This is a genomic window from Ruegeria sp. AD11(2025) (assembly GCF_056542405.1).
Map to the genome: position 1 here is coordinate 56,887 of NZ_JBQFZU010000008.1, position 53,093 is coordinate 109,979.

Sequence of the window (53,093 nt, forward strand, 5' to 3'; positions counted from 1 at the left end):
TCAAGGCGCAGGTGAACGACAATCCGCTGTTCAAGCCGTTCCTTGCGGTGCCGAACTGGTTCGCCAGCCAGGTGAAGCCACCGATGAAAATGCGCGCTGATCTGCCCGGGATGCTGAACCCGCGCAAGTAAGCATCTGGGCCTTCCGGAAATTGCCTGCTAGGCATTGGGCAAAGGAGGATTTGCCCATGACTCAGACAATGCGCGCCGTAGAAATTTCGCAGCCCGGCGGCCCGGATGTTCTGCAACTGACTGAACGCACGGTACCCGAGCCGCAAAACGCCCAAGTGATCCTCAAGGTGGCTTATGCGGGTGTGAATCGCCCCGACGCGTTGCAACGGGCCGGGGCCTATGATCCGCCTCCGGGCGCCAGTGATCTGCCGGGGCTTGAAGCGTCGGGCGAAGTGGTTGCCGTGGGTTCAGGGGTCGAAGGACTTTCCGTCGGTGATCAGGTCTGCGCGTTGCTGCCCGGTGGCGGATATGCCGAATATGTGGCCACTCCTGCCGCGCATTGCCTGCCGGTCCCCAAGGGCATGGAAATGAAAGAGGCTGCCTGCCTGCCCGAGACCTTCTTCACCGTTTGGTCTAACGTCTTCATGCGCGGCGGGCTGAAGGCCGGTGAGCGGTTTCTGGTGCATGGCGGCTCCAGCGGTATCGGCACTACAGCGATCCAGCTGGCCCATGCGTTTGGGGCCCGGGTCTTTGCCACCGCCGGATCGGATGAGAAATGCGAGGCCTGCATCAACCTGGGCGCAGAGCGGGCGATCAATTACCGGGATGAGGATTTCGTCGGGGTCATGCGGGCAGAAGGCGGCGCGAACTTGATCCTTGATATGGTGGGCGGCGATTATATCCCGCGCAATGTCAAAACGCTGGCCGAGGATGGACGCTTGGTGCAGATCGCCTTTTTGCAGGGTCCGAAGGTTGAACTGAACTTTGCCCTGATGATGGTCAAGCGCCTGACCCTGACTGGCAGCACCCTGCGCCCGCAAAGCGATCTGGCCAAGGCGAAAATAGCTCAGGAACTGCGTGAAGCGGTCTGGCCGTTGTTGGAGGCCGGGAAGGTTGCCCCCGTTATGGACAGCGAGTTCGCTCTGGCAGAGGCGTCAGCGGCGCATGCGCGGATGGAAAGCTCGGGCCATATCGGCAAGATCGTCCTGAAGGTCGCCGGTTAACCGGGCAGCGCGGGCTTGTCCCGCGCGCCGTCCATCAGGTCACCGCGCGGCGATACAGGTGCCACGTGGCGTGACCCAGAACCGGCATCACCACGATAAGCCCCAACATCATCGGGATCGCGCCAAGAACCAACAGGGCAGCGACGATGAAACCCCATGCCAGAATGACTCCGGGATTGTGCCGCAGCACCCGGACGGAGGTCACGACCGCCACCGGCAGCCCTACCTTGCGATCCAGCAACAGCGGAAAGCTGACCACGCTTATGGCCAGCGCGACAAGAGCGAACAGGAAACCGACCGCGTTGCCGAAGATGATCATCGTCCAGCCAGCGCCCGTAGTGAAGACCTGCGTGACAAAGGCGCCGAGGGATGTGGGCAAGTCGGGACCGAGTGTGTGGACATAGATACTCTGCGCGACCATCAGCCAGATCAGCATCCACATGACCAGATAGAATCCTAACATCAGGATTGCCCCGAAGGACGGCGACTGGAACACTGCGAACGCGTCCAGCCAGTGCACCTCGCCCTCCTGTTCGCGTTTGCGGCTGATTTCATACAGGCCAACAGCGGCGATCGGGCCAATCAGTGCAAACCCAAGGATCAGCGGCGCCAGCAGCGGCACCATGTTGCGGTTCAGGCCGAACCCGAACATCAGCAGCCCTGCGATGGGGTAGATCAGCACAATGAATATGGCATCAGCTCGTGTTTCCAGAAAATCGTTGTAACCTGCCCGCAGACAGGCCCGCAGGTCCTGCATTGTCAGGGTTTGTACCTTTGGCAGATGCTTTGTATCGGCGCTGCCAATGCGGTTCACGCTTTCTGCAATATGATCGCCGGTCGCGCCGATGTTCCGAGCCGTCCAGCTGATCGGATTTCCAATTGTCTTGGCCATCGTCTTTCCCCTCCCTTTGCGTATCCGCGCAGCAGGGTGGTTCCGGCATCGGTTGCCCTTGGCCGGACCAGCCGGCAACGCCTGAGCACCAGTATAGCACATTTTTTCGCGTTGTGGTTGCATGGCGCGGAATCGTGCCGATTGCCCTTATTTTCAGGCGTGTTAGCTTGGCTTCAGGTAACAGGAGGTCAGCATGCAGCAAACGGCAAGAACCGTCGTCATTCACGAACACGGCGGCCCCGAAGTTCTGAAGATCGAAGACAGGCCGCTGGGCGATCCCGGACCCGGAGAGGTGCGCATCCGCCACCATGCCTGTGGGTTGAATTTCATCGATGTCTATCAGCGCACGGGTCTGTACCCGATGGACCTGCCGCACGCTTTGGGCATGGAGGCTGCAGGCGTGATCGAGGCCGTCGGCGAGGGCGTGACTCATCTGGAACCTGGCCAGCGTGCCGCGTATGCCGCAGCGCCCGCGGGTGCCTATTCCGATGCGCGGGTGATGCCTGCAGCGCAGGTCTGTCCCTTGCCTGACGGGATATCCTTTGATGCGGCGGCGGCAATGATGCTCAAGGGGATGACGGTGGAATACCTTTTTCACCGCACCACGCCGCTGAAACGTGGTGATACTGTGCTGTTTCACGCCGCGGCTGGGGGCGTCGGCCTGATTGCCTGCCAATGGGCTAAATCCGAAGGGATCACCCTGATCGGCACGGCTGGCACGGATGAAAAATGCAGCCTGGCGCAGTTCAACGGGGCCGCCCATTGCATCAACTACCGAAAAGAGAACTTTGCCGAACGCGTGGCCGAGATCACCAGTGGTAAAGGCGTGGATGTGGTGATGGACTCGATCGGGGCGGATACGTTCAACGGATCGTTGGACAGTCTGAAGCCGTTGGGAATGATGATCTCATTTGGCAATGCGTCGGGGCCGGTACCGCTGATGGATATCGGGATTCTGGCCAAGAAGGGTTCGCTCAAGGTCACCCGGCCGACGCTGTTCACTCATATTTCCGATCATACTGTCTGTCAGGCGATGGCCCGGCGTCTGTTCGGAAAGGTCGAAGGCGGAGAGGTCAAAGTCCATATCGATCAGCGTTTTCCGCTGGATCAGGTCGCTGACGCCCACCGCGCGCTCGAGGCCCGGCAGACCACCGGCAGTACGGTTCTGGAACCCTGACACAAAGAACCCGGCCCTCCGGGGCCGGGTTCTTTGGCTTATCTGTCGCCCGATCAGAACCGATAGGCCGCGCGCACCTGAACGGTGGTTGCGTCCACGTCGATGCCGGTGCGGTCGAAATTGTCGAATTCGTGATAGAGGATCTCGCCACCCACGCTGATATTCGGGGCGACAATCTGTTCGTAGCCAGCTCCGATGAACCAGCCGTCTTCGCTGCCAAGATTGTCGGTTCCGGCTTCGGCAAAGCCGCCGACGCCGTACAGCAATCCGGTGGACGTCACCTTGTAGCCCGCGCGCGCCTTGATACGCCAGACATCCTCGACCTTGACGCCTGGGGCAAGCCCGATACCGGTCCAATCATAGTCAAAACCAAGACCGACAACCCAATCGCTCAGGTCGTAGTCGTAGCCAAGGATGATGCCGCCGATCACACCGTCGCCGTCCACGCCCGAAACATTGGTGTCGATATCGGCGTAACCCAGCTGCAAGCCGCCGTAGAAACCGGTCCAATTGCCCGAGGACTGCGCTGCGGCTGCACCTGCGGAAAAGACCGCGATCACTGAGGCGAGAATAAACTTACCTTTCATGTTGTATCCTTTCATCGGAAATGGCCTGCAGCAAATCCACGCTGCCTGTTCGACTGTATTGATTACTACGGTCCGGTTTGACGACCGGATCACAGTTCGTTCAAGCATTCCGACCCAAAAGATGCGCCACGTTCACAATCTGCGGCGGCATCGGCCCGTTGAAACCGGGCACGTTCTTTCCTTTAAATGTAGGTCCGCAAAAGGCCTGTTTCAAACGACAATCGGCGGCAGAGTGATCCGCCGCCGATATGACTTTTTCCGTCAGCGGGTTATTGCTGCAGTTCTGCCGGAGTTTTTTCAGCTATGGTTTCCCAATTCGTGCTGGCTTTCTCGATAAAGCCGGGAATGTCGCCTTCCCAGCGTTCCTGAATGTCCTGCGACAGGTTCAGGTACAGCTTGTTGTCGACGATCTTCCAATAGGTCGGGTCACCGTCGAACTTGAAGCCCATCGCGGCACCGAATGCGCAGTAACCACCATAGGCCGGCAGGTAGGCTTCGGGGTTTTCTTCGAATGCGGCTTTGTTTTCTTCATTGGCAAAGCGATACAGCGCATCATTGTGCAGCGCGGTGATGCGGTAATCGCCCTTGGTCGGTTCACCGTCAGTAAAATAGGCTACCGGGTCGTAACCCTGCAACGCCAGACCGGTCGAGCTTGCGTTCAGTTCAACGCCTGCGGCCAGAGCCGTGCTTGCGATTGCAACGGACAGCGCGACGCCGCCAATGATGGATTTGATCTTGTTCATTGTTTTCACCTTTCGTGAAACGGGCGATCCGGCGGCGCTGAAATTACGCCAGGACACCCCTTGGGATTTTTGTCCGTGCGACCGGAAATTGGCCGTCACGCAACCGAAGTGGGCAATCGCGCCATCACGTTCAAAACAATCAATTGTGAATGTGCGGCGACGAAGGGGCGATGTTCAATTTCGCGCATGTCCGCGTCAGGCTTCGGGTTCGAACGCAACCACGAAGGCAATGACCTTTTCAGCAGGCATTTCGCAGGGCCGCAGCAATGTGCCGCTGGTGTTGGTCAGATAAAGGTTCAGGCTGATGTAGTCGCCGCCGCCCAATTGATGCGCAACAAGCTTGTGGGATTTTCCACCGGCCAGTTCCAATCGGCTGACGATATACCGCCTGCCTTGGCAGTGCCCGGTGGACGAGCCGAGCGGGATGGCGAAAAATGCGGACAGAAATGCGTCCGGGGCGATCAAGACTGACCGATTTTGGGTTCAGTCCCGGCCCTGATCCGCGCCAGGTTTGCGCTATGGCGCCAAAAGACCAACAGGGTCAGGACGATGCCCAGGAAAAAGGTCGAACCATCCGTCAGCAGCAACACCCAGATGGTCGACATGGCCGCGGCAACCAAAGCGCCCAGTGAGGAAATCCGCCAAATCGCGGCCGCAACCAGCCAGCTCAGACAGCAGGCCACTCCCACGCGCCAGTCCAGCGCCAGCCAGAGGCCCAGGAAGGTAGCCACCCCCTTACCGCCTTTGAACCCCAACCAGACCGGGAAGCAATGACCCAGAAACGCGGTTAGGGCGGCGATCTGGGCGGCGTCCTCTCCGGCCAGCGCGCGCGCCAGCAGTACGGCCACCGCACCTTTTCCAGCGTCAAAGATGACGGTCAGCGCCGCGGCGGTTTTGTTTCCGGTGCGCAGGACATTGGTGGCACCGATATTGCCCGACCCGATGTTGCGCAGATTGCCCAAGCCCATGACCTTGGCGATAACCATGCCATAAGGGACCGAGCCCATCAGATACCCAATCACGGCCCAGAGGATCAGCTGGGTCGTCGTCGCGTCAAATGGGGGCATTAGGGTCTCCGGTAAACTTCTTGGCCTGCTACATAAGTTGCGGTGACCTTACCTTGCATCCGCTGGCCGTCAAACGGTGTGTTCTGCGATTTCGATTTCAGCGAGAAACGGTCAAGTACAAAAGGCACTTCCGGATCGAACAACACCAGATCTGCGGGTGCGTCCTGGGTCAAGCGCCCCGAGTCCAACCCCAGCCGTTTTGCCGGGTTTAGCGCCATGGCGCGGAACAGGGTCGGCAGGTCCAACTGATCCGAGTGATACAGGCGCAGTGCGGCAGGCAGCAGCGTTTCCAGCGCCACCGCGCCCGAGGCGGCCTCTTCAAACGGCAGGCGTTTGCTTTCCTCGTCCTGCGGTGTGTGCATGGAACTGATAATGTCGATCAGCCCGGTTCGCACCGCTTCGATCACCGCTTGTCGATCGTCTTCGGATCGCAGCGGCGGCTTGACCTTGAAGAAGGTCCGGTAATCGGCCACGTCCAGCTCGTTCAGCGTCAGATGGTGGATCGAGGTGCCAGCGGTGATGTCCAGCCCATTGCGCTTGGCGCGTTCCAGCGCGGGCAGGGCGCGGGCGGTGGTGATCTGATCGGCGTGATATGCGGCCCCTGTCATCTCAAGCAGGGCGATATCGCGGTCCAGCCCCATCCGTTCGGCCATCGGTGACACGGCGGGTAGTCCCCGCAGGGCGGCGAATTTGCCACTGGTAGCCGCTGCGCCTGCGCTTAGGCCGGGGTCCTGCGGGTGGGCGATGACCAGCGCGCCGCAGGATTTTGCATAGGTCAGCGCGCGGGAAAACACCTTGGTATTGGTGATGACGTGATCGCAATCGGTAAAGGCGACGGCCCCGGCATCTTGGAGAAACCCGATCTCGGTCATCTCGCGCCCGTCGCGGGTTTTGGTCAGGGCGGCCATGGGCAGCACATTGACCGGAGCGTCCGCCTGCGCGCGGCGGGTGGCAAATTCCAGCGTTTCCGGCGTGTCTACCGCAGGCAGCGTATCGGGTCGAGTGACAATGGTTGTGACACCACCCGCCGCTGCCGCCAGCCCGGCGGATTTATAGCTCTCCTTGTGCCGCTCACCGGGTTCGCAGACCTTGACGCCGATATCGACGATCCCCGGCGCAAGACAGTGCCCGGCGCAATCGACGATCTGAGCCCCCTGTCCCGGGGCATCACCCTCGCCGCGCGCCGCAATCCGGCCGTCCGTGACCCTAAGCCAGCCGATGCTGTCGGTGCCCGTTTCCGGGTCAATCAGGCGGGCGTTGGTAAACATCAAAGAGTTCATGTTTTCAACTTCCCCCCTGAGTCGCTCAACTGGATATCCCTGAGCCTGCGATAAACAGTCTTTCCGTCCTGTATGCGTTCAAAGCCAATTTGAACTGTCCGTGTGGTACGGTGCCGGGTCTGTGTTTCAGAGGCAAAGAAAACGCTTGCCGGCGACCCGTCTACCAATTGAAGGGGCGTGCTTTCATCAATCGGATAAGACGCCAATTTCTTACCCAGCAAAGGTAAATTGGTTCCAATGAATGCGCGCCTGTTGCTTAGTGAATACCATGTGCGGGCGCGCTTAAAAGAGTTCCAAAAAAGCGCATGAAGGATAATGCCGACACCTGCGAAAAAGTGGATTATCCCGAACGTCCAGAAGGTGCCTCCGCTCTTTGCGGCTTGAGTCATCCAAAACAAGGCGAAGCCTGCAAAGAACACACCGAAGACAGTTTCAAACATGTTGAAAGGGCTCAATGCGAGTTTTGCGTCTGGACGACCTTGCCAAACGATCCGCTCACCGGGATCTAATATGTTGTCCCACTCATCTCTTGGCTTCATTCGATTGCCCTTTCGATTTCGGCTTTGGTGGCGTCCGGGTCCGCCTGGTACTTGATCAGGTGCTTGTCGCCGCCCTTGGTGACAATCTGGACAAAGCTGCCCAATACATTAATCGCTTCGATCTGATTCAGCGCCACTTTGCGCGGACCGGGGCCGGTGAGGGTGGTGTCGGACATCTCCCACGTGGTGACCAGCTCTTCGGAGGCCAGATACCACGCGCGAATGCCGATGGCGGCAAGACCCGCCGGCGCGCCGGTCCAGGGATAGGGGTTGCCGATCAGCCAGAGGATGATCATCGCGCCCGCCATCGCGAAGGCGGCCAGCCATGCGTTGGTGCGGATATAGGCGCCTTTGTCGGGGGCGAAGGTCACAGGATCAGCCATAGGGCACCTCCGATAGCCAGCAGGATCACCAGCGTCAGAATGGCCGAGCCGATGCGGCCGGGCCGATCATCCTGTTGCGCAGGTTGCGGCGCCGAGAACGGCCTGGCACTTTCGGTTTCAATCGGGCCGCCGGTCCAGTTGGTGGCCTCTTCGGTGTAAAGACCGGCCAGATGCAGCCTCGGGTCCGGCGTCAGCGTCGCTGCGCGGTCGCCAAAGGCGGCGCTGCGCACGACCATGACCCAGCCTTCGATGGCCTCCAGCGCGGCGCGATCCAGTTGATCGGCCGAGACGCCGCAGCCCTCGTTCAAATAGCCAAAAAGCCCAAGGTCTTCGAGGTCCGAGACCGGAAAGACGTCGATTTGTTTCGGGTCAAGCCCTGCCACCCCCAGAGCCTGATCGGCAGCGCCCGGTTCGCGCAGGAACTTCGCCTCTTCCGGCCGCATGTCCAGCGTGAACAGGCGGATCACGCCGCGTTCATGGGGGGCGACAGTCAGATCGCTCATGCGGCGTCTCGCTGATTGCGGGCCAGAAGTTCCATCGCGGCCATGCGGACGGCCACGCCCATCTCGACTTGTTCCTGAATCACCGAGCGGTTGATGTCGTCTGCCAGGGTCCCGTCGATCTCGACCCCGCGGTTCATCGGGCCGGGGTGCATGACGATGGCGTCGGGCTTGGCCAGTGCCAGCTTGGCGGCGTCCAGACCATAGCGGTGATAGTATTCACGTTCCGAGGGGATAAAACCGCCATCCATCCGCTCTTTCTGAAGGCGCAGCATCATGACAACGTCGACGTCCTTCAGGCCTTGGTTCATGTCGTCGTAAACCTCGGCACCGAACTCGGCGAATTGGCTGGGAACCAGTGTTGGCGGGCCGATCAGACGAATACGGTTTTCCATCTTGCCCAGCAGGATCAGGTTTGACCGTGCGACGCGGGAATGGGCAACGTCTCCGCAGATCGCGATGTTCAGCCGGTGCAGGCGCCCTTTGGCGCGGCGAATGGTCAGCGCATCCAGCAGGGCTTGCGTCGGGTGTTCGTGCCGCCCGTCGCCTGCGTTCAGCACTGCGCAGTTCACTTTCTGCGCCAGCAGGTCGACCGCGCCGGAATGCGGATGCCGGACCACCAGAAGATCGGGGTGCATCGCGTTCAGCGTCATCGCGGTGTCGATCAGGGTCTCGCCCTTTTTGATTGAGCTCGCCTGCATCGCCATGTTCATCACATCCGCACCCAGCCGCTTGCCCGCCAGTTCGAAACTGGCCTGCGTGCGGGTCGAATTTTCGAAGAACATGTTGATCTGTGTCAGCCCCGACAGCACGTCGGAATGCTTGGTCGACTGGCGGTTCATGTCGACATACTTCTCGGCCAGATCGAGGATGGCGGTTATATCGGATTGTGACAGATGCTCGATGCCAAGAAGGTGACGATGGGCGAAACGCATGGGCGGGCTCCTGTCCGACAATCGAGCCGCTTATAAGAAGCCGCGCGCGCGAGGGCAACCTAAGGATCAGACCCTTCGGGCAGTTTCTCGCATCCACCCTCGGGTAGACACTGTTCGCCGGGTTTGCACCACTTGCCATAGCCGCAATCGACCGCCTTGACCGGCACGCAGCCCTGATGTTCGGAGCACTTGAACCCAGGGCGGCATTGAGAGTCGGTTTCTTCGCACAAGAACCAACCGGGACGCGAGCATCCGCCACCCGGCAGGCAGGATGTGCCCCCGGTGCAGGTCAAGCCGTCGTCGCAGATGGTTTTCAGACGCTGCGTGTCGGTCTCCGTCTCATTTCCGGGTCCGATCCGTTCGCATTCGCCTCGTGCATTACATGTGGTTCCACCCGGGCAATCGAGGCGCGAGGTGCATTTGTTCGCCCCCGCCGGGGCGCAGCGGGTACCGCCGGCCACGCAGCGTTCGAATGGTCCGCAGGTGCGGCCGCCGCCGCAATAGGTGCCACCCAACGGGATGCAGTGGCCGTCAAAGCTGCATCTTTGACCACCGGAACAGCATCGGGTACCGCATTGAAACTGCCCGGGGCGACATTGGCCGTTGCGGTCGAACAGTTGCGCAAAGGATGGGCCGCTGAGCGGGATCAGCAGCAGGGAAATCAAAAGGAATCGCAACAGAACCATCATGAATGCCGCAATCGTCGGTGCGATGAACGGTCCGATCAAGGCCTATTCGCTTTCCCTCGTTCAAAAGCTGGTTAGATTGAGGGGTATGGAATCGGCTTTGGACTATCATACCGCGCGGGCGCTGCTGGACTGGCAGATCGAACTGGGCGCAACGGATGCGATCGGTGATGCGCCGGTGGATCGCTATGCGCTGCCTGATACTGCGCCCAAGGCCAGGAAACCTACTGCGGTGCAGGCCACGTCCGAAATGCCGAAAAAGGTGGACCCCTTTGCGGTGGCAAAGGCCACCGCCCAAAGTGCCGGGTCGCTGGATCAGTTGCGGGCGGCGATGGATGGGTTCGATCATTGCGAACTGAAACGCGGTGCGCGTCAGTTGGTGTTCGCCGACGGCACGCCGGGTGCGCGGGTGATGATCATCGGCGAGGCTCCGGGCCGCGAGGAAGACCGCGAGGGCAAGCCATTCGTGGGCCGTGCCGGACAATTGCTGGACCGGATGCTGGCGGCGATTGATCTGGATCGCGGCCAGAATGTTTATATCACCAATGTCCTGCCGTGGCGACCGCCGCAGAATCGAGACCCCAAACCCGAAGAGATCGGGATGATGAAGCCCTTTCTCGAACGCCACGTGGCACTGGCCAAGCCCGAGGTTCTGGTGATCATGGGCAATATCAGTTGTCAGGCGGTGCTGGGCAAACGTGGGATCACAAGGCTGCGCGGGCAATGGGATCAGGCGCTGGACCTGCCGGTCATCCCGATGTTCCACCCGGCCTATCTGCTGCGCCAACCGCAGATGAAACGCCACGCCTGGGCCGATCTGCTGGAGCTCAAGGCACGGCTGGAGGGCAAGTAATGCGCGTTCTGGCCTTCTCAGACCTGCACATGGCGCGCAACCGCGCGGCCGAGGTTGTCGAGGCCAGTGCCGAGGCAGATCTGGTGATCGGGGCCGGAGATTTCTGCAACATGCGGCAAGGGCTGAAGGAGGCGATGGCGATGCTGGCCGGCATCTCTGCGCCGTTTGTCATGGTGCCCGGCAATGCGGAAAGCGCACAGGAATTGGCCGATGCCGCGCCCGAAGGCGGCCATGTGCTGCACGGCACCGGCATGACCTTGGACGGGCTGCGCCTGTTCGGGCTGGGCTACGGCGTGCCGGTCACGCCGTTTGGCGACTGGTCCTGCGACCTGACCGATGCAGAAGCCACCGAGTTACTGGATCGCTGTGATGGAGCGGATATTCTGATCGCGCATTCCCCGCCCAAGGGTTATGGTGATGTCACATCACAGGGCGAAGCGGTCGGGTCCGTGGCCGTGCGCGATGCGGTGGAGCGCCTGCAACCGCAATACGCGTTGTGCGGCCACATCCATGACAGCTGGGGCTATCGCGGCAGCATAGGCCGTACACAGATTGCCAATCTGGGACCCAAGGTAAATTGGTTCGAGGTCGCCTTATGATAGAAACGGTCACTCTGCTGGCGTTCATCCCAGCAGCTTTGGCGCTGAATTTCACCCCCGGTGCAGACATGATGTTTTGCTTCGGTCAGGGTCTGCGGTCCGGTGCCCGACCGGCGTTGGTTGCCAGCGCGGGTATATCGCTGGGGCTGATGGTTCACGTGCTGCTGGCCGGGCTGGGGTTGGGTGCTGCGGTGAACAGCTTGCCGTGGTTGTTTGATGTCATCCGCTGGATGGGTGTGGCCTACCTGCTGTATCTGGCGTGGGGTGTGATCCGGAATGGGGCGGTATCCGGTGATGCGCCCGCGAAACCCGCAAGCTATGCCTTTCGTGACGGGATGTTGGTAAATCTGACCAACCCCAAGGTCATCCTGTTTGTACTGGCCTTCATCCCGCAATTCGTGAACCCCGCGACCGGCCCGATCCTGCCGCAATTCCTGATCTTCGGCGCGATCATCGCGCTGGGCGGGTTTGTGGTTAACGGGCTGGTGGGTATTTTTGCCGGTGGCGCGGGCAAGGTTCTGATCTCGAACCCGCGCGCCTCTCGTATCATGGGCTGGGTGACGGGGGGGATATTCACCGCCCTTGCCGTCCGGCTTGCCATCATGGAAAGGGCCTGACGCCATATGTCGCGCATTGATGAAAGCATGGAATTCATTCCGGTTCGGATCGCCGTTCTGACCGTGTCGGACACACGGTCGCTGGACGAGGACCGCTCGGGTCAGACACTGGTTGACCGGATCGAGCGCGCTGGCCACTCGGTGGCCGACCGCAAGATCATCCGGGATGAACGAGGCGAGATTGCAGCCCAACTGCGGCTATGGGTTGGTGATCCCGAGATTGACGTGGTGATCTCGACCGGGGGCACCGGCCTGACGGGCCGCGACGTGTCGGTTGAGGCGCATCGCGACGTCTACGAAAAGGAAATTGAGGCGTTCGGCACCGTTTTCACCATCATTTCAATGGAAAAGATCGGTACATCCTCCGTGCAATCCCGCGCTACGGGCGGCGTGGCGGGTGGCACCTACCTGTTCGCATTGCCCGGCAGTCCCGGTGCTTGCAAGGACGCCTGGGACGGGATTCTGGAAAAACAGTTCGACTACCGCCACCGTCCCTGCAATTTCGTGGAAATAATGCCGCGATTGGACGAACATCTGCGACGGAAGTAGACTGGTTGCACGTTTAATTGTTCGTAACCGCTTTGTGGCTTGGCATTTTTCTGTGCCCGGCTACCTTTTGCACGTGGTAGCCTGATGCGACCGGGGTGAGTGATTGATGCGATTTCTGAGGCAAAGCCTTGTAGGTGTCTTTCTGGCGTTTCTGACGCTGGCCCTGCTGTTTATTGCGGCGCAACTGATAACCAGCGCTGTGCAGGATGCGCTGAATCGCGATAGTGAACCGCCCGAAGCGCGCGAACGCATCTTTGCCGTCAGCGTGCGGCCAGCGGAACTTGAAACCGTCACCCCCTATCTCGAGGCCTTCGGGGAAGTGCAAAGCCGCCGCCGTCTGGAATTGCGCGCGGCGCTTGGCGGGCGTGTGGTATTTCTGGCCGAAGATTTCGAGGATGGCGGCGTTGTCACCGCAGGTGAGGTTCTGGTGGAGCTTGACCCAGCTGACGCACAGTCGGCGCTGGATCGCGCCAAATCCGACCTGCTGGATGCCCAATTCGAGGAACGCGACGCCGAACGCTCTTTGCTGTTGGCGCAGGACGAATTGAATTCGGCCGAGGCACAGGCGGATCTGCGCGGACGTGCCCTGCAGCGCCAGAAAGATCTGCAGGGCCGTGGGGTCGGAACGCCTGCCGCCGTGGAAGAAGCGGAATTGGCCGAGGCTGCGGCACAGCAATCGGTTCTGGCGCGCCGCATATCTCTGGCGCAGGCGGAATCGCGGGTCGATCAGGCGACCACCTTGCTGGCCCGGGCCCGCATCGCACTGGAAGCCGCCGAACGCGATCTGGACGACATGACCGTTCGCGCGCGGTTTGCCGGCACGTTGACTGATGTGACCCTGGTCGAAGGGCGACTGGTTTCGGCCAATGAAAAGCTGGCGGAACTGGTCGATCCAACCGCGCTTGAGGTGGCGTTTCGCGTCTCGACCGCACAGTTCGTGCGTCTGCTGGACGCAGAGGGCGGCCTGATCAACGCGCCGGTCTCGGTTTCGCTGGAGGTGACGGGCACCGATCTGATTGCCCATGGCCGTATCAACCGCGACAGCGGTTCGGCGGGCGAAGGGCAGACCGGGCGGCTGATCTATGCAAGGCTGGAGGACGCGCCGGGGTTCAAGCCCGGCGATTTCGTCACCGTAACGGTCGAGGAGCAGCCGCTGGACAATGTGGTGCGGCTGCCGTCGTCGGTTCTGGATGCGACGGGAACGGTACTGGTTCTCGGCCCCGATGACCGGCTCGAGGCGCTGCCGGTGCAGTTGATCCGTCGGCAGGGCGACGAGGTTCTGTTGCGCGGGCAGGGTCTGGTCGGGCGCGAAGTTGTTATAGGTCGAACTCCTCTGTTGGGCGGCGGGGTTCGTGTACGTCCGCTGCGGGATGAGGCCAATGCCGGAGTCGATCCGGGCATGGTCGAACTTTCCGACGAACTCCGCGCTCAACTGGTGGCGCAGGTCGAAGCCAGCGATCAGATGTCGAATGAGGCCAAAGCCAGCGCCTTGAGCCAGCTCAGCGCGCCCAAGGTTCCAGCATCTCTGGTGCGCAGCATCGAGAACCGGGCAGGGGGCTAGGCGCCATGATGCGCGAAATCCCCGGTACGGCGGGCGGTATCCTCAGCTATTTCACGCGCCACCGGACGGTAGCCAACCTGCTGTTGCTGGTGATGCTGGTTCTTGGCGCTGCAGCGATCCCGTCGATGCGGGCGCAGTTTTTCCCGGACGTGATCCTCGAACGTGTGGACGTGGATATCGACTGGGAAGGCGCTGGCCCCGAGGATGTGGATAACGGCATCGTTCAGTTACTTGAACCGGCCCTGTTGGCGGTTGAAGGGGTGGCAAGCACGAGCTCGACCTCGCGCGAGGGGCAGGCCAATATCCGGCTGGAGTTCGAGCCCAATTGGGACATGTCGCGCGCCGTGGACGAAGTTCGTACTGCCATTGATGGGGTGACCAACCTGCCTGATGATGCCGAGGAGCCCTCGATCAAGCGCGGGGCATGGCGGGATCGGGTCACCGATGTGGTGGTGACCGGCCCGGTTGATCCGGACCAGCTGGCCAAGTTCACCGACGAAATGATCAACCGCCTGTTTGCGGTCGGCGTGACCCGCACGACCATCCGGGGCATTGCCGCCCCCCGCGTGGTCGTCGAAGTGCCGACAGCGCAGCTGATTGCCAATGACGTCACCCTCTCGGAAATCGCACAAGCCATTGCGGCTGAGGCGATGGCCAACCCGGCGGGCGATGTTACCGGGGCCAATGCCCGAATCCGTACCGGCACCGAAAAGCGCACCCCAGAAGAGATCGAGGGCATCGCGCTGCGCAACTTTGCCGATGGGTCCAAGCTTTTTGTGGGCGATGTGGCGGAGATCCGGGTTGAAGGCGTCAATCGCGTCCGCAGTTACTTTGTTGGCGAAAATCCGGCCATGTCGGTGCGGGTTGACCGGTCTAATCTGGGAGATGCCATCAAGATCCAGCACACGGTCGAGGACGTGGTGGCCGAGTTGCAGGCCAGCCTGCCCGAAGGCGTGACCATCGAGTTGATCCGCACCCGCGCACAGGCCATCACCGAACGTCTGGACATTTTGATCGATAATGGGCTGGTGGGGCTGGGCCTTGTGGTCTGTCTGCTGTTCCTGTTCCTGAACGCGCGAATTGCCTTTTGGGTCGCGGCGGGTATTCCGGTGGCGATGTCTGCGGCGATTGCCTTCATGTATATCGGCGGGCTGTCGATCAACATGATCTCACTGTTCGGGCTGATCATCACGCTGGGTATCGTGGTGGATGACGCTATCGTTGTAGGCGAACACGCTGATTTTCGCGCGCGCCGGTTGGGTGAGGCCCCCATGGTGGCCGCCGAACGCGCCGCGCGGCGCATGGCGATGCCGGTCTTTGCCGCCACCCTGACAACAGTGATCGCGTTTTTCGGTCTGACCGCCATCGGTGGCCGGTTCGGAGAGTTGATCGGCGACATCCCGTTTACCGTGATCGCGGTGCTGATTGCCTCGCTGATCGAATGTTTTCTGATCCTGCCGAACCACATGGCCCATGCGATTGCGCATTCGGCCAAGCAACACTGGTATGACTGGCCCAACCGCGTCGTCAATCGCGGCTTCCGCTGGGTGCGCGATCACCTGTTCCGGCCGCTGATCGCCTGGGTCGTCTGGGCACGCTACGTGGTTGTGGCGGCGATGGTAGTGATCCTGGCCAGCCAGCTTGCCCTGTTCATCAAGGGTGACGTGAACTGGCGGTTCTTCAACGCGCCCGAGCGCGGCTCGGTCACCGGCAATTTTATCATGGTCGAGGGTGCCACCCGAGAAGATACGTTGGAAATGATGCACCAGATGCAGCGCGCCACCGAAGAACTGGGCAAGATCTACGAAGAGCGTCACGGACGAAATCCCATCGACTATATTCTGGCCGAGGTCGGCGGTAATGCCGGATGGTTCAACCTGAGTGCTGCGGATGGCAAGGAACGGGACCTGCTGGGTGGGATTTCGATCGAACTGATCGACTCGGACCTACGCCCCTATTCCAGCTTTGAGTTCGTGGGCGAGCTACAGGACTTTGTGCCGCGCCATCCCAAAGTCGAACTGCTGACCTTCCGCGGCTGGCGATCCGGCCCGGGCGGAGATGCAATTGATGTTCAGTTCTATGGGGCTGATGTGAACACGCTCAAGGCGGCGTCCGAGGACCTGCAGGCCGAGTTGTCGAAATACCCCGAGGTTTCGGCGCTGGAAGACAATCTGGCCTATGACAAGGAAGACTTCATTCTGGACCTGACCGCCAGGGGGCAGGCGCTGGGCTTTCGCATCGAAACGCTGGGCCGCGTATTGCGCGACCGGTTGAACGGGATCGAGGCCGCAACTTTCCCCGACGGCCCGCGCAGCGCCGAGATCCGCGTGGAACTGCCCGAGGGCGAGCTGACCGCCGATTTCCTGGAACGCACGCTGATGCGCACGCCGGACGGCGTTTACGTGCCGCTGGCCGATATCGTCTCGGTAGAGCGCAAGTCGGGCTTTTCATCCGTGCGGCGCGAAAACGGCCTGCGAGTGATTTCGGTGATCGGCGATATTTCCGAGGACGACCCGACCCGCGCGGCAGAAATCGCCCGAGCCCTGAGCGAAGAGATTTTGCCCAATATCGCCGCCGAACAGCAGGTAGAATGGCAGATGGCAGGCCTGAGCGAGCAGGAGGATGAATTCCTGACCGAGGCGCGCACCGGCCTGATCCTCTGTCTGACCGGGATCTATCTGGTGCTGGCCTGGGTCTTTGCCAGCTGGACGCGGCCGGTGGTTGTGATGGCGATCATCCCGTTCGGGTTGGTGGGCGCGATCTGGGGACATTACATCTGGGACGTACCGCTGAGCATGTTTACCGTAATCGGTCTGTTGGGGATGACCGGGATCATCATCAACGACTCGATTGTTCTGGTGACAACCATTGACGCCTATCAGCAGGACCGCGGTCTGGTGCCGTCGATTGTCGAGGGTACGGCGGATCGGTTGCGCCCGGTTATGCTGACGACGCTGACCACGGTTCTGGGGCTGACGCCGCTGCTCTATGAGGGCTCGCAACAGGCGCAATTCCTCAAACCCTCGGTAATCACGCTGGTCTATGGGCTGGGATTCGGGATGTTGCTGGTGCTGCTTCTGGTGCCCGCGTTGTTGGCCATTCTGAACGACCTGTCGCGTCCGATGACTGCAATGCGCCGGGCGCTGCGGGCACCGGACAGGGTGGTGCAGGGCGCGGTGACAGCCACCGGGCTGGCGCTGTTTGTCTGGTTCGGTGTGACAATGGTCTGGCCTGCGGTCGCGGGTTCTCCCGTTGGGTTTCTTTCGGGCCTCTACCCAGGAGACGAAGGTGTTGCCGCCCTGCAAATGGGGCTGGGGGCTTTCGTTGCCGGTGCCGTGCCGATCCTTGTCCTGAGTGTCGTGTTGTCGGGTTTGCTCTACGTGCGCCTCAGGGGACGGGCTGCTTAAGACCGAAGCAGAGCGGTTTCCAGCAGGTTTGTGACGCGGTCGCTCATCGGCAGATCGCCCCGTCGTATCTGATCGATCGGAAACCAGCGGGCGTCCAGTGCGTCATCCCCGGCCAGCGGCCTACCCGAGCGATACTGACAGGCGACCCCGACCAACAGGTAATGCGACTGCACCAAGCCCTGCGCGTCGTGGCGTAACAAGTCCAGGTTGTCGAGGTAGTGCAGCGGCTCGGCTATAATCGAGGTTTCCTCGTGTAGCTCCCGCTGCGCGGCTTGCATTACAGTTTCGCCCCACTCCACGTGCCCGCCGGGAAACCCCCAGAGCCCGGCATCGGGTTGCTTGCTGCGCTGCACCAGCAGCACACGTGCCTCATGCACGACAACGGCCAGCGCGCCAATCTTTGGCTTTTTTTCCATGGTTCAGCCCGCGCTGCAGCCCTGAATGTCCACCGCGTGGTTGGTCCCCAGAACCGTGATCCGTATCTCAGACCGGTCCAGCGCAAAAGGTCCGCCCGAGGCGCTGATCACCTCGGACGTCGCGACCAGAGTATCGCCCTGCCGTGTGGTTTCCGGCTGTGAAGCCCAGAGTGCCGGGTTGCCCGGCTCGATCACGGCTATCTCGCGCCCTCCGGCCGAGGGCATTTTTACGCGCGCTTCGATCTGCATCCCGTCCGAGGTTGGCGTCAGATGGCAGCTGGCGGCGGTCACTCGCGCCTCTTTCGCGGAATAGGGGCGCTGGGCCAGCGCAGCAGCGATGGCTGGGTTGCGACCGGCGCCGGCATTCAGCGTATGGTCGAAATCCAGCCGCTCGGGGATGCAGACATCCTTGCAGACACCCAAGTCCATGTCGCCACGCAGCCGCACCGGTTTGGCGGGGTCCTTGGGCGTGATTTCGACCGGCAACACCAGTTGATTGGTATACCCGATGGATTGCAGGCCATTCTGCACGAACACCTCGGGCGCGGGCCAAGTGATCGACACATCACCCACATTCCGCGAGCCGCGCCAATCAAACTGTGGCGGGATACCGGCATCGCCGGGTGCGCGCCAATAGGTCTTCCAGCCGTCCTTCAGTGTCAGCCGCAACGCGCCAAGATAAGTCCCGTTGGCGGTGCGTCCGCCATCCAGCACGTCCAGTTGCACAACCCCATCCACAACCTGCGCCTGCGCAGGGGCGGTCAGGGCGAAACAGGCGGTCAGGGCGGCCGCGGTTGGCTTCAGAAAACGCTTCATACCCCATAAATGCGTGGTCTGGGCCGGGATTCCAAGTCACGTTCCGGTCACCCGGATGAAATCTGGCGAAATGTGGCCTCTTCCCTTGCCAATCCCCATGCACCGGGGCCATTGTTGAAGGGGGACGAAGCAAGAGATGTAAATCCATGGACCTGACCGGAAAACTGTTGATTGCGATGCCTGGCATGGGTGATCCGCGCTTCGATCATTCGGTGGTTTACATTTGTAGCCATGGCGAAGACGGGGCGATGGGTCTGATCATCAACAAACCCTCGGACTTGCGGATCAAAGCTTTGCTGGAGCAATTGAATATCGCCTGCCGAATTCCGATTGTCGGCGAGCGTCTGGTGCATTTCGGAGGCCCCGTAGAGATGTCGCGCGGTTTTGTTCTGCACAGCTCGGATTACGAGGCCAACCTGCATTCGATGCAGATTTCAGACGATTTCAGCATGACCGCGACGCTGGATGTGCTTGAGGACCTCGCCTCGGGTCGTGGGCCTCTGAATTCGACACTGGCGTTGGGTTATTCCGGCTGGGGTCCCGGCCAGTTGGAGGATGAGATTGCCATGAATGGCTGGCTGACCACCGAAGCAACCTCCAAGCTGGTGTTCGATGTGCCCGATGATGAGAAATGGGGAGCCGCATTGGCGACGCTGGGCGTTGACCCGCTGACCCTGTCGGCCAGCGCCGGGCGCGCCTGATTAGCTGTCGCGCGGCGCAGCAGCGCGGCGCAGGCGGTCGTTGATGGCGGCGCCCAGACCCTGATCTGGGATCGGTGACACCGCAATCGGGCGACCCGTGGCGTTCAGCGTATGCAGGGCCGAGAACAGATTGGCGGCGGCTTCGGTCAAGCTGCCCTTTTCCGACAGGTTCAGATCGCAAGAAACAGAGCCGAACCCCAGAAACACTTCATCTCCTCGCGGGTTTATTGCATTCAACCGCACCGGAGCGTCTGGTGCGTAGTGTGACTGCAACTGGCCTGGCGCGGTCAGCAGGTCTCCGGTCTGATGGATGTGTAGGCGCGCATTCAAAACGGATTCGACCTGTTCCAACGCGACGCCACCCGGGCGCAGCAGCGAAGGCTCTCCGGCCAGTCCGACGATAGTGGATTCCAGCCCGACACCGCAGGGGCCATCATCCAGAATCGCCGCAATGCGCCCGTCCAGCCCGGCGCGCACATGGTCGGCGGTTGTGGGGCTGATCTGGCCGGAAGGGTTAGCCGAAGGGGCCGCGACCGGCCCGTCGAACGCCGCCAGCAGCGACCGTGCGGTGCCATGGGCGGGCACCCGCACCGCCAGCGTATCCAGCCCCGCGGTGACCAGCGGAGAAATCCCGTGCCCGTCGCGCAGCGGCAGAACCATCGTCAGCGGGCCGGGCCAGAAGGCGGCGGCCAAAGCCTCGGCCTGGCCGGACCATTCAACATACCGCTGTGCCGCTTCGACCGAGGCCACATGCGCGATCAGGGGGTTGAAGCTGGGCCGCCCCTTGGCTGCGTAAATGCTGGCCACGGCCTCGCCATTGCGGGCGTCGCCGCCCAGCCCATATACGGTCTCGGTCGCGAATGCGACCAGCAGGCCCTGCCGCAGCAAGTCGGCCGCCTGTGCAATTCCGCCCGGATCGGCGGACAAGTCCAATGTGCCGTTAGGGATCATATCTGGTGACGCCGCGTTTTGATTGCTTGTACCATCTAGCTGGCTAGGTAATCGAATTGATCAAGGATGCATAAAGGTGGGCATTGCAATTTCCAACCCCACCCGCGAAAAACCATACAGTTAGCTCCGAGGGAACTCATGCCATACCGCGCACCTATTTCCGACTATGAACTGCTTTTCCGCCACGTGGTCGGGTTCGATCAGATTGCCGCGACCGAGAAGTTCTCGGAAGCCAGCGAGGATGTCGTCGGTGCGATCCTGACCGAGGCCGGCAAGATGTGCGAAGAGGTGATGGCCCCACTTCAGCGCCCCGGTGATCTGGAGCCCGCGCGGCTGGAAAACGGTGTGCTGCGCACCTCACCCGGATATGCCGACGGCTGGAAGGCAATCGCCGAAGGCGGCTGGATCGGGATGAGCGGTGATCCCGAGCATGGCGGTATGGGCCTGCCGATGACTCTGACCACAGCGGTGAACGAAATGATGTCGGCCGCCTGCCTGTCGCTTCAACTGGCACCGCTGATGACCCAAGGCCAGATCGAGGCGCTGGAACATCATGCAAGTGATGAGCTGAAGGCGCTGTACCTGCCCAAGATGATGTCGGGCGAATGGGCCGGTACCATGAACCTGACCGAGGCACAGGCCGGGTCGGATGTGGGCGCTTTGTCGTCGAAGGCCGAGGCGAATGGCGACGGCACCTATTCGGTGACGGGTCAGAAAATCTTCATCTCGTGGGGTGACAACGACTTTACCGAGAATGTCTGCCATCTGGTGCTGGCGCGTCTGCCCGACGGGGTACCGGGCACAAAAGGGATCTCTCTGTTCTTGGTGCCCAAGTATCTGCCCGACGAAAGCGGCAATCCCGGCGTGGCGAATGCTCTGAAAGTCGTCTCGGTCGAACATAAGATGGGTCTGCACGGCTCGCCGACCTGCGTGATGCAATATGACGGTGCCAAGGGCTGGCTTGTGGGCAAGGAACATGGCGGCATGGCCGCGATGTTCACCATGATGAACAACGCGCGTTTGGGTGTAGGCGGACAGGGCGTGGGGGCCGCCGAAGGGGCCTATCAGCACGCGCTGGCCTATGCGTTGGAGCGCAAACAGGGCAAGACGCCCTCGGGCACGATCATCGATCACGCGGATGTACGCCGGATGCTGATGAGCATGCGCGCCGACACCTTTGCCGCACGGGCGATCATGCTGGCCAATGCGGCCGCGATCGACATGGGTAACGCTACTGGGGATGCCGAGTGGAGCGCGCGGGCCGCGCTGCTGACACCGATCTGCAAGGCTTTCGGCACCGAGACCGGGATGCGTGTGTCCGAGACCGGCGTGCAGGTGCATGGCGGCATGGGCTTTATCGAAGAAACCGGTGCGGCGCAGTACTACCGCGATGTTCGCGTCACCGCGATCTACGAGGGCACCAATGGCATTCAGGCTATGGACCTTGTCGCGCGCAAGATGATGGACGGCGGCGAGGCGGCCTCGCGCTTGCTGGATGAAATTGAGGATCACGCCGAAGAGGCTCGCGCCACTATGTCCAATCTGGCTGGCCCGGTGTGGGAGGCGACCGAAAGCCTGCGCGAAACCACCGAATGGATCGTGGCGCAGTCCGACATGAATACCCGTTTTGCCGGTGCCGTGCCCTATCTGCACGCCTTCGCTCGCGTTCTGGGCGCACATTACCACCTCAAGGCCGCATTAGCCGAACCCAACGGCCCGCGCTTCAAACTGGCACGGTACTACATCAACGCGCTGCTGCCGGAATATGCCGGTCTGCTGGCGCAGGTACAGAACGGGGCCGGGGACCTTTATTCCCTCAGCGCCGAGGAGTTGGCGGTATAATGGACGGGGACACTCCTTTGGCGATCCGATACCCCTGGCCCGAGCCTCCAGCTCCGGGTGAGGCGGTCGAAGTTGCCGAAGGTGTGTTGTGGATGCGCCTGCCACTGCCCATGGCGCTGGATCACGTCAACATCTACGCTCTTGATGACGGCGATGGCTGGACGGTGATCGACACGGGGATTTCCTCGAACAAGACCCGCCGGGTCTGGGAAACACTCATGGCCGGGCCGCTGGGTGGCAAGCCTGTGACCCGTGTGGTGGTCACGCATCACCACCCAGATCACGTCGGCAATGCGGGCTGGTTCCAGTCCGAGCACGGTGCCGAACTGGTCACAACCCGCACCGCCTGGCTGTTCGCGCGGATGCTACAACTGGATGTGCAGGAAACCTGGCCGCAAGAAACGCTGGACTATTACCGCAGCGCCGGTATGGAGGCCGGCTTTCTAGCTAAACGCATGACCGAACGCCCATTCAATTTCTGCGACACGGTCTATCCGATGCCGTTGGGTTATACCCGCATCAAACAGGGCAGCGTCATCCGCATGGGCGGGCGCGACTGGGACGTGCATATGGGCAATGGCCACGCTCCAGAACACGCCACCTTCTGGAGCCGCGATGACAATCTGGTGATCACCGGCGATCAGATCCTCAGCTCAATCAGCCCCAATTTGGGCGTTTACGTCACCGAACCGATGGCCGACCCGGTGGCCGAATGGCTGGAGGCCTGCGAGCGGCTACAAGGGCTGGCGCGTCCCGATCATCTGGCGCTGGGTGGGCACAAGCTACCCTTCACCGGCCTGCCGCTGCGGATGCGGCAGCTGATCGACAATCACCACGGCGCGTTGGATCGCTTGCAGGGCTACCTGGATTCACCGAAAACCGCGGCCGAGTGTTTTGTTCCGCTTTTTAAACGCCAGATTGGCGCGGGCGAATACGGGCTTGCGCTGGTCGAGGCGGTTGCACATCTGAACCATCTTTACCACATTGGAACCGTGACCCGGACGCGGCGCGCGGACGGGGCCTGGGAGTTTCAGCGCGAAGGGTAACGGCATGCAGGACCAGATAGAAACATCGGCCGAGGCGGCAGAAGCGGCGGCTTTGCCCCGATGCTATGAGGTTCATGCCAACCCGAATGCGAAATCCGGCGCCAAGGACCTGCCCGGCCAACTGCAAAAACCCGTCGCCACCAAAAGCCCAGCACAATGGGCCTATGAGCGGCTGATCCTCTATATTCAGAATTTCGAGCAGACGCTGGATGGCGATCAAGAGGTCGCCATGGGCTTTACCGGCGGCGATGCGGGGGTCATGCGGATTGAGGGCATGGGCTATTTCGATCCCGATATCATCACCTTCTACGGCTCGGACGCGACCGGGGCGCGGACCCAGTTGGTGCAGCATGTCAGCCAGTTGAACGTGATGCTGCGCGCCCTGCCCAAATCGGTCGAGGACAAGCCCGCCAACCGCATTGGCTTCCGGTTGGCAAAGGATCTGGAAGAAAGCTGACAGCCTGACTTGCAATTCACGTCTGCGCAGCCTTGAATGAGTGCACCATTCAAGGGGGTGACGCGTGTCCGATTTCTCAGCCGTTACAAGTGCCTACAAAGGCGCATGGGCACGCCGTCGCGTCTTTGTGCCGATCTATATCGCCGTGCGCCTGTTGCTGGTCGCCCTGATTGCGCCGGGCGTGGCCATCACCGTCAATCTGGCCGTGTCGCTGTCGAACCAGACCGCGCTGACGGATCAGGCCATCGCTGCCTTCATCCTGTCTCCCGTCGGCTTTGTCGCGGCGATTGCCGTGCTCAGCCTGTTTCTGCTGGCCGAGGTGTTCGTGTTCTCGGTCATGGCCGGATCGTTGCGGATGGGCGAATTCGACCCGTGGCGCGCGGGCAGTTCCGCGATCGGTCTGATCCTGTCGCGCCTTCCGGCACTGTTCGGTTTTGCGGTGCGCTTTGTACTGCGGGTTTTGGTACTGATCCTGCCTTTTGCGGTCGTCGCGGCCATGATCGCGTGGTGGACGCTGACCGAATATGACATCAACTACTATCTGACCTTCCATCCGCCCTCCTTCTGGATTGCGGTGGCACTGATCGGCGCCGTGGTGCTGGTCATGGCCTGGGTGCTGATCCGTCGCTTGTCGGCTTGGGCGCTGGGTCTGCATCTGGTCTTGTTCGAAGGTGTTCACCCCGCCCACGCCTTTAACATCAGTGCCATCCGGATGGAGGGCAAACGTGGGCGCCTCAAGATCGAGCTGGCGATCTGGCTGATCCTGCGCGTGATCATTGCTGGCCTGATCGCATGGGTGGCGGGGCAGCTGTTTGCCATCGTGCCGCTGCAGGGGGCCAACCATCTGCGTCTGGCATTGATCTACAGCCTGATGGTGGCCGGTATCTGGTCTTTGGCGGGCCTTGTGCTGGCGGCAACGGCATTGGGTGCGCTGGCGGTGCTGCTGGACGGGTTCTTTGAGATCAGGACCGAGGAACCGCCGCATCCCGAACCTGGTAGTTTTCGTATCCCTTTGTTTGCTGCCCTCGGCGCCGCGGCGGTGGCCGTGCTGATCGGATTGTGGTTCGGGCAACACCTGCTGGAACGCATACAGGCCCCGGACCGGGCCGAGGTGATCGGCCACCGCGGCGCTGCCGCCCTGCGACCCGAGAACACCATGGCCTCGGTAATGAAGGCAATCGAGGACGGGGCCGATTGGGTAGAAATCGATGTGCAGGAATCTTCGGATGACATGGTCATCGTTGCCCATGACAGTGACTTCATGAAACTGGCAGGCGTGAACCTCAAGGTCTGGGACGCCACGATGGACGACATCGCCCAGATCGATATCGGGAGCTGGTTCGGCCCCGAATATGCTGACGAACGCACCCCGACCCTGCGTGAGGTTCTTGAGGCCGCAAAGGGCAAGTCCAAGGTCATTATCGAACTGAAATACTATGGCCACGACGTTGATCTGGAAAACCGCGTGGCGGCAATTGTCGAAGAGCTGGAGATGCAGGACGACATTGCCACCATGTCTCTGAAATACCCTGCGGTGCAGAAGATGAAGGAGCTGCGCCCAGACTGGCGGGCCGGGGTTTTGGCGGCAACGGCGGTGGGCGATTTGACCGGGCTGGAAGGTGACTTCATCGCCGTCAACGCCGCGATGGCGACGCCGGGGCTGGTGCGCTCGGTTCATGCGGCGGGCAAGGATATCTATGTCTGGACGGTCAACGACCCGTTGCAAATGTCGGCTATGGCCTCGATGGGAGTGGACGGGCTGATCACCGACCGCCCTGCGATGGCCAACGAGGTACTGCGGGTGCGCGCCGAAATGGGCCCGGTCGAGCGGCTGCTGCTGTGGTTGGCGACCACCTTCGGCATGTCCGTCGACACACAAGCGATGCGCGATGAAAGCCCGTAATCTGGGCGTGGCCCTCGCGCTGATGGCGGCCCCCGCTGCGGCGCAGGACTTCATGCGCAACATCGAGCTGCCGGCTCACCGTGCCCTGATCGCACAGCGCGGGGACGCGGAACCAACACCGTTCGAAACCGACGGCTGTTCCGGCGGCCTGTCGGCCAGTTGGCGCTTTGTGGCCGAAACCTTTCCCAAGTTCCGCGCCCTCTACGAAAAACACCCTCCATGGGAATACTGCTGCGTGACCCATGACCGCGCCTATCACAATGCGGGTGGGGCGACGCAGGCCGAGGGCAGCTATGACGCGCGCCTGTTAGCGGATGATGCGCTGCGTGCTTGCGTCAAACGGCACGGAAAAGACAACGCCGACGCCTACGCCGAACGGTATGACATGACGCCTGACCAGATTCGCACGGCGCATTCCATAACGGCAGAGGCGATGCATGCGGCGGTGCGGTTGGGCGGTGGGCCCTGTTCCGGCCTGCCCTGGCGCTGGGGTTTCGGGTATCCAGGCTGTTCAGTGTTCCTGCCTACGCCCACTGCGCGCGAATGACGTGGTGACAGGCCCCGGATTTTAGATTATCCAACATCTTAAACACGCGAACTGGGAATCTCTGAACAATGGCTGAATACAAGCACGGCGAAATGGACATCAAAGTCCAAGAAAAAACCTTCCACGGCTTCATCAAGGCCACCACTTGGTGCGTGGTTGCCATCGCGTTCCTCTGCCTGTTCCTGGCGGTCTTCGCCTCTTAATCCGGAACGGGGTTCACCGTGATCAGGATTTTGCTTGCCTGCCTTTTGGCAGCAACCGTTGCTGGCTGCACCGGTTCGCAGCGCCCACAGGCAGATCAGTCGGAAGTCGTGGCACGGTCCTACCGTGACCCCGGCCCCTCGACGCTGACCCTTTATACGATGATCAATACCCGGACCGGTTCGGGTGCACATACGTCATTGATGATCAGCGGCAGTGAGAGAGTGATCTTTGACCCCGCAGGTTCGTTTCGCGCGGATGTGGTGCCGATAAAGAATGACGTGCTTTACGGTATCACTCCAAACGTCGAGCGCGCCTATCGCAGCAGCCATGCGCGCGAGACGCATTTTGCGCGGATTCAAACCATCGAGGTAACCCCGCAGCAGGCCGAGATCGCCCTGCAACTGGCCAAGCAGATGGGGCCGGTGTCCAGCGCGTACTGCGCCAACTCGACATCTCAGCTGTTGCAGCAGGTGCCGGGTTTCGAACAGATCAGCACCACCTTCTACCCGGTCAAACTGTCCGAACAATTCGGAGAGATTCCGGGGGTTGCCACCAGCGAATACCGCGAGAATGACGACGCCGATCTGCAAAAGGGGCTGGCGGCGAACAATGCCGTTCTGAACCAGCAGGACGCAGCCCTAACCCAGTAGATACAGTAGCCCGTAGAGGGTTCCGGCACCAGTGAATATGGCCGCCAGCACGTTCTTGGTAATCAGCCCGACAACCAAAGCGACCGCCGCCGCGGCCATGCGCGGCGCGTCCGGCTGTCCTTCGGTTGCGGTTGGCCATACCACCAGCGGCGCGATCAGCGCTGGCAGGATGGCTACGGCGGTATAGCGCAGGTGACGCAGCAGCCAGGGTGGCATCGGGCGGTCTCCGACCAGACCGATGAAGACAAAACGCAGGGCGTAGCTGCCCACTGCCAGACCTATGATAATGGTCCAGATTGTCACGGCATCGACTTGATTCATGTCTCGGTCTTTCGGCGTTCTGTGACCAGTTCAGCCTGTGCGCCTGCGATCATCCCGGCACAACCTGCGATCAAAAGGCCCAGATTGTACGGAAGGGCCACCGTCAGCAATGAAACGGCAATGGCAACCAACGCGGCGATCACGTGGGGCAGGGTCCGCATCATCGGGCCGATCATGGCCAGAAAGGTAATTGGCAGGGCGAAGTCCAGCGCCCAGCTTTCGGGAATGCGCGTCCCCAGCACCGCGCCCAGATAAGTTGCCAGAATCCAAAGCGGTGTAATCGGAGTGACAGAACCCACGAAATAGGCCATGCGTTGGGGGACGGTCATCCTCGGTTCTTTCTCGAACTGCACGATTGAGCAGGCATAGGACTGATCGACCGTCAGATAGGCCGCGCAGGCCCTCTGCCATAGCGGGGCGGCGCCCAGAAACGGCGTCAGTGAGGCGGAGTACATTGCCATCCGCAGGTTCACCGCCAGCGCCGAGATCAGAATGATGGCCGTGGGGGTCTGGTCCTGCAACAATTGCAGGGCGGCGAATTGCGCAGCCCCGGCAAAGACGGTTGAGGTGAGCATCATGGTCTGCACGATATCCAGACCGGCTTCTGTGGCAAAAACACCGAACAGGGTACCGAAGGGGATTGCGACAAAGATGAACGGTGACCCGTCGCGAAAACCCTTCCAAAAGTATGACTTGGATGTGGTGTCTGCCATGGCTAAATCCTATGGTGTTGCCCGCAGCACTAACGGTCTTGGGAAAGGGTTGCAATTGGCCACAGAACTGGATGTCTCGGACTACATCATTGCCCCCGACCCCGGCGCGGCTCGTCTGACCCGTGCGGTCGAAGGCGTCGACCAGAATGGCGAGATCAGCCAGATCTCGGTGGTCGAAGAACGCCCGCTGACGATTTTCCTCAACGCGCAGGAAATAGTGACGGCAATGACTATCGGCGATTACCCGGAGTATCTGGCGCTGGGGTTCCTGCGCAATCAGGGCATGTTGCTGGCTGATGATGAAATCACACGCGTTGATTACGATGACGATCTGGAAACCGTCATCGTTCGCACCGCCCGACAGACGTCCTATGAGGACAAGCTGAAGAAAAAGACCCGCACCAGCGGCTGCGCCGTTGGCACGGTTTTCGGCGACATGATGGAAGGTTTGGAGGACGTCCGTCTGCCGCAGATTCAGGTACGCACCTCGTGGCTTTACGATCTGGCCGCCAAGATCAACCGCACCCCATCGCTCTATCTTGAGGCCGGGGCGATCCACGGCACGGTCTTGTGCCGCGAGAATCGCCCGCTGGTTTATATGGAGGACGTGGGCCGCCACAACGCGGTCGACAAGATCGCCGGCTGGATGCTGTCCGAGGGCGAGGCGGCGGGTGACAAGATCCTCTACACCACCGGGCGTCTGACCTCGGAAATGGTGATCAAGACAGCAATGATGGGCATCCCGGTGCTGGCGTCCCGCTCGGGCTTTACAGCCTGGGGCGTCGAGATCGCCCGCGAGGTCGGCCTGACCCTGATCGGCCGCATGCGCGGGCAACGGTTCGTGTGCCTGTCCGGTGAGGACCGCCTGCTGCGCGATGTGGACCCGGCGACGGTAGCGGTAGAAGACAAGAAACACAGACGGAAGGGTGCGGAGTAGACTTTGACTTACAATTTCCATTTGTCGGAACAAATTGACGAACGGACTCTGATTAGGGCCTTGAGTAAGCGCAGACAAAAAGGCCTAGGTGAGGAGAATTCCATAGGCATACTTGTACTCGGCGTCTTGAGAGGGATTCTTGTCGCAGCCGGTGGTGTTGTTTTCGCGTTTATTGCGTTTCGTGCTTTCGGCGCTCTTCCTGGTATACAAGGTCTGTATGCACCCCTGTTGGGGGCGTTGCTTGGTGGTGTTGTCTTATTCTTGCCCGAACGTTTCTCAATAAAACGGCGAGCCAGACGGTTACTATCCTCGCCGATGTACAACGATGGAACTGAGTTCGTTTTTTCACCCCACGGTTTGGGTTTGCAATCGCCCAATGTGACATGGAATGTGTCTTGGCGTGCCGTTGAGGATATCATCGAAGACAGGGCCCGGTTTATTTTTTTTGCAGGCGAGATCGTGTTCGTGCTTCCCAAACAACTTTTGAGTCCAGAGGAATCCAGCCATTTCATTCAGACGATTTCGGGGTGGCGGTCTGAAGAGAATATCAAATGACCAATCCTCTCGGCGTTATACTGGCAGGTGGTCTAGCAACCCGTATGGGTGGCGGCGACAAGGGTCTGCTGCAGATTGGCGGACAGAGCCTGCTGTCTCATGTCATTGACCGACTGGCCCCGCAGGTGGACGGTCTGGCACTAAACGCCAATGGCGACCCCGCGCGGTTCACTGACTTGAATCTGCCAATTCTGCCCGACACGATCGAAGGGTTCGCAGGCCCGTTGGCGGGCGTTCTGGCGGGGCTGGATTGGGCGGCAGAGCAGGGGGCGGACAGTATCGTCACCGCCGCCGCTGACACGCCGTTCTTTCCGCGTGATCTGGTGGCCCGCCTGACGCAGGCCGCCGAGGGTCAGGCGCATCCGCTGGTTCTGGCGACCACACCACGCACCGGCGATGAGGCGCTGAAATCAGGCGGGGGCAAACGCATCAACCGGCACCCGACATTTGGGCTCTGGCCGGTGGCGCTACGCGATGATCTGCGCGATGCGTTGAACGACGGGCTGCGCAAAGTCGTGCTGTGGACCGACAAACATGGCGGGCGCGAGGCGCTGTTTCCGGCCGACCCGTTCGATCCCTTCTTCAACGTCAACACGCCCGACGATTTGGCACGGGCGGAAAAGCTGCTGGAGCAGGCATGAGAGTCTACGGCGTCACCGGTTGGAAAAACGCGGGAAAAACCGGGCTGATGGAGCGGCTGGTGACTGAGATCACCGGGCGCGGCTTCTCGGTTTCGACGGTCAAACACGCCCATCACAGGGTTGATGTCGATCAGCCAGGCACCGACAGTTATCGCCACCGTGCCGCCGGCGCGTCCGAGGTGCTGCTGGCCTCGGGCCAGCGCATCGCCATCATGCAGGAGTTGCGTGGCGCGCCCGAGCTGTCTCTGGCCGAGCTGCTGGCGCGCTTGTCACCTGTTGATCTGGTGCTGATCGAGGGATTCAAACGCGAAGGCCATCCCAAGGTCGAGGCATTTCGGGCCGAGGCTGGAAATCCGTTGATGGCACCGGAAAACGCAACCATCCGCGCTGTGGCCAGTGATACGCCGCTGACCGCGGATTGCCCTGTCTTCGATCTGGATGACACCGCCGCAATCGCGGATTTCATCCTGCAGGAGGTCGGATTATGACCAAACCAAACATCGCACCGCCGCCCCTGCGCAACGATTGTTTTGCGTTGCCCGCCGGTGTGAACTGGACCCCGGTAGACGACGCGCTCGGTCTGCTGCGCAAGCGGTTGACGGTGGTGAAGTGTGCCGAAACCCTGCCGCTGGAGCAGGCAACGGGACACATTCTGGCCGAAGGCGTCATTGCCAAACGCTCAAACCCGCCGCTGCCGAATACGGCGGTGGACGGCTATGGTTTCACCGGTGCCGCGCCCGAGGGGCCGCAGGTGATGCCCTTGCATCCGGGGCGTGCAGCGGCGGGTATTCCGTTTGACGGCACGGTACCCGACGGCCATGCGCTGCGCGTGCTGACCGGCGCGGCCCTGCCTGCGGGTGTGGATACGGTCATTCTGGAGGAAGACGTAACCGTTAAAGAGGGCCACATCGCCTTTCACGGCCCATTGAAATACGGCGCCAACACGCGCCGCGCAGGCGAGGATGTGGCCGAGGGCGATCCGGTCCTGCCCGCCGGACGCAGGTTGACACCCGCCGATCTGGCCTTGCTTTCCGCGACGGGTCTTGCCGAGGTGCGCGTCCGTGAAACACTGCGGGTGGCCGTTTTGTCCACAGGGGACGAATTGGTCGAACCCGGAGAACCCGCCGGTCCGGGCCAAATATTCGACGCCAACCGCCCGATGCTGTTGTCGCTGATCGCCCGCATGGGGTTTCAGCCCGTGGATATGGGGCGTGTTGAAGACGACCGCGATGCCTTGCGCGACCGCCTGAACCGGGCGGCAAAGCAGGCGGACGTGATCCTGACCAGCGGCGGGGCGTCGGCGGGGGACGAAGATCACGTCTCGGCCCTGTTGCGGCAGGCGGGTGCAATGCAGGAATGGCGGATCGCGCTGAAACCCGGGCGGCCTCTGGCGTTGGGGATGTGGGACGGAACACCAGTGTTCGGCCTGCCTGGCAATCCGGTGGCGGCCATGGTCTGCACGCTGATCTTTGCCCGCCCCGCACTGGGCCTGATGGCGGGTGAAGGCTGGCAGGATCCGCAAGGCTTCGATCTGCCCGCCGCGTTCGAGAAACGCAAGAAACCGGGTCGCCGCGAATATCTGCGCGCCCGCGTCCGGGATGGCCAGGCCGAAGTGTTCGCCTCGGAAGGGTCGGGCCGGATCAGCGGGCTAAGCTGGGCCGAGGGGCTGGTCGAGATCGAGGACGGCGCGCGCCATATCAAGCCCGGCGATATGGTCCGGTTCATTCCCTACGGGAGCTTTGGGTTGTGACATTCAGAGTAGAGCAGGGCTTCTCTGAGACGGAACGGGTAACGGCCGCCGCACTGTTCTGGCAGGCTTTTTCAGCCAAGCTGCACAAGGTCATGGGGCCGGAGAAAAAGGGTCTGGCCTTCATAGAACTTGTCATAAACCCGCAATTTGCCCTTGTCGCGCGGGACAGTTCAAACCAGATGCTGGGGTTGGCCGGTTTCAAGACCAAGGACGGTGGGCTGGTCGAAGGCAGCCTGTCCGATATGGCAAAGATTTATGGCTGGTTTGGCGGCACATGGCGCGGTCTGGTGCTGAGCGTTCTGGAGCGCGATTTACAACCCGGCGTGTTTCAAATGGACGGTATCTTTGTCGCTGCAAAGGCGCGCGGACAGGGGGTCGGAACCGCGCTGCTCTCTGCGATCAAGGATGAGGCTCGCAAATCGGGTATGTCAGAGGTGCAGCTGGACGTAATTGATACCAACCCGCGCGCAAAGGCCTTGTACGAACGCGAGGGCTTCAGTGCCGTCAGCAATGAAGAGACCGGACCGTTCCAGTTTTTGTTCGGCTTCAACAGCGCCACGCGCATGAGCTGGGCGGTTACCGCGCCTTAGTCAAACGTCCCGGCCACACGCCCCAACAGCATGAAGGCCCGTGCCGTGCGGGTTTCGCCAAGGGCGGTCAGGTCGGCATCGCTGGCCTCGGGCTCGAAGGTCACGATCATGTGATCGAAGCGGCGCAGGAAATGATGCGCGGCGTCGCGGAAGATCGGGTCCTGTTTCATCCGTGCCGCTGTCAGCGCCAGCGAGGACCGGTCGCGGATGCCGCCCAATGCGGCCACCGAACGCCCGCGCGCGCCTTGAGCGAACTGCCGCCAGACCTCGGGCCGGGCCATGTCGGGACGCAGATCATCCATATAGATGCCTTCCTGGCTAAGCAGGGTCAGCACGTCTTGCGAGGCCTGCACCAGCTGCGCGGTTTTGCGGTCCTTCAACGCCAGACGTAGGGCGTTGAACCCCTCGGTATCGTCCTGCGTTTCGGGGAAGTTCAGCGCGCGGATGAAGACATCGGTACTGAGTGGCGGCGCGATATCTCCGGCCTGCGTGCCCAGTTCCAGCGTTGTCTGGTCGCCAGTGCTGTTGGAAGCCGCCGTTCGCGCAGGTTCCGTGCGTTTGGTCGAGAACGTCGCCAGAGCGCTTTCAGTTTTTTTTGCCGCTTGGGCGATTTCGTCCAGTTTCTTTCTGACTGCCGGTTCATAGGAACTGGCCGCACGCTGTTGCTGTATGACATATGTCTGCCGGATCGCGTCGATCGCCGTCTGCAGACGTTCGCTTTCCTCGCGCATCACACGGCTGGCCCGCATCGCGGTGGCGGCAACCCAGATCATCGCCACCGGCATGAACACCGCCAGCAGGGTCACGACGAACCCACCGCCCTGCGTCTTGCCGGGCAGCACCAGAAATACCACCGAAACCACCAGCCAGATCACGCTGAGCACGATGGCCGCGATCTCGATCTCGGTCACCACCGGGCGCGAAGGCTTGTCGTAGATGCCCAGCGAGGTCGGTCGCTCGGGTTCCTGCTCAGGTGAGGGCTCGGACATTGGGACGCTCCGGTCAGGCGTACTCGATACTCAGAATTTCGTAAGACCGCACGCCGCCGGGGGTGCGAACCTCGACACTGTCACCTTCGTCCTTGCCGATCAGGGCGCGGGCGATGGGCGACTTGATGTTGAGCAAACCGTTTTCGATATTGGCCTCGTACTCACCCACGATCTTCCAGGTCTTTTCCTCGTCGGTGTCCTCATCGACCAGCGTGACCCTGGCGCCAAATTTGATCGCACCAGACAGTTTGGCGGGGTCGATCACATCGGCCAGCGACAGGATGCCTTCCAGCTCTTTGATGCGACCTTCGATAAAGCCCTGCTTCTCGCGCGCCGAGTGATACTCAGCGTTTTCCTTCAGGTCGCCCAGTTCGCGCGCTGTGGCGATGGCTTCGATGATCGCGGGGCGCTCAACGGATTTCAGTTTTTTCAGCTCTGCCTCGAGCGCGGCATTGCCCGCAGGCGTCATGGGAATCTTTTCCATACTATTGTCGTCCACGCAAAAAGTGATGCGCCCCGCCGCATGAGACAAGCGTCGGGGCGATTTGATGGGTCGTCAAATACCTGACCTAAATGAGGCGTGAATTGCAAGGGGGCTTGGTCGCGCGACGCGCGGATTACGGCCTATGGTGTGCGGGAAAAGTCTGAATCGCCAACACCCTGCTGCGTTTCGCGCTCGCGGGACATTGGCGATGAAGAATCTGTCAGGGGTTTCCCGGAATACCTTAATCGTAGCTAATCACTTCGAATTCGATGTCATTGTCGTCATTGAAGTAGAACCGTCGGCCCGGTTCGTAATCGGCGTGGGATTTGGGGGTGAACCCTGCGTCGATCACTTTCTGTTCGGTGGCGTCAATGTCTTCGACCAGCACGCCCACATGGTTCAGACCGCCAACGATGTCATAGCTGCTTTCGCCCGAGGGTTTCGGATCGCTGGGCGCATAGAGCGCCAGATAGGTATGCTTGCTGCCCACGTGCACGGTGTATCCGCCCGCGATGGCCGGACCTTCCCAGCGGGTTTTCCAGCCGAACACCTTATGCATCCACGCGGCTGAAGCCTGCGGGTCGCGGACGGTGAAATTGGTATGTTCAAGCGTCGCCATCATGGGATCTCCTTTGCGAATTGAGGCTTGTCCCGACTCACAGTAATTTCTAAACCTAACTTTAGGTCAAGATATTTTGCGAGGGCGAAATGGCGTTATCCGAAGGCTTGGCGATCGGCGCATTGGCAAAGCGCACCGGATTGGCGGTTTCCGCCATTCGTTATTACGAGGCGCAGGGGCTGATCTCGCCCTGGCGCAACGCAGGCGGTCAGCGGCGGTATCAGCGTGCCGATATCCGACGGCTGAGCTTTGTCATGATCGCCCAGCAATTCGGACTGACCCTGCCCGAGATTCGCGAGGTACTGTCTGGCCTGCCCGGAAACCGTACGCCGACACCGAAAGACTGGCAAAAGATCAGTATCGGTCTGCGGTCTCATCTGGACCAGCGAATCGATACCCTGATGCGGTTGCGCGACAATCTGGACGGCTGTATCGGGTGTGGTTGCCTGAGCTTGCCGAAATGCGCCCTTTATAATCCCGATGACCGCGCCAAATCCCATGGTAGCGGTCCCAGATACCTCATGGGGGACGCTCCCGAGGCATAACTGCCGCATTGCAGCAATGTTACGCCGTGTTTTGATTGACCAAGGTCTTTCAGACCATGTAATCAGCCGTGAAACAATATTGCGCAGACCACGCAGTGAAAGCGCCAATTCGGAAAGTTAGCTAAGGAGCCCGCGATGGCCGAGATTGAACGCGAAGCGATGGAATACGATGTGGTGATCGTGGGTGCAGGCCCCGCGGGCCTGTCGGCGGCCATCCGTCTGAAACAGCTGGACGCGGACCTGAACGTCGTTGTTCTGGAAAAGGGTTCGGAAGTGGGCGCGCATATCCTGTCGGGTGCGGTGTTGGACCCCTGCGGCCTGGACGCGCTGATCCCGGACTGGAAGGAAAAAGGCGCGCCGCTGAACGTGCCGGTGCACGAAGACAATTTCTATATGCTGGGTGAGGCGGGTAAAATCCGCATCCCCAACTTCCCTATGCCGCCGCTGATGAACAACCATGGCAACTACATCGTCTCGATGGGTAATGTCTGCCGCTGGATGGCCGAACAGGCCGAAGAGCTGGGTGTGGAAATCTTCCCCGGAATGGCCTGTTCCGAACTGGTCTATGGCGACAATGGCGAGGTCAAAGGCGTGGTGGCCGGTGTGTTCGGTCTGGAACCCGACGGATCCTACGGTCCGGGCACCGAGCCGGGCATGGAACTGCACGGCAAGTACGTCTTCCTGTCAGAAGGTGTCCGTGGTTCGCTGTCAAAAGAAGTCATCGCCAAGTACGACCTGTCTGCGGGCAAAGAACCGCAGAAATACGGCGTCGGTATGAAAGAGATTTGGGAGGTCGACCCGGCCAAGCACAAGGAAGGCACGGTCACGCATACCATGGGCTGGCCTCTGGGCAGCAACGCGGGTGGAGGATCGTTTATCTATCACCTTGAAAACAATCAGGTCTATGTCGGTTTCGTGGTTCACCTGAACTACAAGAACCCGCACCTGTATCCCTACATGGAATTCCAGCGCTTCAAGCATCACCCGATGGTGGCTGAGCTGCTGAAAGGCGGCAAGCGCGTGGCTTACGGTGCCCGTGCAATCACCGAAGGTGGCTATCAGTCGATGCCTAAACTGGTCGCCCCCGGCGTGGCGCTGCTAGGCTGCTCGGCGGGCATGGTCAACGTGCCACGCATCAAGGGCAACCACAACGCCATGCTGTCGGGCAAGGCAGCTGCTGAAGCCGCATATGACGCTATCAAAGCCGATCGTTCGGGTGATGAACTGACTGCCTATGAGGCCGACGTGCACGATGGCCCCATTGGTAGCGACCTCAAAAAGGTGCGCAACGTCAAGCCGCTTTGGTCGAAATACGGCCTGACTGCCTCGCTGGTGCTGGGCGGCATGGACATGTGGACCAACACACTGGGCTTCTCGCTGCTGGGCACGCTGGGCCACGGCAAGAACGACGCGCAATCGACCGAAGAGGCCAGCAAGCACCAGCCCATCGACTATCCCAAACCCGATGGTACGCTGTCCTTCGACCGTCTGACCAACGTCTCGTTTGCGATGACCAACCATGAGGAAAGCCAGCCCTGCCATCTGAAACTGACCGATCCGGACATCCCGGTGAAGGTCAACCTGCCCAAGTTCGACGAACCGGCGCAGCGCTATTGCCCGGCGGGTGTGTACGAGATGGTCGAAGATGAGAACGGCTCGCGATTCGTCATCAACTTCCAGAACTGCGTGCATTGCAAAACCTGCGATATCAAGGACCCCAGCCAGAATATTACCTGGACCACGCCGCAGGGAGGGGATGGCCCGAACTATCCCAACATGTAAGCGAAAATCCGGGCACTGGCAGGGTCGTGAAGGCTCTGCCATTGCCTCTTGCCTACCAAAGCCCTAGCTTATTGCGCAGACAAGAATAGCAAGGCAGGATTGTGGTGGTTTCTCTGGTTCGTCGCGCAGCGCTGGCTGTGCTGTTCACCTCGTCTTTTGTTTTTCCGGTTCAAGCGGATACGGGGTCTGGCGCTTATCTGGCCGGCCGTCAGGCGATTTACGAGAACGACTATACCGCGGCCGAGAAATACTATGCCCGGGCCCTGCAGGCCGATCCCGAAAATGCGACGTTGTTGGAAAGCGTTGTCGTCGCGCGCTTGTCCTTGGGCGAAGTGCAGCGCGCGCTTCCGGTTGCACAGGCCATCGAGGATATGGGCCTGCCCAGCCAGGCGGCGCGGATGGTGATTACTGCCAACCTGGTGGCCGAGGGCAAACTGGACGACCTATTGGCTCTGGATCATGAAACACAGGGCGTGGGGCCTCTGGTTGATGGTCTGATGAAGGGCTGGGCCTATATGGGGCAGGGCGCCATGACCCGCGCTTTGGAGCAATTCGATGAGGTTGCCACGCAGGACGGGCTGCGGGACTTTGCGCTGTACCACAAAGCGTTGGCACTGGCGTCGGCGGGTGATTTCGAAGGCGCAGAAGAGGTATTCACGGCGCATAACGGTGCTGTGTCTCGCTTTTCACGCCGCGCGGCCCTGGCCCGGGCCGAGGTTCTTTCGCAACTGGATCGCCACGATGAGGCGCTGCAATTTTTAGCAGAGGTTTTTGCCGCTGGCAGCGATCCGTCCATCGAAGGCTATGCCTCACGACTGAGCGCCGGTGAAACGCTGCCGTTCACCCATGCGCAATCAGCACAGGATGGCATGGCCGAAGTGTTCTTTTCCGTGGGCGCCGCGCTGAGCAATGAGGCTGCCGAGAACTACGTTTTGCTTTACGTGCGCATCGCCGCGTTTCTACGGCCCGGCCACGTGGACGCAATCCTGCTCAGCGCCGAGTTGCTGGACGGGCTGGAGCAATATGATCTGGCGGTGGACGCTTATCGCAAGGTTCCGCCCAGCAGCAGCGATTACCACGCCGCCGAACTGGGACGGGCCGAAGTGCTCAGCCGGTGGGGCAAGAAAGATGCTGCGGCCGAAGTGCTGCAGACGCTCGCCAGCCAGAGCCCGGATCTGCCCAGCGTGCATGTGGCGCTGGCCGATCTGCAGCGCCAGCAAGAGGAATACGCGGCAGCCGTCGCATCCTATGACAGGGCAATCGAGCTGACCGAGGGCGCCTCGGGCGGCAACTGGTTCCTGCATTATGCCCGTGGTATCTCGCACGAACGGCTGAAGAACTGGGATCAGGCCGAGGGCGATTTCCGCCGCGCATTAGAACTGAATCCGGACCAACCTCAGGTGCTGAATTATCTGGGGTACTCGCTGGTTGAACGGCAGGAAAAGCTGGATGAGGCGCTTGATATGATCGAACGCGCCGTCGCCGCACGACCTGACAGTGGCTATATCGTCGACAGTCTGGGCTGGGTCCTGTTTCGTCTGGGCCGCTATGACGAGGCGGTCGAGCATATGGAGCGAGCGGTCGAACTGATGCCGGTTGACCCAGTAGTGAATGACCATCTGGGTGACGTTTACTGGGCCGTCGGCCGTGGGCGTGAGGCCGAATTCCAATGGAGCCGCGCCCTGTCCTTCATCGACCCGTCAGATACGGATGGCGAGGCCGACCCCGAGCGCATCCGCCGCAAGCTGGAAATTGGGCTAGACGCGGTTCTGGCCGAAGAGGGGGCCGAACCGCTGAAGGTCGCCAATGGCAATTAAGGCCTTCGCGCCAGCCAAGATCAACCTTACCCTGCATGTGACCGGCCAACGGGCGGACGGCTATCACCTGCTGGATTCTCTGGTGGTCTTTGCAGACATCGGCGACACGCTGGTGTTCACACCGGGCTCCGAATTGTCAATGATGGTCACCGGTGAACACGCGGTGGGCGTGCCCGCGGACAACCGCAATCTGGTCTGGAAAGCCGCCGAGGCCGCGGGCTGGACCGGGCATATCGATTTGAAAAAGGTGCTGCCCCATGGCGGTGGGATCGGAGGCGGGTCATCGGACGCTGCGGCGACGCTGAGAATGATCGCGGATCAAGGAGCGACCGTCTCGGCAGACGTAGCATTGTCTTTGGGTGCGGACGTTCCTGTCTGCATGTTGGCTTCCGGCGTGCGGATGCGCGGTATTGGCGAGCATTTGAATCCGATCACATTGCCCCCATTGCCCGCCCTGCTGGTGAATCCCGGCGTCGAAGTGCCCACAGGCGCAGTGTTCTCGGCTTTGGACAATTGTGACAACCCGTCCATGCCAGGCATGATCCCATCATTCGACACGCCTGAGGTCTGTGCTGCGTGGTTGCGGGATCAGCGCAATGATCTTGAGCCGCCCACCACCGGGCTGGCCCCGGATGTGGCACGTGTGCTTGAGGAACTGGCGGAGACCAAACAAGCTCTTCTGGCCCGCATGTCGGGCTCAGGCTCGACCTGTTTCGCTTTGTATCCAACGATGAAAGACGCGCATTTTGCGGCTTATGAGATCGGTGCGGCCCATCCCGATTGGTGGTGCCGCGCGACGCAGCTTAATTGAGGCGCGAGACCACGTAGTCGGCCAGATCGCGCAGCAGGGTGCGGATCTCGTGATCGGGCAGGGCGTCCAGCGAAGCCTTGGCTTTGGCGGCCCATCCGAACGCATCCGCGCGGGTAGCGTCCAGAGTGCCGTATTTACCCATCAGGCTCAATGCGTGATCAAGATCGCCATCTTCCTGACGGCCCCGGCCAATGGTGCGTTCCCAAAAGGCGTGTTCCTCGGGGGTTGCTTGCGCCACGGCCTTGATTACCGGCAGGGTCAGTTTCCGCTCACGGAAGTCGTCACCGACGTTCTTGCCTGTGGCCTTACTATCGCCCTGATAATCCAGCAGATCATCCGCGATCTGGAAGGCAATACCCAACGCGTCGCCATAGTCATACAACGCCTTGACCTGTTCCTCGGATGCTCCGGCGATGACGCCGCCTACCTCTGTCGCGGCCGAGAACAGGGCGGCCGTCTTGCCGCGCACGACCTGCAGGTAAATTGCCTCATCCGTGCCCAGATCGGTGGCGGCTGTCATTTGCAGCACTTCGCCCTCGGCGATCGTGGCCGAGGCATTGGCCAGAATGTCCAGGACCCGCAGCGATCCGGTCTCAACCATTAGCTGGAAGCTGCGGGAAAACAGGTAATCACCGACCAGAACGCTGGATTTATTGTCCCACAGCAGGTTCGCCGTGGGTCGCCCACGCCGTTGGGCGCTTTCATCCACCACATCGTCATGCAGCAGCGTGGCGGTGTGGATGAATTCGACCGTCGCCGCCAGCCGCACATGGTGGTCGCCCGGGTAACCGAACAGGCGGGCCGTCGCCAGCGTAAGCATCGGGCGCAGGCGCTTACCACCGGCCTCGACCAGATGTGCGGTCACTTCGGGAATGCGCGGCGCATGTTCTGAGGCCATGCGCGTGCGGATCAGCTCGTTGACTGCGCCCATTTCACCAGCCAGAATTTCCGCCAGCCGTTCATGCGGTTTCGTGATCGTGTCGATTTCCATCACACTCCTGATACAAGGCTCGACTTTCAGCGTACCTTGCCCTTACATCCGTCCCATGAAAGAACTTTTGCGCAGCACCGATCCAACGATCCTAGCCTTTGCTTCGGCCCTTCTTGAGGGCGAGGATATAGACTGCTTTCAGATGGACGTAAATATGAGCATCCTCGAGGGCGGCATCGGAATCTTCCCGCGCCGCCTGATGGTGCGTGCGGATGACCTGAACCGCGCTGAAAGAGTGATGCGCGACAACGAGATACCGTTGGGACGATGAACCTGTTCCCCAATAGTGATTTGACTTGTAACGACTTTTTAAACGGGCGTGTGCGCCTGTGGCAACCGCGTTCCGGCTATCGCGCCGGGGTGGATCCGGTGCTGTTGGCGGCGTCGGTTCCGGCGACACGTGGTCACACCGTGCTGGAACTGGGCTGTGGGGCCGGGGCTGCAATCCTGTGCCTGTTGGTCCGTGTGTCGGGGCTGCAAGGGGTCGGGGTGGAGCTGCAAGCGCCCTATGCCGACCTGGCGCGCCGAAACGCGGTGGAAAACGGTGCGTCGCTGGAGGTGATCGAAGCAGACCTAAGTGCTCTTCCTGCCGACTTGAAACAGAGACAGTTCGACCACGTGATTGCCAATCCGCCCTATTATCGCGCCGGGGCGCATAGCCGTGCCGCGGATAAAGGGCGTAGCGTGGCTTTGGGGGAAGAGACTCCTTTGGCCGATTGGTTCGACGTTGCCGCCAAACGCCTCGCACCGCGCGGGTACCTGCATATGATCCAAAAGTCCGACCGTTTACCCGACATGCTGGCAGCTTGTGCAGGGCTTCTGGGGTCGGTCGAGGTGCTGCCCCTGGCCGCCCGTACCGGTCGCGCTGCCGAATTGGTGATTTTACGGGCCAGAAAGGGAGGGCGGGCAGCATTTCGGCTACACGCACCACTGATTTTACACGCGGGCGACCGGCACGAAAAAGACGGTGAAAGCTATACGACTCAGGTCTCTGCCGTGCTACGCGACGGGGCCGCGATCTGCGGCATTTTCGACCGATAGGCAGTAACCAGCCGAATTTGTCGGATTTGTGACAGAATCTGTGCGTATGCAGCGTGACAGGGTGGAAACGATGTGGTCAACTTCTTACGTGAAACTCAGACACCAACAGAGGAGTATCGCCATGAGCGTGAGCGCACACCTGACCGAACTGAAGAAAAAACACGAATCTCTCGGTCTTGAAGTTGAACAAGCCCAACGCTCGCCTGGCATCGACGATCTCCATATTGCTCAGCTTAAAAAGCAGAAGCTTAGGCTTAAGGAAGAGATCGAGCGACTGTCGAACTAGCGTCTTATACTGGCCCGCGCGGCAATCGCCGCGCCACCAGTGATGAACACGGCCGCGATCGCCAAACCCCAGGACGGGGCGGCGATCCCGGCCACAACCAAAGCCAGCGTAGACAACAGGGGTGCCGCGTAGGACGCCGTGCCCAGCATCTGAATGTCGCCCTGCTTGACCCCGATATCCCACACATAGAACGCCAGCCCAACCGGCCCCAGCCCTAGTGCTGCAACCGAGGCCCAGCCGATGACGGTGCTTGGCCAGACGGTCTCCTCAATGGCCAGATGCAACAGGCCCGAGGCGATGGCTGTGATCATGCAGAACACGGCAACAGAACTGGTTGGCGTATCCCCCAAACGGCGTGACAGGACCGAATAGCCTGACCATGTCAGGGCGCATAGCAGCGCCAGCCCATAGCCGGGCAGGTGATCGGACTGAAACCCCATACTGCCGCCCCCCGCAATGATCACAGCAGCGCCGGTAAAACCAAGGCAGGCACCGATTAAATGCCCGATGCGCAGATGCTCACCCGGCAGCAGCCCGGAAAACAGCACGATCAGCAATGGCCAGAGATAGGCAATCAATCCGGCCTCGGCTGCGGGGGCCATACGCAGGGCCGAGAAATACAGTGCGTGGTACCCGAACAGCCCGATGGTGCCGAACAGGTATGTCGTCCACGGTACAGCGCGCAACTGGCGCAACCCGCCGCTGGCCCATGTCCAGATCAGGCCCAGAGTACCTCCAACCGAAAAGCAGATGGCGTTCAGCAGCAAGGGCGGGGTCGGAGATGATCCGACGGTGAACAAGGCCAGCAAGGCCCACAGCAAAACGGCGATAAACCCGATGGCTGTTGCGCGTGTTCTGGTCATGGGGCAGGGACATCTTCCACCGGAATGATCTTGAATTCGTTCGAGATATGCGCGGTTTTCTCGATCTCGGCAACGAACCAATCCCGAAAGGCCGCGATCTGGGGCCGGTTTTCGGCACCGGGCAGGCACAGAAATCGGAATCGTCCGCGAGTCTCGATGGCAACTTTGAAGGGGGCAACCAGTCGCCCCTCGGTCATGTCTTTCAGGATTATGGCGCGGCGGCCCAGCACCACGCCAACCCCCGCAACAGCGGCATCAATCGCGTGATCGGCGTTCGAGAATCTCGCTCCATGTTCGGGTGTGAAATCGATCCCCACAGCCCGGAACCATGTTGGCCAGTCGCAGCGTGGCCTGAGGAACGCAATCGAGTCGTCATGGATCAACGGAGCGTCCTTCAGGCTCTCGGGGGTTGGATAGCGCTCGGCCAGTTCCGGGGTCATGACCGGGGTCAGCCATTCTTTGCGAACGGGAACCGAGTACAACCCCTCATCCGGGCCATAGCCGAAGCGAATGGCCACATCCACATCATCACGTTCCAGATCCATGATCCGCAGGGTGGCCGAAAACTTCAGGTCAATCTCAGGATGCGTCCGCGCAAAGTCATAGAGCCGTGGTGCCAGCCACTTGGCCGTCAGGGCTGGGCCTGCGGTCACCGTCAGGCTGGTGTCGTTGCCTTGCCGTCTGGTCGTCTGCCACGCGGCCTGCAGAGTGGCGAACCCTTCGGCCGCTCCGGGGGCCAAGGTGCGCCCCGCCTCGGTCAGTTCCACTGCGCGATTCAGGCGGCGAAACAAGGGGCGACCCAGATGCTCTTCCAGCGATTTGATCTGAAAGGACAGAGCGGCGGGCGTGACGTGCAGCTCTTCTGCGGCCTTGGCAAAAGACATGTGCCGCGCAGCTGCATCAAAGGCGCGTAAGGCGGTAAGAGGGGGTAGATAGTCACTCATTCGGATAAGATTTACTTAACTGAGACGGTTATAAAGCTCGTTTGTCTGCTATTTTTGTAGGCTTCATATTGGGATCAAGTCAAATGAACTGTTCTGAAAAAAGGAAATCGCCATGATCGAAGCGACTACGAATCCCGCCGCCGCCCGCGCTTTTCGGCGCGCCCATCAGGAACGGGCCCGTGTCATCAATGAAGTGCTGAACTGGTTGTTCGGTTCCCGCTGAGCGCAGCGCGCGCGTTCTTACGGGATACAAAAGGGCCGGTCCATATGGACCGGCCCGATTTCTTGCTGGATGGTCGGATCAGACGAAGAACTGCGCACCGTTGGCCGAAATAGTCGAGCCGTTGATGAATTGAGATTCGTCGGATGCCAGGAAAGCCACGCATCGGGCGATTTCTTCGGGCTCACCCAGACGTCCGGCCGGAATCTGGCCGATGATGGATTCACGAACTTTTTCAGGAACCGCCATGACCATCTCGGTCGCGATGTAACCGGGGCAGATCGCGTTGGCGGTGATCCCCGCGCGCGCACCTTCCTGCGCCAGCGACTTCACGATGCCCAGATCGCCCGCCTTGGTCGCGGCGTAGTTCACCTGAGCGAACTGCCCTTTTTGACCGTTAATCGAGCTGATGACGATCACGCGGCCAAACTTACGCTCGCGCATACCGGGCCAGACGGGGTGGACAGTGTTGAACACGCCGGTCAGGTTGGTGTCGATCACGTCTTTCCACTGATCGGGGGTCATCTTGTGGAAAGGAGCATCACGGGTGATGCCCGCGTTGGCGACTACGATGTCGATCGGGCCAACCTCGGCCTCAACCTTTTCGATACCCGCTTTGGATTCGCCATAATCGGCCACGTTCCACTTGTAGGTGGCGATGCCGGTTTCCTCGGTGAATTTTGCCGCCGCTTCGTCGTTCCCGGCATAGGTGGCTGCAACGTTATACCCTTCGGCCTTGAGCGCCTTGGAAATTGCTGCGCCGATGCCGCGGGAGCCGCCGGTTACGAGTGCTGTACGTGCCATTGAGGATTCCTCCAATTTAGTCTGCTTGGTAATTCTGTTACTCTGAGAGAGATTGTTGCGCAATATCGTTTCGCGTTCGATTTCGTCTTTCTTTCCGGCGATATTGTCGCATCTATCGGGTAAGGGGTAATTGTAACAAAAAAGGGCGCCCGACGGACGCCCCTTTATGTCTAATTGTCAAAGCACTTAGTCACGCTCCACACAGAGGGCGACACCCATGCCGCCGCCGATGCAGAGAGTTGCCAGACCCTTCTTCGCATCACGGCGTTTCATTTCGAACAACAGCGTGTTCAGGACGCGGCAGCCCGAAGCGCCGATCGGGTGGCCGATGGCAATCGCGCCGCCGTTGACGTTCACGATCGACGGGTCCCAACCCATGTCCTTGTTCACGGCGCAGGCCTGCGCGGCAAAGGCTTCGTTGGCTTCGACCAGATCCAGATCGTCAACCGACCAGCCCGCTTTCTCCAGTGCCTTGCGCGAGGCATAGATCGGGCCGACGCCCATGATCGACGGGTCCAGACCGGCAGTTGCGTAGGATGCGATGCGGGCCAGAGGTTCGATGCCGCGCTTCTCGGCGTTTTCGGCCGACATCAGCAGGGTTGCCGCCGCACCGTCATTCAGGCCCGACGCGTTTGCCGCGGTGACCGAGCCATCCTTGGTGAAGGCCGGGCGCAGTTTTGCCATGGCTTCCATGGTGGCGCCGTGGCGGATGTATTCGTCGCTGTCCATCACGATGTCGCCCTTGCGGGTCTTGATGGTGAAGGGCGTGATTTCATCCGCAAACTTGCCAGCCTTCTGCGCGGCTTCGGCCTTGTTCTGCGAGGCCACAGCGAATTCATCCTGCGTGTCGCGGCTGATCTGCCATTTCTCGGCGACGTTCTCGGCGGTTTGACCCATGTGATAGCCATTGAAGGCGTCCCACAGGCCGTCGCGGATCATCGTGTCGATATACTTCATGTCGCCCATCTTGTGACCGGCGCGCAGAGCAGCGGCATGGGGCGAGAGGGTCATGTTCTCCTGACCGCCAGCGGCAACGATCTCGGCATCGCCCAGCTGAATATGCTGAGCGCCCAGAGCGACGGCACGCAGGCCCGAGCCGCAAACCTGGTTGATGCCCCAGGCCGCGCTTTCCTGCGGCAGACCGGCATTGATATGCGCCTGACGCGCCGGGTTCTGACCCTGCGCGGCTGTCAGCACCTGGCCCATGATGGTTTCGCTGACCTCACCCTTTTCGACACCGGCGCGTTCGACGACAGCCTCGAGAACGGCGGCACCCAGATCATGTGCGGGTGTGTTTGCAAATGAGCCGCCAAAACTGCCGACACCGGTGCGTGCTGCGGATGCGATTACTACGTTGGTCATATAGACAATCCTTTACCATCAAGGTCCTGTGGGAACCGTAACGGCGCGGATCGCAAAGGCAAAGCCCCTGTGAACCAGAGCGCCTCCTGATCCCCCGCTCCAACTGAACATGGCATAGCGCAATGCTGCAAATGCAGCAACGGTCACCTTGTCTCAGGGTGCCCTAACGGCAGTTCTTGCGTGTCTAACTGCCGGTTTGCTGGGCTTTTTGGTCTTTCCACGGGGCCGAGACGGTGGGGGTGCCGAATAAAAAACCCTGCAAACAGTCCACGCCATTGGCGACAAGAAATTCCGCGTCTGCCTTGGTTTCAACCGATTCGGCCGTCACCAGGATTTCGAATTCCCGTGCCACAGCGACCAGAGCGCGGACCAGCGCCTGATTGTCGGGGTTGTTGCTGATGCCACGTATGAACTGCCCGTCAATCTTGGCGGCGTCGAACAGAAACTCGCGGAAATGGCGGAAGCTGAAATTGCTGGCACCGAAATCGTCCAGTGCAAAGGCCACGCCGCGCGGTTGCAGCCGGTCCATGAAATCAATCACCAGTTCCGGCACTGTCATCGCCGAGCTTTCCGAAATTTCCAGAATAAGTCGTTCACCGATATTGGCGTCTTTTTTCAGGAACCGCTCCAGTACCCGCGAGTACCGCGCATATCCGATCGAGCGGGCCGACATGTTGATGGACAAGCGGATATCGGGGTTCCTCGCCAGCGTCCGCAGCCCCATTTCCAGCGCAACGCAATCCAGATCCCGCCCGATGGGGGTGTTTTCCAGCTGAGGCATGAAATCCCGCGCGGGAATGACCCGCCCGGTTTCGTCCAGAACCCGGATGAAGCCCTCGTAAAAAGCCACGCCAAACGGAGGGTGAGCTTGCATTACGGGCTGAAAGGCCAGTTTACACTGTTTGTGCTTAACCGCCTCGGTCGCCATCTGAACCGTGGACGTATCGCGGGATGCGACAGCCGCATTCAGAGGGCTTTCGGCACCCTCGGGCACATCTGCCTGCTTTTTGTCCCGCATAGCTTTGCCATTCCCGTTACGTCGCCGTTCGGGGTCTGATTTCAGGCCAAAACTATGAATCTGTGGTTAAAGGGCGTGAAATTGATGCGGTTCAGCGCGTCGTTTCCCAGACGCGGCCCAAAGCGGCGGCTGCGCCGACCACGGCCCCCATAAAGCCGAGTGCCAGCATGGCAAATCCCAGCGCAATGATGCTGGGCGCGCCTCCCGCCAGTGCCGACATCGTTGCCAGAACCAGCCCGACCAGACCAAGAACGGTTGAAAAAGTTGTCAATCTGGACATTTCGGCCTCCGGCTACTCGATACGGGTCACATCCGCTGAATATGGAATGTGATTTCCCGCTTTCAAGGCAAGGGGGCACCGGGTCGGCGAATTTAAGCCTGTTTTGCCCGCGTATTGAGCGCTTTGGCCTCGAAATGCTCGAAACCGGGCGTGCCGCGATCTTCCGGGTGCCGGGCAAGGTGCTTGGCTTTGATCTGCTCTGAACTGTCGCGGCTGCCATCGTGGCTATAACCCGGCGGTGCAAAGCAATAGGCCAGACGCTCGCGCAGGGTCAGCCCCGATTGGGTCGCGTCGCGCCAGATGCTGACCCATTCGTGGAAGGCCACGCGCAGGGGGTTGAATGTGCCGATATTGTGGACCAGCCCGTAATCGACACGGTCGTGCGTCTGTTCGGGCACGAAGGTGCCGAACATCTTGTCCCAGATGATGAACACACCTGCATAGTTGCAATCCAGATAGCGCGCATTGCGGCCATGATGCGCACGGTGGTGGCTGGGAGTGTTCATTACCGCCTCGAACCAGCGGGGCATCTTGCCGATGGCTTCGGTGTGAATCCAGAATTGGTAGATAAGGTTCAAGCCGCCGCAGAACAGGACCATTGCCGGGTGGAAGCCCAGCAGGATCAGGGGCGCGCGCACGACCATCATGAAGGTGAACGTATAGGTCCATGTCTGCCGCAATGCGGTGGTCAGGTTGTAGTGTTGCGAGCTGTGGTGGTTTACGTGGCTGGCCCAAACCCAGCGGATGCGGTGGCCAAAACGATGCACCCAGTAGTACCGCAGGTCGTCCAGCACAAAGCACAGGATAATCACCGGGATCGAGGTTCCCAGGTTCAGCGGCGTGATTTGCCACAACCACATAAAAAACCCATAGGCGATGAACCCCAGCAAAAAGCCCGAGGCGATGTTGCCCGCCCCCATCACCAGCGAGGTCACCGCATCCCGTGTTTCGTACCGACCGCCTTTGCCCTTGATGGCGATCCACAGGAACTCGGCCAGTATGGCGGCGATGAAAAACGGCACCGCCCATTGCACGGCGTCGGGGAAAGTAACTTGGTCGGTCATGCGGGGTCCATCAGATGCTCCCAGTGGGGGCGTTCGAATTCGTCAAGGTGGATGATCACTTTGGGCGTGCCGAATTCGTGGAACTGGATCTCGAACCCGTCGGGGTGATCCAGCCAGTCAAAATCCAGCAGATGACGCGCCACGGTATCGGCGCCGAAGGACCACAGCAGCCCGTTGCCGGTCTCGGTCCGGATCAGGGCCGCGTGTTTGTCATGTGCAAGGGTGATGTCGATGATCACATCGTCAGGCGCATGGCGCAGCCATTCCGAGCGCGCGGTCTCGGGCGTCAGTTCGCGCACCCGCGACCGTCCGGCCAAATGCAGCAGCACCGTCACACCGACGATGCCTCCGACAACCAGAACCAGCAGTATTTCAAGCGGCATTCCATCCTCCCGCCCGCAGAGTGCAGAGCGGTCAGGATGCTGTCAAAGGTTGCGTGGCGTCAGCCTGCCTCGAGCGTGTCGAGGATTTCGTGCTGCACGACACGCTTAACAAAGGGCACCAGACCGTCGGGGCCGGATGCCCGATCCTTGAGATGAATGCAGATATCCGGTCTGCGTGCAGCGATAATGCCCACCATCTCGCCGCGTATCTTGTCATCCAGCCCGGCGCCCATAATGGCGCAGACAATCCGGGGCTCGGCATCCAGTTGCCGCCGGACCTCATCCTGATCATGCGCACCCAGCCATTGGATCGGCATGTGATCCAATTGCCGCGCCACGTCGCCGATGACATTTGGCAAGCGACCTATCAACAGTACTACGGGTTTCATTGTCGCCTCCCTTCCAAAAGGTAACAAACGAAAAAACCGGCCCACCGGGGCCGGTTTCAGTCTAGCACAGATTAGTGGGAATGGCGTATTCCTTAGCTTTCAGCGCCCACCAGCGTTGAAATAATCGCTTTTGCGCTGTCCGAATTCCATTCCGCATCGCCGATCAACCGGGCGATCTCATTGCCGTCGGGATCGAGGATCACCGTGATCGGCAGGGCGATCACGCCAAACTCCCGCGCCACGGCCGAACCTGTGTCCTGATGGCGTGGCAGGTTTTCGATGCCATTCTCTTCGAAAAACTTCTTGATGCCCGCGGGTGAGTTGCGCCCGGTGGCCAGCGTCAGGACCTCGAATTTGTCGCCGCCGAACTCTGCCTGCAACTCGGCGATCTGCGGCATTTCCTTGCGGCACGGCGCGCACCATGTGGCCCAGAAGTTCAGCAGAACGTATTTGCCCTTGTAATCCTCAAGCGTTGCGGTGCCGCCGTCATCTTCAAGCTGGAATTCGACCAGCTCGTGGGGTTTGGGTTCCTTATGCAGGATCAGCCGTTTCAGCGTACCGTCGCGCAGCGGGCCCAGAGTTTCCGCATCCGTGGCCAATGCCGCGTTTGCACCCAGCGCAAGGGCCATATAAAGGGGGATCAGACGAAATAGGCGCATATCAACTCCGGGTTTTCTTACATGACCGATCAATCCTCGAACCAGATGTGGGGCGGCCGCTTTGCCGCCGGTCCAGACGCGATCATGGAGGCGATTAACGCCTCGATCGGGTTCGATCAGCGGATGGCAGCCCAGGACATTGCAGGCTCGCGTGCCCATGCCGCTATGCTGGCGGCGACAGGCGTTATAACTGATAGTGATGCGCAGGCTATTCGGGAAGGGCTGCTCACCGTTTTGTCAGAAATTCAGAACGGAGAATTTCAGTTCTCGACCGCGCTGGAAGACATCCACATGAACGTCGAAGCACGTCTGAAAGAGGTTATCGGAGAGCCCGCAGGCCGTTTGCACACGGGTCGGTCGCGGAATGACCAGGTTGCGACCGATTTCAAACTGTGGGTGCGTGACCAACTGGACGCGGCCGAAACCGGCCTGCTGGCCCTGATCCGCGCGCTTTTGGCGCAGGCCGAAGCAGGCGCCGATTGGGTCATGCCGGGCTTTACCCATCTGCAAACCGCGCAGCCGGTGACATGGGGCCATCACATGATGGCCTATGTCGAGATGTTCGGTCGCGACCTGAGCCGCGTCCGCGATGCACGCGCCCGGATGAACGAATCCCCTTTGGGCGCTGCTGCGCTGGCCGGGACATCCTTCCCCATAGACCGCCACATGACGGCCGAGTCGTTGGGGTTCGACCGCCCCGCCGCCAACTCGCTGGACGCCGTCAGTGATCGCGATTTCGCGCTGGAGTTCCTGTCGACCGCTTCGATCTGCGCAGTGCACCTGTCGCGCTTTGCTGAGGAGCTGGTGATCTGGTCCTCGGCCCAGTTCCGGTTTGTGACCCTGTCGGATCGGTTTTCGACCGGCTCGTCAATCATGCCGCAGAAAAAGAACCCTGACGCGGCGGAGCTGATCCGCGCCAAGGTCGGGCGCATCTTTGGAGCCAACACCGCGCTGATGATGGTGATGAAAGGCCTGCCGCTGGCCTATTCCAAAGACATGCAGGAAGACAAGGAACAGGTTTTTGATGCTGCCGACAACTGGATGCTGGCGCTGGCCGCGATGGAGGGCATGGTCAAGGACATGACCGCCAACCGTGACAGCCTGGCCGCCGCGGCGGGCTCGGGTTTCTCGACTGCCACCGATCTGGCCGACTGGCTGGTGCGGGTGCCGGGTCTGCCGTTCCGCGACGCGCACCACGTCACCGGATCGCTGGTGGCCATGGCCGAGAGCAAGGGTTGCGACTTGCCTGATCTGACGCTGGAGGACATGCAGTCAGTCCATGCGGATATCACCGACGACGTCTTTTCTGTCCTTACCGTCCAAAATTCGGTAAACTCGCGTCAGTCCTATGGTGGCACCGCACCGGATCAGGTGCGTGCCCAGGTCAAGCGGTGGAAGGCGCTGTTATGATGCATATTCTACGTGTTGTCTTGCTGATTGCGGCCGGGTTTGCACTGGCCGCCTGCGGTGCCGATGGTGAGCCGATTCAACCCACTATGAGCGCTAATGTAGGCGTTGGCAGCAGCGGCACCCATGTCGGTGGCGGTGTTGGCCTGCGACGCGGTGGGTTGGGCGTTTATCTGGGCATTTAATCCTCTGCGTCAGTTGCTTTTAATTTGCGTGACACCCATGTTTGCCGATGAGTTTGGCCTGGTGCCGAAATTCCTGGACTAAGATGACAATATGAAATTTTTCGGTCTGATCCTGTCCCTCGCCGTTCTTGCGGCCTGCGATCCCTCGTACACCCCCCGTCCCGAGCCCGAGGCGAATTCGGGACGCTCCGGCGTTTCGGTCTCGGGCTACGCGCGGGTTGGTGTGTCGACAACCAACTGATGCAATGATCCCGCGCGAGTCGAATCCATTGATCCGACGGGCGGTTTTGGTCTAAGCGCGCAGTCATGGATCACTTTCTCTACCGCGACGGCGCGCTTTACGCCGAGGATGTCCCGATCTCCGAAATCGCAGCCGCGGTCGGAACCCCCTTCTATGTCTACTCGACCGCGACGCTGCTGCGGCATTTCCAGCTGTTCGATGATGCGCTGGAGAGCACCGAGCACCTTGTCTGCTATGCGATGAAAGCCGCCAGCAACCAGGCGATCCTGAAGACGCTGGCGCAGGCGGGCGCGGGTATGGATGTGGTATCGGGCGGGGAATACCTGCGCGCCAAGGCGGCGGGTGTTCCGGGTGATAAAATTGTGTTCTCGGGCGTTGGCAAAACAGTGGATGAGATCCGCACGGCACTGACCGGCGGTATCCGTCAGTTTAACGTAGAGTCCGAGCCCGAGATGGAGGTGATCAACGCCGTTGCGTTGGAGCTGGGCGTTGTTGCGCCGATCACCGTTCGGGTAAACCCGGACGTGGACGCCAAGACTCACGCCAAGATCGCCACAGGCAAGTCGGAAAACAAGTTCGGCATCCCGATTGCCCGCGCGTCCGAGGTTTATGCCCATGCCGCCACCCTTTCGGGTTTGGAGGTGATCGGCATCGATGTCCATATCGGCTCGCAACTGACCGAGCTGGAGCCGTTCGAGCTGGCCTATACCAAGGTTGCCGAGCTGACCGAACAACTGCGCGCCGAGGGCCACAACATTCGCCGCCTTGATCTGGGCGGGGGGCTGGGCATTCCCTACACCCGTGCCAATGAAGCGCCGCCGCTGCCGGTGGAATATGGCGTGCTGATCAAGAAAACACTGGGCCATCTGGGTTGTGAGATCGAGATTGAGCCCGGCCGTCTGATCGCAGGCAATGCGGGTCTGATGGTCAGCAAGGTGATCTATGTAAAATCCGGCGAAGGCCGCGATTTCCTGATCCTCGACGGTGCCATGAATGACCTGATCCGTCCCGCGATGTACGAGGCGCATCACGATATAGTCGCTGTTCAGGAGCCCGAACCGGGCGTCGAGCAACAGCCCTATGACATCGTCGGCCCGGTCTGCGAAACCGGTGACACCTTCGCCAAACAGCGCAACATGCCACCGCTTGCGCCCGGTGACCTGGTCGCCTTCCGCAGTGCCGGGGCTTATGGCGCCGTGATGGCAAGCGAATACAACACCCGGCCCCTGATCCCCGAGGTTCTGGTGCATGGGGATCAATTTGCAGTTATTCGTGAACGGCCAAGCTTTGACGAAATCATAAACCGCGATACCATACCCT

64 protein-coding genes (2 of these 64 only partly in view) are annotated in these 53,093 nt (G+C 60.7%); 34 read left to right on the plus strand and 30 right to left on the minus strand.

Annotation, left to right across the window (positions count from 1 at the left end; translation table 11 throughout):
- Together ACR1XY_RS09915 and ACR1XY_RS09920 are read left to right on the plus strand one after the other, a co-directional pair.
- Nucleotides 1-131 carry the 3' end of a COQ9 family protein gene (locus ACR1XY_RS09915; RefSeq protein WP_480592671.1) on the plus strand. The gene continues 562 nt to the left of window position 1, outside the view, so 131 of the gene's 693 nt are visible here — the last part of the coding sequence; the start codon falls outside the window, past its left edge; the stop codon is at nucleotides 129-131.
- A 56-nt stretch (nucleotides 132-187) separates the two neighbouring features.
- Nucleotides 188-1,174: an NAD(P)H-quinone oxidoreductase gene (locus ACR1XY_RS09920; protein WP_480592673.1), complete on the plus strand. Its 987-nt coding sequence runs from the start codon at nucleotides 188-190 to the stop codon at nucleotides 1,172-1,174.
- A gap of 34 nt (nucleotides 1,175-1,208) precedes the next feature.
- Here the strand turns inward: ACR1XY_RS09920 and ACR1XY_RS09925 are convergent, their stop codons facing one another.
- Nucleotides 1,209-2,066 carry a DUF2189 domain-containing protein gene (locus ACR1XY_RS09925; protein WP_480592675.1) on the minus strand — a complete coding sequence of 286 codons (858 nt, stop codon included), beginning with the start codon at nucleotides 2,064-2,066 and terminating at the stop codon, nucleotides 1,209-1,211.
- A gap of 193 nt (nucleotides 2,067-2,259) precedes the next feature.
- Here ACR1XY_RS09925 and ACR1XY_RS09930 point away from each other — a divergent pair, with 193 nt between their 5' ends.
- Complete coding sequence (locus ACR1XY_RS09930) at nucleotides 2,260-3,243, plus strand: quinone oxidoreductase family protein (protein WP_480592677.1); 984 nt, start codon at nucleotides 2,260-2,262, stop codon at nucleotides 3,241-3,243.
- 53 nt (nucleotides 3,244-3,296) lie between these two features.
- Here ACR1XY_RS09930 and ACR1XY_RS09935 read toward each other — a convergent pair whose 3' ends face one another.
- The 10 genes from ACR1XY_RS09935 to ACR1XY_RS09980 all read right to left on the minus strand — a co-directional run bounded on the left by ACR1XY_RS09935 (nucleotide 3,297) and on the right by ACR1XY_RS09980 (nucleotide 10,005).
- A complete protein-coding gene (locus ACR1XY_RS09935; RefSeq protein WP_480592679.1) occupies nucleotides 3,297-3,830 on the minus strand; it encodes an outer membrane protein in 534 nt (177 codons plus the stop codon).
- 269 nt (nucleotides 3,831-4,099) lie between these two features.
- A complete protein-coding gene (locus ACR1XY_RS09940; protein ID WP_480592680.1) occupies nucleotides 4,100-4,573 on the minus strand; it encodes a YHS domain-containing (seleno)protein in 474 nt (157 codons plus the stop codon).
- 195 nt (nucleotides 4,574-4,768) lie between these two features.
- Complete coding sequence (locus ACR1XY_RS09945; RefSeq protein ID WP_480592682.1) at nucleotides 4,769-5,038, minus strand: hypothetical protein; 270 nt, start codon at nucleotides 5,036-5,038, stop codon at nucleotides 4,769-4,771.
- A complete protein-coding gene (gene plsY, locus ACR1XY_RS09950) occupies nucleotides 5,035-5,640 on the minus strand; it encodes a glycerol-3-phosphate 1-O-acyltransferase PlsY (protein WP_480592684.1) in 606 nt (201 codons plus the stop codon). Before plsY ends, ACR1XY_RS09945 begins: the two co-directional genes overlap by 4 nt.
- On the minus strand, nucleotides 5,640-6,920 hold the full coding sequence (gene pyrC, locus ACR1XY_RS09955; RefSeq protein WP_480592686.1) for a dihydroorotase: 1,281 nt from the start codon (nucleotides 6,918-6,920) through the stop codon (nucleotides 5,640-5,642). The genes plsY and pyrC overlap by 1 nt, the downstream gene beginning before the upstream one ends.
- On the minus strand, nucleotides 6,917-7,459 hold the full coding sequence (locus ACR1XY_RS09960) for an aspartate carbamoyltransferase catalytic subunit (RefSeq protein ID WP_480592688.1): 543 nt from the start codon (nucleotides 7,457-7,459) through the stop codon (nucleotides 6,917-6,919). The genes pyrC and ACR1XY_RS09960 overlap by 4 nt, the downstream gene beginning before the upstream one ends.
- The gene (locus ACR1XY_RS09965) at nucleotides 7,456-7,842 is read right to left on the minus strand and encodes a hypothetical protein (protein ID WP_480592690.1); all 387 of its coding nucleotides are present in this window, start codon (nucleotides 7,840-7,842) and stop codon (nucleotides 7,456-7,458) included. Before ACR1XY_RS09965 ends, ACR1XY_RS09960 begins: the two co-directional genes overlap by 4 nt.
- The gene (locus tag ACR1XY_RS09970; RefSeq protein WP_480592692.1) at nucleotides 7,827-8,345 is read right to left on the minus strand and encodes a hypothetical protein; all 519 of its coding nucleotides are present in this window, start codon (nucleotides 8,343-8,345) and stop codon (nucleotides 7,827-7,829) included. Before ACR1XY_RS09970 ends, ACR1XY_RS09965 begins: the two co-directional genes overlap by 16 nt.
- A complete protein-coding gene (locus ACR1XY_RS09975) occupies nucleotides 8,342-9,277 on the minus strand; it encodes an aspartate carbamoyltransferase catalytic subunit (protein WP_480592694.1) in 936 nt (311 codons plus the stop codon). The genes ACR1XY_RS09970 and ACR1XY_RS09975 overlap by 4 nt, the downstream gene beginning before the upstream one ends.
- Before the next feature lie 59 nt (nucleotides 9,278-9,336).
- Nucleotides 9,337-10,005, minus strand: coding sequence for a scavenger receptor class F, member 2 (locus tag ACR1XY_RS09980; protein ID WP_480592695.1), 669 nt, complete (start codon nucleotides 10,003-10,005; stop codon nucleotides 9,337-9,339).
- 46 nt (nucleotides 10,006-10,051) lie between these two features.
- Here ACR1XY_RS09980 and ACR1XY_RS09985 point away from each other — a divergent pair, with 46 nt between their 5' ends.
- The 6 genes from ACR1XY_RS09985 (at nucleotide 10,052) to ACR1XY_RS10010 (ending at nucleotide 17,549) form a co-directional block, all read left to right on the plus strand.
- Complete coding sequence (locus ACR1XY_RS09985; protein ID WP_480592947.1) at nucleotides 10,052-10,816, plus strand: uracil-DNA glycosylase; 765 nt, start codon at nucleotides 10,052-10,054, stop codon at nucleotides 10,814-10,816.
- Complete coding sequence (locus ACR1XY_RS09990) at nucleotides 10,816-11,415, plus strand: metallophosphoesterase family protein (protein WP_480592697.1); 600 nt, start codon at nucleotides 10,816-10,818, stop codon at nucleotides 11,413-11,415. Before ACR1XY_RS09985 ends, ACR1XY_RS09990 begins: the two co-directional genes overlap by 1 nt.
- A complete protein-coding gene (locus ACR1XY_RS09995; RefSeq protein WP_480592699.1) occupies nucleotides 11,412-12,032 on the plus strand; it encodes a LysE family translocator in 621 nt (206 codons plus the stop codon). Before ACR1XY_RS09990 ends, ACR1XY_RS09995 begins: the two co-directional genes overlap by 4 nt.
- A gap of 6 nt (nucleotides 12,033-12,038) precedes the next feature.
- Nucleotides 12,039-12,581, plus strand: a complete 543-nt coding sequence (moaB, locus tag ACR1XY_RS10000; RefSeq protein ID WP_480592701.1) for a molybdenum cofactor biosynthesis protein B — start codon at nucleotides 12,039-12,041, stop codon at nucleotides 12,579-12,581.
- Between the two features lie 106 nt (nucleotides 12,582-12,687).
- Entirely contained in the window at nucleotides 12,688-14,142 is a 1,455-nt protein-coding gene (locus ACR1XY_RS10005) for an efflux RND transporter periplasmic adaptor subunit (RefSeq protein WP_480592703.1), read from the plus strand.
- A 5-nt stretch (nucleotides 14,143-14,147) separates the two neighbouring features.
- Nucleotides 14,148-17,549: an efflux RND transporter permease subunit gene (locus tag ACR1XY_RS10010; RefSeq protein ID WP_480592704.1), complete on the plus strand. Its 3,402-nt coding sequence runs from the start codon at nucleotides 14,148-14,150 to the stop codon at nucleotides 17,547-17,549.
- Here ACR1XY_RS10010 and ACR1XY_RS10015 read toward each other — a convergent pair.
- Nucleotides 17,546-17,965 carry an NUDIX hydrolase gene (locus ACR1XY_RS10015; RefSeq protein WP_480592706.1) on the minus strand — a complete coding sequence of 140 codons (420 nt, stop codon included), beginning with the start codon at nucleotides 17,963-17,965 and terminating at the stop codon, nucleotides 17,546-17,548. The genes ACR1XY_RS10010 and ACR1XY_RS10015 overlap by 4 nt on opposite strands.
- Before the next feature lie 3 nt (nucleotides 17,966-17,968).
- On the minus strand, nucleotides 17,969-18,781 hold the full coding sequence (locus ACR1XY_RS10020; RefSeq protein WP_480592708.1) for a protein-disulfide reductase DsbD domain-containing protein: 813 nt from the start codon (nucleotides 18,779-18,781) through the stop codon (nucleotides 17,969-17,971).
- Between the two features lie 146 nt (nucleotides 18,782-18,927).
- Here ACR1XY_RS10020 and ACR1XY_RS10025 point away from each other — a divergent pair, with 146 nt between their 5' ends.
- Nucleotides 18,928-19,482 carry a YqgE/AlgH family protein gene (locus ACR1XY_RS10025; protein WP_480592711.1) on the plus strand — a complete coding sequence of 185 codons (555 nt, stop codon included), beginning with the start codon at nucleotides 18,928-18,930 and terminating at the stop codon, nucleotides 19,480-19,482.
- Here ACR1XY_RS10025 and ACR1XY_RS10030 read toward each other — a convergent pair whose 3' ends face one another.
- Complete coding sequence (locus tag ACR1XY_RS10030) at nucleotides 19,483-20,433, minus strand: L-threonylcarbamoyladenylate synthase (protein ID WP_480592714.1); 951 nt, start codon at nucleotides 20,431-20,433, stop codon at nucleotides 19,483-19,485.
- A gap of 138 nt (nucleotides 20,434-20,571) precedes the next feature.
- Between ACR1XY_RS10030 and ACR1XY_RS10035 the strand changes: the two genes are divergently transcribed.
- The 7 genes from ACR1XY_RS10035 to ACR1XY_RS10065 all read left to right on the plus strand — a co-directional run bounded on the left by ACR1XY_RS10035 (nucleotide 20,572) and on the right by ACR1XY_RS10065 (nucleotide 27,082).
- Complete coding sequence (locus tag ACR1XY_RS10035) at nucleotides 20,572-22,275, plus strand: acyl-CoA dehydrogenase family protein (protein WP_480592717.1); 1,704 nt, start codon at nucleotides 20,572-20,574, stop codon at nucleotides 22,273-22,275.
- The gene (locus ACR1XY_RS10040) at nucleotides 22,275-23,321 is read left to right on the plus strand and encodes an MBL fold metallo-hydrolase (RefSeq protein ID WP_480592719.1); all 1,047 of its coding nucleotides are present in this window, start codon (nucleotides 22,275-22,277) and stop codon (nucleotides 23,319-23,321) included. Before ACR1XY_RS10035 ends, ACR1XY_RS10040 begins: the two co-directional genes overlap by 1 nt.
- A gap of 4 nt (nucleotides 23,322-23,325) precedes the next feature.
- Nucleotides 23,326-23,778, plus strand: coding sequence for a DUF6173 family protein (locus ACR1XY_RS10045; RefSeq protein WP_480592722.1), 453 nt, complete (start codon nucleotides 23,326-23,328; stop codon nucleotides 23,776-23,778).
- 64 nt (nucleotides 23,779-23,842) lie between these two features.
- Nucleotides 23,843-25,681: a glycerophosphodiester phosphodiesterase family protein gene (locus ACR1XY_RS10050; RefSeq protein ID WP_480592724.1), complete on the plus strand. Its 1,839-nt coding sequence runs from the start codon at nucleotides 23,843-23,845 to the stop codon at nucleotides 25,679-25,681.
- A complete protein-coding gene (locus ACR1XY_RS10055) occupies nucleotides 25,668-26,228 on the plus strand; it encodes a hypothetical protein (RefSeq protein WP_480592727.1) in 561 nt (186 codons plus the stop codon). The genes ACR1XY_RS10050 and ACR1XY_RS10055 overlap by 14 nt, the downstream gene beginning before the upstream one ends.
- A gap of 68 nt (nucleotides 26,229-26,296) precedes the next feature.
- Nucleotides 26,297-26,431: an aa3-type cytochrome c oxidase subunit IV gene (locus ACR1XY_RS10060; protein WP_480592729.1), complete on the plus strand. Its 135-nt coding sequence runs from the start codon at nucleotides 26,297-26,299 to the stop codon at nucleotides 26,429-26,431.
- 18 nt (nucleotides 26,432-26,449) lie between these two features.
- A complete protein-coding gene (locus ACR1XY_RS10065) occupies nucleotides 26,450-27,082 on the plus strand; it encodes a hypothetical protein (protein WP_480592731.1) in 633 nt (210 codons plus the stop codon).
- Here the strand turns inward: ACR1XY_RS10065 and ACR1XY_RS10070 are convergent.
- A complete protein-coding gene (locus ACR1XY_RS10070) occupies nucleotides 27,071-27,403 on the minus strand; it encodes an AzlD domain-containing protein (protein ID WP_480592734.1) in 333 nt (110 codons plus the stop codon). The genes ACR1XY_RS10065 and ACR1XY_RS10070 overlap by 12 nt on opposite strands.
- Nucleotides 27,400-28,116, minus strand: a complete 717-nt coding sequence (locus ACR1XY_RS10075; protein ID WP_480592736.1) for an AzlC family ABC transporter permease — start codon at nucleotides 28,114-28,116, stop codon at nucleotides 27,400-27,402. Before ACR1XY_RS10075 ends, ACR1XY_RS10070 begins: the two co-directional genes overlap by 4 nt.
- Here ACR1XY_RS10075 and ACR1XY_RS10080 point away from each other — a divergent pair.
- Genes ACR1XY_RS10080 through ACR1XY_RS10105 form a run of 6 tightly spaced genes read left to right on the plus strand, consistent with a single transcriptional unit; the run spans nucleotide 28,115 to nucleotide 32,589 of the window.
- Nucleotides 28,115-29,053 carry a formate dehydrogenase accessory sulfurtransferase FdhD gene (locus ACR1XY_RS10080; protein ID WP_480592738.1) on the plus strand — a complete coding sequence of 313 codons (939 nt, stop codon included), beginning with the start codon at nucleotides 28,115-28,117 and terminating at the stop codon, nucleotides 29,051-29,053. The two genes, ACR1XY_RS10075 and ACR1XY_RS10080, sit on opposite strands and share 2 nt — an antisense overlap.
- A gap of 3 nt (nucleotides 29,054-29,056) precedes the next feature.
- Nucleotides 29,057-29,608, plus strand: a complete 552-nt coding sequence (locus ACR1XY_RS10085; RefSeq protein WP_480592740.1) for a YcxB family protein — start codon at nucleotides 29,057-29,059, stop codon at nucleotides 29,606-29,608.
- A complete protein-coding gene (gene mobA / locus ACR1XY_RS10090) occupies nucleotides 29,605-30,249 on the plus strand; it encodes a molybdenum cofactor guanylyltransferase MobA (protein ID WP_480592742.1) in 645 nt (214 codons plus the stop codon). Before ACR1XY_RS10085 ends, mobA begins: the two co-directional genes overlap by 4 nt.
- Nucleotides 30,246-30,737: a molybdopterin-guanine dinucleotide biosynthesis protein B gene (gene mobB / locus ACR1XY_RS10095; protein WP_480592744.1), complete on the plus strand. Its 492-nt coding sequence runs from the start codon at nucleotides 30,246-30,248 to the stop codon at nucleotides 30,735-30,737. Before mobA ends, mobB begins: the two co-directional genes overlap by 4 nt.
- Nucleotides 30,734-31,999 carry a molybdopterin-binding protein gene (locus ACR1XY_RS10100; protein ID WP_480592747.1) on the plus strand — a complete coding sequence of 422 codons (1,266 nt, stop codon included), beginning with the start codon at nucleotides 30,734-30,736 and terminating at the stop codon, nucleotides 31,997-31,999. Before mobB ends, ACR1XY_RS10100 begins: the two co-directional genes overlap by 4 nt.
- Nucleotides 31,996-32,589 carry a GNAT family N-acetyltransferase gene (locus ACR1XY_RS10105; protein ID WP_480592749.1) on the plus strand — a complete coding sequence of 198 codons (594 nt, stop codon included), beginning with the start codon at nucleotides 31,996-31,998 and terminating at the stop codon, nucleotides 32,587-32,589. The genes ACR1XY_RS10100 and ACR1XY_RS10105 overlap by 4 nt, the downstream gene beginning before the upstream one ends.
- Here the strand turns inward: ACR1XY_RS10105 and ACR1XY_RS10110 are convergent.
- The 3 genes from ACR1XY_RS10110 to ACR1XY_RS10120 form a co-directional block, all read right to left on the minus strand.
- Nucleotides 32,586-33,578 carry a hypothetical protein gene (locus ACR1XY_RS10110; protein ID WP_480592751.1) on the minus strand — a complete coding sequence of 331 codons (993 nt, stop codon included), beginning with the start codon at nucleotides 33,576-33,578 and terminating at the stop codon, nucleotides 32,586-32,588. The two genes, ACR1XY_RS10105 and ACR1XY_RS10110, sit on opposite strands and share 4 nt — an antisense overlap.
- Before the next feature lie 13 nt (nucleotides 33,579-33,591).
- Nucleotides 33,592-34,062, minus strand: a complete 471-nt coding sequence (greA, locus tag ACR1XY_RS10115) for a transcription elongation factor GreA (protein WP_480592753.1) — start codon at nucleotides 34,060-34,062, stop codon at nucleotides 33,592-33,594.
- Nucleotides 34,063-34,303: 241 nt separating this feature from the next.
- Nucleotides 34,304-34,684, minus strand: coding sequence for a VOC family protein (locus ACR1XY_RS10120; RefSeq protein WP_480592757.1), 381 nt, complete (start codon nucleotides 34,682-34,684; stop codon nucleotides 34,304-34,306).
- An 86-nt stretch (nucleotides 34,685-34,770) separates the two neighbouring features.
- Here ACR1XY_RS10120 and soxR point away from each other — a divergent pair, with 86 nt between their 5' ends.
- From soxR to ACR1XY_RS10140, 4 genes are all read left to right on the plus strand, one after another.
- A complete protein-coding gene (gene soxR, locus ACR1XY_RS10125) occupies nucleotides 34,771-35,226 on the plus strand; it encodes a redox-sensitive transcriptional activator SoxR (protein ID WP_480592760.1) in 456 nt (151 codons plus the stop codon).
- Nucleotides 35,227-35,361: 135 nt separating this feature from the next.
- Nucleotides 35,362-37,008 carry an electron transfer flavoprotein-ubiquinone oxidoreductase gene (locus ACR1XY_RS10130; RefSeq protein ID WP_480592763.1) on the plus strand — a complete coding sequence of 549 codons (1,647 nt, stop codon included), beginning with the start codon at nucleotides 35,362-35,364 and terminating at the stop codon, nucleotides 37,006-37,008.
- A gap of 104 nt (nucleotides 37,009-37,112) precedes the next feature.
- The gene (locus ACR1XY_RS10135; protein WP_480592765.1) at nucleotides 37,113-38,825 is read left to right on the plus strand and encodes a tetratricopeptide repeat protein; all 1,713 of its coding nucleotides are present in this window, start codon (nucleotides 37,113-37,115) and stop codon (nucleotides 38,823-38,825) included.
- A complete protein-coding gene (locus tag ACR1XY_RS10140; protein ID WP_480592767.1) occupies nucleotides 38,815-39,636 on the plus strand; it encodes a 4-(cytidine 5'-diphospho)-2-C-methyl-D-erythritol kinase in 822 nt (273 codons plus the stop codon). The genes ACR1XY_RS10135 and ACR1XY_RS10140 overlap by 11 nt, the downstream gene beginning before the upstream one ends.
- Here ACR1XY_RS10140 and ACR1XY_RS10145 read toward each other — a convergent pair.
- Nucleotides 39,629-40,627, minus strand: coding sequence for a polyprenyl synthetase family protein (locus ACR1XY_RS10145; protein ID WP_480592769.1), 999 nt, complete (start codon nucleotides 40,625-40,627; stop codon nucleotides 39,629-39,631). The genes ACR1XY_RS10140 and ACR1XY_RS10145 overlap by 8 nt on opposite strands.
- Before the next feature lie 55 nt (nucleotides 40,628-40,682).
- Between ACR1XY_RS10145 and ACR1XY_RS10150 the strand changes: the two genes are divergently transcribed.
- The 3 genes from ACR1XY_RS10150 (at nucleotide 40,683) to ACR1XY_RS10160 (ending at nucleotide 41,954) form a co-directional block, all read left to right on the plus strand.
- Entirely contained in the window at nucleotides 40,683-40,898 is a 216-nt protein-coding gene (locus tag ACR1XY_RS10150) for a putative signal transducing protein (protein ID WP_480592771.1), read from the plus strand.
- On the plus strand, nucleotides 40,895-41,668 hold the full coding sequence (locus ACR1XY_RS10155; protein WP_480592773.1) for a tRNA1(Val) (adenine(37)-N6)-methyltransferase: 774 nt from the start codon (nucleotides 40,895-40,897) through the stop codon (nucleotides 41,666-41,668). The genes ACR1XY_RS10150 and ACR1XY_RS10155 overlap by 4 nt, the downstream gene beginning before the upstream one ends.
- 121 nt (nucleotides 41,669-41,789) lie before the next feature.
- Nucleotides 41,790-41,954 (plus strand): YdcH family protein, encoded by a 165-nt coding sequence (locus ACR1XY_RS10160; protein ID WP_170327212.1) that lies wholly within the window; start codon nucleotides 41,790-41,792, stop codon nucleotides 41,952-41,954.
- Here the strand turns inward: ACR1XY_RS10160 and yddG are convergent.
- The 10 genes from yddG to ACR1XY_RS10210 all read right to left on the minus strand — a co-directional run bounded on the left by yddG (nucleotide 41,951) and on the right by ACR1XY_RS10210 (nucleotide 49,940).
- The gene (gene yddG, locus ACR1XY_RS10165; protein WP_480592775.1) at nucleotides 41,951-42,817 is read right to left on the minus strand and encodes an aromatic amino acid exporter YddG; all 867 of its coding nucleotides are present in this window, start codon (nucleotides 42,815-42,817) and stop codon (nucleotides 41,951-41,953) included. The two genes, ACR1XY_RS10160 and yddG, sit on opposite strands and share 4 nt — an antisense overlap.
- Nucleotides 42,814-43,761 carry a transcriptional regulator GcvA gene (locus tag ACR1XY_RS10170; RefSeq protein ID WP_480592776.1) on the minus strand — a complete coding sequence of 316 codons (948 nt, stop codon included), beginning with the start codon at nucleotides 43,759-43,761 and terminating at the stop codon, nucleotides 42,814-42,816. Before ACR1XY_RS10170 ends, yddG begins: the two co-directional genes overlap by 4 nt.
- Before the next feature lie 301 nt (nucleotides 43,762-44,062).
- Nucleotides 44,063-44,785 (minus strand): acetoacetyl-CoA reductase, encoded by a 723-nt coding sequence (gene phbB, locus ACR1XY_RS10175; RefSeq protein ID WP_480592778.1) that lies wholly within the window; start codon nucleotides 44,783-44,785, stop codon nucleotides 44,063-44,065.
- A gap of 186 nt (nucleotides 44,786-44,971) precedes the next feature.
- Nucleotides 44,972-46,147, minus strand: coding sequence for an acetyl-CoA C-acetyltransferase (locus ACR1XY_RS10180; RefSeq protein WP_480592780.1), 1,176 nt, complete (start codon nucleotides 46,145-46,147; stop codon nucleotides 44,972-44,974).
- Between the two features lie 184 nt (nucleotides 46,148-46,331).
- A complete protein-coding gene (locus tag ACR1XY_RS10185; RefSeq protein WP_480592782.1) occupies nucleotides 46,332-47,165 on the minus strand; it encodes an EAL domain-containing protein in 834 nt (277 codons plus the stop codon).
- 91 nt (nucleotides 47,166-47,256) lie between these two features.
- Nucleotides 47,257-47,445 (minus strand): hypothetical protein, encoded by a 189-nt coding sequence (locus ACR1XY_RS10190; protein ID WP_480592784.1) that lies wholly within the window; start codon nucleotides 47,443-47,445, stop codon nucleotides 47,257-47,259.
- A gap of 92 nt (nucleotides 47,446-47,537) precedes the next feature.
- Nucleotides 47,538-48,509, minus strand: coding sequence for a sterol desaturase family protein (locus tag ACR1XY_RS10195; RefSeq protein ID WP_480592786.1), 972 nt, complete (start codon nucleotides 48,507-48,509; stop codon nucleotides 47,538-47,540).
- A complete protein-coding gene (locus ACR1XY_RS10200; RefSeq protein WP_480592788.1) occupies nucleotides 48,506-48,892 on the minus strand; it encodes a hypothetical protein in 387 nt (128 codons plus the stop codon). Before ACR1XY_RS10200 ends, ACR1XY_RS10195 begins: the two co-directional genes overlap by 4 nt.
- 59 nt (nucleotides 48,893-48,951) lie before the next feature.
- Nucleotides 48,952-49,281: a hypothetical protein gene (locus ACR1XY_RS10205; protein ID WP_480592790.1), complete on the minus strand. Its 330-nt coding sequence runs from the start codon at nucleotides 49,279-49,281 to the stop codon at nucleotides 48,952-48,954.
- A gap of 92 nt (nucleotides 49,282-49,373) precedes the next feature.
- A complete protein-coding gene (locus tag ACR1XY_RS10210) occupies nucleotides 49,374-49,940 on the minus strand; it encodes a TlpA disulfide reductase family protein (RefSeq protein WP_480592792.1) in 567 nt (188 codons plus the stop codon).
- A gap of 21 nt (nucleotides 49,941-49,961) precedes the next feature.
- Between ACR1XY_RS10210 and argH the strand changes: the two genes are divergently transcribed.
- The 4 genes from argH to lysA all read left to right on the plus strand — a co-directional run.
- Entirely contained in the window at nucleotides 49,962-51,350 is a 1,389-nt protein-coding gene (argH, locus tag ACR1XY_RS10215) for an argininosuccinate lyase (protein WP_480592794.1), read from the plus strand.
- On the plus strand, nucleotides 51,347-51,532 hold the full coding sequence (locus ACR1XY_RS10220; RefSeq protein ID WP_480592795.1) for an argininosuccinate lyase: 186 nt from the start codon (nucleotides 51,347-51,349) through the stop codon (nucleotides 51,530-51,532). Before argH ends, ACR1XY_RS10220 begins: the two co-directional genes overlap by 4 nt.
- Nucleotides 51,533-51,623: 91 nt before the next feature.
- Entirely contained in the window at nucleotides 51,624-51,773 is a 150-nt protein-coding gene (locus ACR1XY_RS10225) for a hypothetical protein (RefSeq protein WP_480592797.1), read from the plus strand.
- 65 nt (nucleotides 51,774-51,838) lie between these two features.
- A protein-coding gene (lysA, locus tag ACR1XY_RS10230) for a diaminopimelate decarboxylase (protein WP_480592799.1) crosses the window boundary here: on the plus strand, nucleotides 51,839-53,093 show its 5' portion. 11 nt of this gene lie beyond the right edge of the window; 1,255 of the gene's 1,266 nt are visible here — the first part of the coding sequence; the start codon lies at nucleotides 51,839-51,841; its stop codon lies beyond the right edge, outside the window.

Excerpts from the sequence above, each read along its gene's own strand:
- ACR1XY_RS10210 (WP_480592792.1), bottom strand. The coding sequence starts at position 49,940 with ATGCGCCTATTTCGTCTGATCCCCCTTTATATGGCCCTTGCGCTGGGT.
- ACR1XY_RS10060 (WP_480592729.1), top strand. The coding sequence starts at position 26,297 with ATGGCTGAATACAAGCACGGCGAAATGGACATCAAAGTCCAAGAAAAA.
- pyrC (WP_480592686.1), bottom strand. The coding sequence starts at position 6,920 with ATGAACTCTTTGATGTTTACCAACGCCCGCCTGATTGACCCGGAAACG.
- ACR1XY_RS10180 (WP_480592780.1), bottom strand. The coding sequence starts at position 46,147 with ATGACCAACGTAGTAATCGCATCCGCAGCACGCACCGGTGTCGGCAGT.
- ACR1XY_RS10035 (WP_480592717.1), top strand. The coding sequence starts at position 20,572 with ATGCCATACCGCGCACCTATTTCCGACTATGAACTGCTTTTCCGCCAC.
- ACR1XY_RS10020 (WP_480592708.1), bottom strand. The coding sequence starts at position 18,781 with ATGAAGCGTTTTCTGAAGCCAACCGCGGCCGCCCTGACCGCCTGTTTC.
- ACR1XY_RS10070 (WP_480592734.1), bottom strand. The coding sequence starts at position 27,403 with ATGAATCAAGTCGATGCCGTGACAATCTGGACCATTATCATAGGTCTG.
- ACR1XY_RS10140 (WP_480592767.1), top strand. The coding sequence starts at position 38,815 with ATGGCAATTAAGGCCTTCGCGCCAGCCAAGATCAACCTTACCCTGCAT.
- ACR1XY_RS09935 (WP_480592679.1), bottom strand. The coding sequence starts at position 3,830 with ATGAAAGGTAAGTTTATTCTCGCCTCAGTGATCGCGGTCTTTTCCGCA.
- ACR1XY_RS09975 (WP_480592694.1), bottom strand. The coding sequence starts at position 9,277 with ATGCGTTTCGCCCATCGTCACCTTCTTGGCATCGAGCATCTGTCACAA.
- ACR1XY_RS10160 (WP_170327212.1), top strand. The coding sequence starts at position 41,790 with ATGAGCGTGAGCGCACACCTGACCGAACTGAAGAAAAAACACGAATCT.
- phbB (WP_480592778.1), bottom strand. The coding sequence starts at position 44,785 with ATGGCACGTACAGCACTCGTAACCGGCGGCTCCCGCGGCATCGGCGCA.
- ACR1XY_RS10205 (WP_480592790.1), bottom strand. The coding sequence starts at position 49,281 with ATGAAACCCGTAGTACTGTTGATAGGTCGCTTGCCAAATGTCATCGGC.
- mobB (WP_480592744.1), top strand. The coding sequence starts at position 30,246 with ATGAGAGTCTACGGCGTCACCGGTTGGAAAAACGCGGGAAAAACCGGG.
- ACR1XY_RS10195 (WP_480592786.1), bottom strand. The coding sequence starts at position 48,509 with ATGACCGACCAAGTTACTTTCCCCGACGCCGTGCAATGGGCGGTGCCG.
- ACR1XY_RS10225 (WP_480592797.1), top strand. The coding sequence starts at position 51,624 with ATGAAATTTTTCGGTCTGATCCTGTCCCTCGCCGTTCTTGCGGCCTGC.
- ACR1XY_RS10075 (WP_480592736.1), bottom strand. The coding sequence starts at position 28,116 with ATGGCAGACACCACATCCAAGTCATACTTTTGGAAGGGTTTTCGCGAC.
- ACR1XY_RS10170 (WP_480592776.1), bottom strand. The coding sequence starts at position 43,761 with ATGAGTGACTATCTACCCCCTCTTACCGCCTTACGCGCCTTTGATGCA.
- ACR1XY_RS09920 (WP_480592673.1), top strand. The coding sequence starts at position 188 with ATGACTCAGACAATGCGCGCCGTAGAAATTTCGCAGCCCGGCGGCCCG.
- ACR1XY_RS10120 (WP_480592757.1), bottom strand. The coding sequence starts at position 34,684 with ATGATGGCGACGCTTGAACATACCAATTTCACCGTCCGCGACCCGCAG.
- ACR1XY_RS10010 (WP_480592704.1), top strand. The coding sequence starts at position 14,148 with ATGATGCGCGAAATCCCCGGTACGGCGGGCGGTATCCTCAGCTATTTC.
- ACR1XY_RS09995 (WP_480592699.1), top strand. The coding sequence starts at position 11,412 with ATGATAGAAACGGTCACTCTGCTGGCGTTCATCCCAGCAGCTTTGGCG.
- ACR1XY_RS10185 (WP_480592782.1), bottom strand. The coding sequence starts at position 47,165 with ATGCGGGACAAAAAGCAGGCAGATGTGCCCGAGGGTGCCGAAAGCCCT.
- ACR1XY_RS09960 (WP_480592688.1), bottom strand. The coding sequence starts at position 7,459 with ATGAAGCCAAGAGATGAGTGGGACAACATATTAGATCCCGGTGAGCGG.
- ACR1XY_RS10045 (WP_480592722.1), top strand. The coding sequence starts at position 23,326 with ATGCAGGACCAGATAGAAACATCGGCCGAGGCGGCAGAAGCGGCGGCT.
- ACR1XY_RS09970 (WP_480592692.1), bottom strand. The coding sequence starts at position 8,345 with ATGAGCGATCTGACTGTCGCCCCCCATGAACGCGGCGTGATCCGCCTG.
- ACR1XY_RS10110 (WP_480592751.1), bottom strand. The coding sequence starts at position 33,578 with ATGTCCGAGCCCTCACCTGAGCAGGAACCCGAGCGACCGACCTCGCTG.
- ACR1XY_RS10015 (WP_480592706.1), bottom strand. The coding sequence starts at position 17,965 with ATGGAAAAAAAGCCAAAGATTGGCGCGCTGGCCGTTGTCGTGCATGAG.
- soxR (WP_480592760.1), top strand. The coding sequence starts at position 34,771 with ATGGCGTTATCCGAAGGCTTGGCGATCGGCGCATTGGCAAAGCGCACC.
- ACR1XY_RS09965 (WP_480592690.1), bottom strand. The coding sequence starts at position 7,842 with ATGGCTGATCCTGTGACCTTCGCCCCCGACAAAGGCGCCTATATCCGC.
- ACR1XY_RS10055 (WP_480592727.1), top strand. The coding sequence starts at position 25,668 with ATGAAAGCCCGTAATCTGGGCGTGGCCCTCGCGCTGATGGCGGCCCCC.
- ACR1XY_RS10100 (WP_480592747.1), top strand. The coding sequence starts at position 30,734 with ATGACCAAACCAAACATCGCACCGCCGCCCCTGCGCAACGATTGTTTT.
- ACR1XY_RS10200 (WP_480592788.1), bottom strand. The coding sequence starts at position 48,892 with ATGCCGCTTGAAATACTGCTGGTTCTGGTTGTCGGAGGCATCGTCGGT.
- moaB (WP_480592701.1), top strand. The coding sequence starts at position 12,039 with ATGTCGCGCATTGATGAAAGCATGGAATTCATTCCGGTTCGGATCGCC.
- ACR1XY_RS10150 (WP_480592771.1), top strand. The coding sequence starts at position 40,683 with ATGAAAGAACTTTTGCGCAGCACCGATCCAACGATCCTAGCCTTTGCT.
- ACR1XY_RS10080 (WP_480592738.1), top strand. The coding sequence starts at position 28,115 with ATGGCTAAATCCTATGGTGTTGCCCGCAGCACTAACGGTCTTGGGAAA.
- ACR1XY_RS09985 (WP_480592947.1), top strand. The coding sequence starts at position 10,052 with ATGGAATCGGCTTTGGACTATCATACCGCGCGGGCGCTGCTGGACTGG.
- ACR1XY_RS10145 (WP_480592769.1), bottom strand. The coding sequence starts at position 40,627 with ATGGAAATCGACACGATCACGAAACCGCATGAACGGCTGGCGGAAATT.
- yddG (WP_480592775.1), bottom strand. The coding sequence starts at position 42,817 with ATGACCAGAACACGCGCAACAGCCATCGGGTTTATCGCCGTTTTGCTG.
- ACR1XY_RS09930 (WP_480592677.1), top strand. The coding sequence starts at position 2,260 with ATGCAGCAAACGGCAAGAACCGTCGTCATTCACGAACACGGCGGCCCC.
- ACR1XY_RS10040 (WP_480592719.1), top strand. The coding sequence starts at position 22,275 with ATGGACGGGGACACTCCTTTGGCGATCCGATACCCCTGGCCCGAGCCT.
- ACR1XY_RS10025 (WP_480592711.1), top strand. The coding sequence starts at position 18,928 with ATGGACCTGACCGGAAAACTGTTGATTGCGATGCCTGGCATGGGTGAT.
- ACR1XY_RS10005 (WP_480592703.1), top strand. The coding sequence starts at position 12,688 with ATGCGATTTCTGAGGCAAAGCCTTGTAGGTGTCTTTCTGGCGTTTCTG.
- ACR1XY_RS10155 (WP_480592773.1), top strand. The coding sequence starts at position 40,895 with ATGAACCTGTTCCCCAATAGTGATTTGACTTGTAACGACTTTTTAAAC.
- argH (WP_480592794.1), top strand. The coding sequence starts at position 49,962 with ATGACCGATCAATCCTCGAACCAGATGTGGGGCGGCCGCTTTGCCGCC.
- ACR1XY_RS09940 (WP_480592680.1), bottom strand. The coding sequence starts at position 4,573 with ATGAACAAGATCAAATCCATCATTGGCGGCGTCGCGCTGTCCGTTGCA.
- ACR1XY_RS10030 (WP_480592714.1), bottom strand. The coding sequence starts at position 20,433 with ATGATCCCTAACGGCACATTGGACTTGTCCGCCGATCCGGGCGGAATT.
- ACR1XY_RS10130 (WP_480592763.1), top strand. The coding sequence starts at position 35,362 with ATGGCCGAGATTGAACGCGAAGCGATGGAATACGATGTGGTGATCGTG.
- ACR1XY_RS09925 (WP_480592675.1), bottom strand. The coding sequence starts at position 2,066 with ATGGCCAAGACAATTGGAAATCCGATCAGCTGGACGGCTCGGAACATC.
- greA (WP_480592753.1), bottom strand. The coding sequence starts at position 34,062 with ATGGAAAAGATTCCCATGACGCCTGCGGGCAATGCCGCGCTCGAGGCA.
- ACR1XY_RS09990 (WP_480592697.1), top strand. The coding sequence starts at position 10,816 with ATGCGCGTTCTGGCCTTCTCAGACCTGCACATGGCGCGCAACCGCGCG.
- mobA (WP_480592742.1), top strand. The coding sequence starts at position 29,605 with ATGACCAATCCTCTCGGCGTTATACTGGCAGGTGGTCTAGCAACCCGT.
- plsY (WP_480592684.1), bottom strand. The coding sequence starts at position 5,640 with ATGCCCCCATTTGACGCGACGACGACCCAGCTGATCCTCTGGGCCGTG.
- ACR1XY_RS10190 (WP_480592784.1), bottom strand. The coding sequence starts at position 47,445 with ATGTCCAGATTGACAACTTTTTCAACCGTTCTTGGTCTGGTCGGGCTG.
- ACR1XY_RS10220 (WP_480592795.1), top strand. The coding sequence starts at position 51,347 with ATGATGCATATTCTACGTGTTGTCTTGCTGATTGCGGCCGGGTTTGCA.